Below are 57,671 nucleotides of genomic sequence, written 5' to 3'. Positions count from 1 at the left end.
AAATCACATCCAGACCAGCTTTGGCATCACCAAGGTTACCTGTCACATACACCCAGTCACCGACTTTTGCTCCAGAACGAGTCAAAGCTTTGCCCTCTGGTACAAAGCCTTGCACCGTAAGTGTCAGGCTCAGTGGACCTTTGGTGGTATCACCGCCAATGAGTTGAATACCAAAGTAGTCTGCCAGCTCAAAAAATGCATCACAGAAAGGTGCAAGCCAAGCTTCATCTGGCTCAGGCATAGTCAATGCAAAGCTCACCCAAGCTGGGGTTGCACCCATTGCAGCCAAATCACTGATGTTAGAGGCCAGCGCCTTATGCGCGACCCAAGCAGGATTGGCCTCGGCAAGAAAATGAGTACCAGCCACCAGCGTATCGGTGCTAATGGCAATTTGTACGTTGTCTGGCGCTTTCACTAACGCACAATCGTCACCTGCCGCTAGGTGTACGTCTTTGCGCTGGTTTTGGCGTCCAACAAAGTACTTGTCGATCAGATTAAATTCACCAGACATTGTTCACTTACTGTTTGATGTAAAAGCTTTTGATACAAAAAAGGTCAGCATCTGCTGACCTTTTTAATGAAGAAATCGTTATTTCTTACGTACGTGTGGCGCCGCTTTATCTAGCACACCATTCACAAATTTGTGGCTGTCTTCTGCCGCGAATACTTTTGCAAGTTCAATCGCTTCGTTGATTACCACTTTGTAAGGAACATCTTCGCGACGAGTCATCTCGTACATAGCAAGGCGAAGAAGAGCAAGTTCCATCATGTCTAGGTCCTGCATTGGACGTGACACGTATGGACGGATTTTGCTATCTAGCTCAGAGTGGCTAAGTACAACACCGCTTAGTAGTTCACGGAAGTAAGCTACGTCTGTTTCTGGAGCAGCTAGTGCAGGCTCAGATGCGTGAAGTTCTTCTTCATCGTATTTGTCGCCAGACAAAAACTGTTCTTCGATCGTGGCAACATTGTCTTTAGTAATTTGCCATGAGTAGATCGCTTGTAGCGCGAATTGACGTGCGTTACGACGTGCGGCTGGTTTCACACTGGCCCCCATTAGGAATCAATTTCAGATAGTACGTTAATCATTTCAAGTGCGCTTAGTGCAGCCTCTGCACCTTTATTACCAGCCTTGGTTCCTGCGCGTTCAATCGCTTGATCGATAGTATCAACAGTCAGTACGCCAAACGCCACTGGAAGACTGTATTCCAGAGAAACTTGTGCAAGACCCTTGTTACACTCACTACAAACATAGTCAAAGTGTGGTGTACCGCCACGGATTACTGTACCTAGAGATACGATTGCATCGTACTTACCAGTCTTAGCAACACGTTGAGCTACTAGAGGTAGTTCTACGGCACCTGGACAACGAACAACAGTGATGTTGTCTTCGCTTACTTGTCCGTGACGCTTTAGTGTATCGATCGCACCAGATAGTAGGCTTTCGTTAATAAAACTGTTGAAACGAGAAATAACGATAGCAATTTTTGCATTTGGCGCTGGGAAGCCACCCTCGATCACTTTCATAAGCTTTCCTTTAACTCTATTTATAAGTGAAAATTGTTCATCAAGTGAGAATCGCCGGATTCTATCACAAATTTGTGAGCAATATCTAATGGAAATTGGAGACGAATCACGAGTTCCTAGCCTTAACGATGATAAGTACTCGCAAGACTAGGAACCTGTAAGTCAGTTGTTATTCGCAGACGTACTCAACTACGTTCAGGCCAAAACCGCCTAGCGCGTGGTACTTTTTGTTGGTCGAAGAAAGCAGACGCATATCGTGCACGCCTAGGTCAGCAAGAATTTGCGAACCAACGCCTACACGGCGAGAAGTGCCTTGTTTCTTCGCAAGTGTTGGGGCTTCACCTTTATCTTGCGCTTCAAACATCTTAACGCGGTGAACAAGTAGATCGGTTGATTCTTCATTGCCAAGTACAACCAATACACCACCCTCTTCGCCAATGCGCTTCATTGCCTTCTCTAGTGTCCAACTGCGCTCTGCATTGCGGTCACTACGAAGTACATCGGTAAAGACATCTTGTAGGTGGACACGAACCAATGGCGCATCTTCTGTTAGGTCACCTTTGCACATTGCGTAATGCACTTGGTTATCGATAGTGTCTTTGTAAGTCACCAGCGTAAACTCGCCGAACTCCGTTGGTAGTGCGCATTCTGCCACTCGCTCAATGGTCGTTTCTGTGTTGTTGCGGTATTCGATAAGATCCGCAATGGTACCCAGTTTCAAGCCGTGCTTTTCAGCGAACACTTCTAAATCTGGGCGGCGCGCCATCGTGCCATCGTCGTTTAGGATTTCAACGATAACCGATGCAGGCTCAAGACCTGCCAGACGAGCCAAATCACAACCAGCCTCAGTGTGGCCTGCACGAGTTAGAACACCACCATCTTGTGCTGCTAGAGGGAAGATGTGACCCGGTTGTACTAAGTCCGCCGCTTTTGCGTTTGGCGCGACTGCAGCTTGTACAGTGCGGGCGCGGTCAGCTGCAGAAATACCCGTTGTTACACCTTCAGCGGCTTCAATAGAAACGGTAAAGTTGGTAGTGTATTGTGCGTTGTTGTCTTGCACCATTGGCGGAAGGCCAAGACTCTCACAACGAGTTTTTGTCATGGTTAGACAGATTAAGCCACGGCCATGCGTAGCCATAAAGTTGATAGCTTCCGGCGTAATGTGCTCGGCAGCCATGATCAAATCACCTTCATTCTCGCGGTCTTCATCATCCATTAGGATGACCATTTTGCCTGCGCGAATGTCATCAATAATCTCTTGAGGCGTGCTGATAGGCATATTCTGTTTCCCGTTATTCAAAAATTTATTATTGCAGCAGCAATGCGTTTAACGTTTCGTTGAGTTACGTCTACTGGCTTTGGTCAGCAAAGCAGTTTGAAGCCAACCTTTATTAAGTCAATTAACCTGATAACGTTCTGTGATTGTGGTCGGTTTCGTTTAAGCAAAACCATTTTGCTGCAAGAAATCCATGGTAATTCGTGATTCTTGCGACTCTTCTTTTTGACCTTGTAACAAACGCTCCATGTAGCGAGCTAACACGTCCACTTCTAGGTTCACTTTACGACCAACTTGGAACTGATCGATGGTCGTCTCTTCACTAGTGTGAGGAACAATCGTTAGTTTAAAACCATTCTTACGTAGGTCGTTGACGGTCAGACTAATGCCATCCACTGTGATAGAGCCTTTTTCTGCCACGTACTTACAAATTTCAGCTGGCATCTCAACCCAAAATTCAATCGCACGGCCGACTTGGTTACGCTCAACAATCACACCCACGCCATCGACGTGACCGGACACAATGTGGCCACCAAAACGAGTGGTTGGTAGCATGGCTTTTTCGAGGTTCACTTTGTCACCAACTTGGTAAGCAGCAAAACCGGTTTTGTTCAGCGTTTCCAGTGACAAATCCGCACTGTAGTAGTGACTACCGAAGTCAACGACTGTCAAACACACACCATTGGTCGCGATACTGTCGCCTAACTTAACGTCAGACATATCCAACTTGCCTACTTCTACCGTTACGGTGATGTCTTCGCCTTTTGGCGTAATAGCAGTCAGCTTGCCAACTGCCTCTACAATTCCTGTAAACATAATGCTTCTTTCTAGCTTTGGTTGCGTTTGACGGTTGCGGTAATGCGAATATCCACACCCACCATTCGAACATCGGTAATAGTTAAATCGATAACTTGGGCCATCTCAGTTAACCCAAGAGCACCAATCAAGCCTCGTCCATCGCTGCCCATCAATTTGGGTGCAAGATAAACAATCAGTTCATCTACAAGGTTAGCTTTGATTAACGAACTCGCGAGCGTCGCTCCAGCCTCGACCCACAAGTGATTGATATGGTATTCGCTTGCTACATTTCTTAGTGTTGCCGCTAAGTCAATTTGGCCATTTTCATCCAGTTCAGGGGCCATATCGCCACCTTGGCTGACAATGATACGCTCACCGTCAGTATTGAATAGCTTTAGATCATCACTAAGTTGAGACTGGCGATCGAAAATAACGCGCGGAGGCTGACGGACATCTTCTTGGGGATATTGCGTTTGCACGCTTTTTGGCAAATCCTCCCAGCGAACATTCAATGACGCATTGTCATCAATCACAGTTTTGCTGGTTGAGAGAATCCCACCGCTCAATGCACGATAACGCTGCACATCTTGGCGAGCCTTTGGGGAGGTGATCCATTGACTCTGACCATTATTGAGTGCACTTTGCCCATCGAGGCTGGCTGCCATTTTCAACTGAATGTATGGCATGCCCGTTTGCATGAATTTGATGAAGCCTTTGTTCAGTTCAATAGCTTCGCTTTCTAACAAGCCGACCTGAACTTCTACCCCTGCATCACGCAGCATTTGAAAACCGCGCCCTGCGACTTTCGGGTTGGGATCTTCCATCGCACAGACAACGCGTGCGACTTTGGCTTTGATGAGCCCTTCAGCACAAGGTGGCGTGCGGCCATAGTGAGAACAAGGCTCCAACGTTACGTAAGCTGTCGCACCTTGGGTTTTATCCCCCGCCATACGCATGGCGTGGACTTCGGCATGAGGCTCGCCTGCACGGTGATGATGACCTTCGCCAACTATCTCACCATCACGGACAATAACACAGCCTACATTAGGATTCGGAGCCGTCGTATAAATGCCGCGCTTCGCCAGCATGAGCGCACGCGACATCATTTCGAAATCTTGAGAGGTAAATAGTGAAGAAGTGTTGTGTTGAGCCATGATTCAATCAGTCTTCTAGACGTGCAATTTCTTCGCCAAATTCACGGATGTCTTCAAAGCTGCGGTAAACCGATGCGAAACGGATATAAGCGACTTTATCCAGCTCTTTTAATTGGTCCATAACTAGATTACCAATCATCTCGCTAGGTACTTCACGCTCACCAGTGGCACGTAGTTGTGACTTAATCATGCTAATCGCGAGCTCGATAGAATCGGCACTCACTGGACGTTTTTCTAGGGCGCGCTGTATACCACCGACCATCTTGTCTTCGTCGAAGGGTTCGCGGTTGCCGTTTGACTTAATCACTTTCGGCATCACCAATTCTGCCGTTTCAAACGTAGTAAAACGTTCGCTACATGCAAGACACTGGCGACGACGACGAACCTGATGGCCGTCAGCGACTAAGCGGGAATCAATTACTTTTGTATCGTTCTCAGAACAAAAAGGACAATGCATATCACCTCCAAATAGCGTGCGATTGGGTTCGTCCCAAAAGCAAGACTAGTGTAGCGGAATTGCTATGTTAGAGAAAACAAAAAGGGGCACTACTGCCCCTTTTTCAATCAATATCAGACGTTTTCTGTTAACTGCGTGCTAGGTAGTTTGCTTTACCAACCCATTTGTAGCTGGTTAGCTCTTCCAAGCCCATAGGACCACGTGCATGCAGTTTCTGAGTGGATACCGCTACTTCTGCACCAAGACCAAACTGAGCACCATCCGTAAAGCGTGTTGCCGCATTGACGTAGACTGCGGCAGAACCCACTGAGTTGATGAACAACTCTGAGTTTTCTAGGCTGTTAGTCATGATCGCATCTGAGTGACTCGCGTTGTGAACACGCATGTGATTGATCGCTTCTTTCACATCAGCAACCACTTTTACACCAAGCGTGTAACTTAGCCATTCCGTATCAAAATCGCCTTCACCCGCATCACGAATTTGCTTTGCTTGTGCCATTAGCGCTTTTGCTTTTGGCTCCGCAACGAAGGTCACTTTGTCGTTCATGCGTTCTACAATCATTGCTAGGAATTGTGCTGCCACTTTTTCATGAACAAGCAGAGTATCTAACGAGTTACATGCTGAAGGACGTTGAACTTTTGAGTTCTCAACAACGTTCAATGACTTTTCTAGATCCGCTGATTCATCAACAAAAATGTGGCTAATCCCAAAACCACCAATGATCACTGGAATGGTGCTGTTCTCTTTACACATTTTGTGTAGACCAGCGCCACCACGTGGAATGATCATATCGACGTAATCGTCTAGTTTTAGCAGTTGAGAAACCAACTCGCGGTCTGGCTTTTCAATGTATTGAACAGAAGCCGCTGGCAAGTTCGCTTTCGCTAGTGCAGATTGAATAACCTTTACCAGTTCCATGTTAGAAAAGAACGTCTCTTTGCCACCACGAAGGATGCTTGCGTTACCTGTTTTTAGACACAGTGCAGCAATATCGATGGTTACGTTTGGACGAGCTTCGTAAATCACGCCAACCACACCAAGTGGTACGCGACGACGAGACAGAGACATGCCGTTTTCTAGCACTTTGCTGTCAATCTCGCTGCCCACAGGGTCATTTAGACTGATTACGTTACGCACGTCATTGGCAATGCCTGTTAGACGCTCTTCGTTCAATAGAAGTCGGTCAAGTAGAGCATCGGTAAGACCCGCTTCGCGGCCCAGTTCGATGTCTTTTGCGTTTGCAGCCAAAATAGTTGCTGCGTTAGCTTCTAGCTCATCAGCAATGATCGCTAGCGCTTGGTTCTTTTGTGCGGTTGACGCTGTCGCCAATTCGAAAGCTGCATCTTTGGCAGCTTTACCCATATTCGTTAAATCCACGTTGCTTCCCTCAATTTCTATTCTTGGATGACGACAAGATCATCGCGATGAATCACTTCTGAGCCGTAGTCATGACCCAAAATAGAGATGATATCTTTACTGTGCTTACCGGCGATTTTCGCGAGGTCTTCACTTGAGTAGGCGCTGATACCACGAGCAACCAGTTTGCCGTGAGAGTTTGTTACGCGCGCCACTTCGCCGCGAGCAAAGTCACCGCTCACCTTAATAACGCCTTTTGCAAGCAGGCTGCTACCTTTGCCAACAACCGCATTCACTGCGCCATCGTCAATAATGATGTCACCAGATGCCGCAGGGCCCGCTAAGATCCAGCGTTTACGGTTTTCTAGCGCTTCTTCACAAGGAAGGAAACGCGTGCCTTGTGGCTCTGAGCTCAATGAGTCAAAGATAACATTTGGTGCACTACCTGCTGCGATGATCACCTCAATGCCTGCACGTCGAGCGATGTCTGCCGCCTGAAGCTTGGTTGCCATGCCGCCAGTACCCAGCGTTGTGCCGCTACCACCCGCAATCTTACGCAAAGTATCATCGATGGTTTTTACTTCTTTGATCAGTTCGGCATTTGGATCTTTACGAGGGTCTGCGGTAAACAAACCTTTTTGATCTGTTAGCAGCAGTAATTTGTCTGCACCACACAAAATCCCCACCAAAGCAGACAAGTTATCGTTGTCACCAACTTTGATCTCGTTGGTTGCTACCGCATCGTTTTCGTTCACGATAGGAATAATGTCGTTTGCAACCAGAGCATTGATGGTGTCACGCGCATTTAGGAAACGCTCGCGATCGTCCAAATCCGCGCGAGTTAGCAGCATCTGACCAATTTTGATGCCATAAATGCCAAACAAAGACTCCCATGTTTGAATCAAACGGCTCTGGCCCACAGCAGCAAGCAACTGTTTGCTCGCCATCTCGTTGGGCAGTGCGGGGTATCCAAGATGCTCACGGCCTGCTGCAATCGCACCAGACGAAACCATTACTACTGAATGGCCTTGTTTTTTTAGCTCAGCACATTGACGAGCCAGCTCTACCATATGAGCACGGTTTAACGCCAAAGTGCCGCCTGTCAGCACACTTGTACCCAGTTTCACAACGACGGTCTGTGGTTGCGAAACAACTGCATTCTGTTGATTCGTTGTCATGATGTCTTCTGAAATGAAAAACAAATAAAGAGTGGATGTTTTAGCAATCAAATGGGGATTTAACAAGCAGAAAAGGTGCGAAAACGCACCTTTTTGTCTTATCGAGGAGGAAAACAGCCAAATTAGGCGAAATCAAACGATTCAGTGTGATATTCCACTTCCAGTTTGAAATGCTCAGCTACTGTGTCTGTCAGCTTCTGGTGGAAGGTACTCTGCGTCAGGTACACTTCTTCTGTCACCTTGGCGGGTAGTGGTTCTGAAGTCCAGTCCCCTTCTTTGTTGTATTTACCAATATGGTATTTTGCCGTAAAGCCACCTTCGATGGACTCCAAGTCCATCCACCAGCCCCAAAATTCACGTTTTTCAGGTGACTTTTTATCGTCTACACAGACTGATAAACAGTCAAAATAGTAGTGACCTTCTTGTGATTGTGGTTCGCGCAGGTATGGACCTATTGCCTTCAACTTTGACATCAAGCGAAAGTGAGTCGGTCCCTGTGTCGTCTCTGACATAAGAATCTCCGTTTCCATAGTAAGGATATTTAGCTATCCAAGAATGATTATTATTTTTAATTATCATGAGCTTATTTTTTGCTCACATATATCACTCTTAACTAAATTAGGAGCTTTGTCACCTTAATAATTCCTCCTCCAACCACTTTATGGCTAAATCGAGGGATTGCTCATACCCTTTTGTAATTGTCTTGGAACTGATTTTCTTCGCCTGTCCATACTGGCTAAATAGTGCAACAAGTTGGTTGTCACTATGAGGAGAAACTGGGTCACCTTCTAGGCTCAAGGCGAGAATAGGCACCTTGGTTTTACGGCTGGTCAGGAAGCCTTGCACCTTCAAAGACCACGCCATCATTTGGCCTGCCATGCTATTGATGTCGACAGCATTTTTACCTAAGCGAGAAGCGAGTAAATCTAGGTACATCTTCGGCATTTGCTGCAACTTCTTAGGGGAAGTAAACACATCATGCACTGGCGCACCTAAAGCAACACACGCTTTGATCTTCTCTTGCTCAACGAAAGAAAGACGAATCATGGCATTGCCACCAAAACGGAAGCCAATCAAACCTACCTTATGATGATCAACCCAAGGCAGTGAGAACAGCTCATTCAAAACCGCTTGGTGAAGGCAACTGGAGTTTTCCGTCAAAGGCCAATGCGAGCTATGACCAACCGAAGGCATATCAATGGTCAACATCGCAATGTCTTTTGGCGCAAGGTGATTGCGGAACAAACGCCACATATCCGTTTGTAAACTGTCCAAGCCCGCACTCACCATCACGACCGGTAACTGTTTGTCGGTGCGTGGCAGATGCAAGTTCGCGATGATCTTGCGCTTCTGGTATGGAATCTCAATCTGCTTGATCACATATTGCGTTTTCTCAGAACCTTCGGTGTAGGCTTTGTTCGCGAGTACTTGCGCTTGCGTCGCCAAGTTATCGTTTTTCAAATGCGGATAGCCAGCAATACTGAAACATAATGAAGCGGTAAACAGCTCATCTGCCGCCTCTTCACCTTTCATCTCATTCGAGCGACGTTGGTGCTCCATACCCAGCTTGATCCACTCAAATGCCCAGTTACCACTGTGGTATCCCATAACGGTATCGAGCCACTTATCTTCGGTGCGAGAGTGCTTCGATGATGCAATTTTAGCGAGAACCGCTTCCATTTCAATCGGTGATAACCCTTGCCACGCCCATTGAAGACGTCTCAAATGACGATACCAAGCACGCTCGCCATGTTCTTCTCGCTCATCAAGAATTTTTTGGCTGGTCGGCATGTATTGAGTAAGTGCAGAGGTTTCTTTCGCTTGCTTGTGTTTCACGAACAAAGTTTCGGAAAGGTTTTTACTGATGTCTTCTGACATAGGAAGAACTCTAAGCTGGTTGCAATAGCGTAATAATAATAAAAAAAATGCCCCTATAAAGGGGCATTTCTCAATATTCTTGTGCAAACTTATTTTTGTTTGCGATTCACAGGCTCAACAAACTGGATAGACATATCCCAAGGTTGCTCGATCCAAGTGTCTTGAGCGATGTCTACTACGTAATCGTCTAGTAGCTCAACACCTGCAGGCTTAGCACATACTGCGATAAGCTTCGCTTTCGGGTACATTTCACGTAGCTTGCGTGCTGTGTCACCGCTATCTACTAGGTCTTCAACGATTAGGAAACCTTCGCCATCACCTTCTGGTGCTTTAACTACTGTCATATCACGCTGGTGATCGTGGTCGTAGCTAGAGATACAAATAGTATCAACGTGACGAATACCCAGTTCACGCGCTAGGATTGCACCAGGAACTAGACCACCACGGCTTACCGCCCAAATACCTTTCCATTGCTCAGCTGGCATTTGCTTCTCAGCCAGTTCACGGCAGTAAGACTGCATCGCATCCCAAGTGATAATGAATTTTTTACTCATTGTAATAACCTAATAATTTCAAAATATGCATCCCCTCTGCTTAGTTGATGGCGCTGAATTGGACTCAACAAACTAAACTTTCCACACCAGAGGAAATGGGGGTTTCAAGCTACGCAAACGATTATTCTACCGAAAGCCATGGCTAATACCAACGCTGATATCAAATTTCTCCGTCTATTACGCAGAAAAATCGAATTCGGTGAACAACACAAAACAGAGAAGTGAATGAATTCACGTAGAAACGAGTCACAAACGATTCGTTCTTAAGAAGTTCGTTCTCAAACGATCCTTGCTCAAGCAATCCGTTCTCAAACAATTCTTTCTCAAACAACTCACAAACAAAAAGCCAGTGTGAGCTTTGGCTCACACTGGCTTTTTAAGATTACGGGAATTAGCCCAGAATGTACTTCGCGATGAAGATTGCAGACATCACCCACACGCTCATCGACACTTCACGGCCTTTACCACTGAACAACTTAATTGCAGCGTAAGCAATGAAACCTAGCGTGATACCTTCTGCAATAGAGAAAGTCAGAGGCATTACCAAGCACGTTACTACCACTGGCGCTGCTTCTGTTAGGTCACGCCAGTCAATACCAACAAGGCCAGAAAGCATAAGGATTGCTACGTAGAATAGCGCACCAGACGTTGCGTAAGCTGGAATCATACCCGCTAGTGGCGAGAACAATAGAGCTAGAAGGAACAATACACCAACAACGACAGCCGTGAGACCTGTACGGCCACCAGCTGCAACACCAGAAACACTCTCGATGTATGAAGTCGTGTTTGATGTACCTAGTAGAGCACCCACTGACGTTGCTGTTGAGTCAGCAAGTAGCGCTTTGTTTAGACGAGGAATGTTGCCGTTTTCATCAGTTAGGCCTGCTTTTTGCGAAACACCAACTAGCGTGCCTGCAGTGTCGAACAAGTCAACGAATAGGAAAGCAAACACTACCGAGATCATGCCAACTTCGAACAAACCAGAGAAGTCTAGCTGCATGAAGGTTGGTGCGATGCTTGGTGGAGTCGACATGATACCGCCCCACTGAACGTCACCGAAGATAAGGCCAAGAATTGTCACACCTAAGATAGCAATCATAACCGCACCTTTCACACCACGGTGAACCAATGCAATCGTCATGAAAAAGCCAATCGCAGCAAGTACCGATTGCAATGACGTAATGTTACCCATTGATACTAGCGTTGCTGGGTTGTCTACTACGATGCCTGCGTTTTTCAGTGCGATGAACGCCAGGAACAGGCCGATACCAGCAGAGATACCTGTGCGTAGAGAAAGAGGAATCGAGTTGATGATCCACTCACGAATCTTGAACACGCTCAAGACAATGAACAGCAAGCCAGAGACAAATACAGCTGCTAAGGCCACTTGCCATGTGTAACCCATGCCCAACACAACAGAATAAGTGAAGAACGCGTTTAAGCCCATGCCAGGCGCCTGAGCGATTGGGTAGTTTGCTACCAAGCCCATGATGAAACAGCCAATAGCTGCAGCAAGACACGTCGCAACGAACACGGCACCACGATCCATACCAGTATCCGCAAGGATAGCTGGGTTTACAAAGATGATGTAAGCCATAGTTAGGAAGGTAGTGACACCTGCGATGATCTCAGTGCGCACGTTGGTGCCATTTTCACTAAGTTTAAAGAGCCTTTCGAGCATGATCGAATCCTGTAAAAGGTAAAAAGTAAACGGTTGCGTAATCGATTGGCTCGAATTATAAAGTTATCAAATAACAAATTCCAGATAGAATTTTCACTCTAATGAGATTTTTTTCGCTGGATATGAAACCTATTCGCTAGTGTTTTAAACAAGGCAAGAATTTAGATCTTAATAAACAACAACTAACAGAATTGTATTTTGTTCGGCTCAACGTGTACAAACTGAGCAATGTATTAAACTTTCAAACGTAAACCTGAGGTTTTGGACGTTAAATACCCACAAAATTAGTCAGAAAATGAAATAAGTTGAAGATGCGTTAGTAGAATGGAAGCTTGGCGGCGAGAAAGTAGTCGAAGTTTGATACTGCAGATAAAAAAACGCCACTCAATTTGAGTGGCGGTGAATCATGTCAGCACTATGCACTGAAAAAAAATTCCAATTTATAGGGGTGAACAAACTTGTTCGAGTCACATGCGTTGGCTTCAATTAGTAACCAAAGCTTGTTGGGTATACAAAGTTACCGGTGTAAACAGATTTGCTGTTCCAGAACATTGCACTTGGTAAACCTTTCATAAATATCACCTTCTAAATCAATTAATACTGTTAATTTGGTTGATTTCTCGGTTCCTTGGAGGCGATAAACGGACTCATCCTTTGAGCATTTCATTCTTCTCTCAGAAGCTGGTTACAAATATACCACTGAGAAATTTAATTACAAGCATTTTAGTGATAAGAATCACAAAAACTTAATAAATTGATCTTCATCAAGAGTTAACTGTAATTAAATTACAGTTTAGTAAATTAAAAATTAAACAAACTTTCAATTCATACTAAGAGCGTTGCATTAGCGTATTAGGTTGTGTTCATAATCTGTGACAGTTCAAGGGCAAATCCTTTTCACCACAACTACTAGAACGGCTTTTGTGGTGGTATGCTGAGGGCAATTCCAAGCCAATACCGATTAGCATTTACTGCTAAGCACTCATTAAATTTACGGTTTAAATTTGGCAAAGCACATCAAAGGAGTCTTCCGTGTCTGAATTCCATTTTGAAATCAGTACCTTATCACCTGCTCCACTTTGGCAGTTTTTCGATAAGATTTGTTCAATCCCTCACCCTTCTAAACATGAAGAAGCACTAGCACAGTACATTGTTACTTGGGCGACAGAGCAGGGTTTTGACGTACGCCGCGATCCAACTGGCAACGTGTTCATTAAGAAACCAGCAACGCCGGGCATGGAAAACAAAAAAGGCGTCGTTCTTCAAGCGCACATCGACATGGTGCCGCAAAAGAATGAAGATACTGATCATGACTTCACAAAAGATCCTATCCAACCATACATCGATGGCGAGTGGGTAACAGCAAAAGGCACAACGCTTGGTGCGGACAACGGCATCGGTATGGCTTCTTGTCTTGCGGTTCTCGCTTCTACTGAAATCAAACACGGCCCTATTGAAGTACTATTAACGATTGATGAAGAAGCTGGCATGACAGGCGCATTCGGTCTTGAAGCGGGCTGGTTGGAAGGCGACATCCTTCTAAACACTGACTCAGAGCAAGAAGGCGAAGTGTACATGGGTTGTGCTGGCGGTATCGACGGCGCAATGACATTCGACATTACACGTGATGCCATCCCAGCAGGTTTTGTGACTCGTCAGCTAACGCTGAAAGGCCTAAAAGGTGGTCACTCTGGTTGTGACATCCACACTGGCCGTGGCAACGCGAACAAACTTGTAGGCCGTTTCCTAGCAGGTCACGCACAAGAATTGGATCTTCGTCTTGTTGAGTTCCGTGGTGGTAGCCTACGTAACGCTATCCCTCGTGAAGCCTTCGTTACCGTTGCTCTACCAGCAGAGAATCAAGATAAGCTGGCAGAGCTATTCAACTACTACACTGAGTTACTAAAAACTGAGCTTGGTAAAGTTGAAACCGACATCGTGACGTTCAATGAAGAAGTAGCAACAGAAGCACAAGTGTTTGCGATTGCAGACCAGCAACGTTTCATCGCTGCGTTGAATGCTTGTCCAAACGGCGTAATGCGCATGAGTGATGAAGTTGAAGGTGTGGTTGAAACGTCACTTAACGTTGGTGTTATCACAACAGAAGAGAACAAAGTAACGGTTCTATGCCTAATTCGCTCATTGATCGACTCAGGTCGTAGCCAAGTTGAAGGTATGCTTCAATCAGTAGCAGAACTAGCTGGTGCACAGATCGCGTTCTCTGGCGCTTACCCAGGTTGGAAACCTGATGCAGATTCAGAGATCATGGCAATCTTCCGTGATATGTATGAAGGCATCTACGGTCACAAGCCGAACATCATGGTTATCCACGCGGGTCTTGAGTGTGGTCTATTTAAAGAACCTTACCCGAACATGGATATGGTTTCTTTCGGTCCAACCATCAAATTCCCTCACTCTCCAGATGAGAAAGTGAAGATTGATACCGTTCAACTGTTCTGGGATCAAATGGTTGCACTTCTAGAAGCAATTCCAGAAAAAGCGTAATCCTAAACAGATTCCATAAATACGAAAAAGGGTGCCGAGGCACCCTTTTTTATTGCGAGCTTGTTATTAAAAGCACTTCGCACATTATGCACGAGTTTGCGCGTATGCCGCTAGCTCATCCATAGAAGTCTTAGCAACTACTTCACCATCGATGTAGTAAGTAACGAAATCACCTTCACGAACACCCATAAGTGTTGCTTTTTCACCGTTGTTGTAAGTGATGTCCATTTGAACTGTGTTCTCGTCGATCTGTTGCATCTGACCTTGCTCGATAACACGGTTGTTCGTTAGAGGACCAACTGGTGCTGTTGTTAGTGATTTATCTAACTGGTGGTTTACGTCGATGTAAGTGTCCATCTTCTTATCAAAGATGTGTGGCTTACCGTTTAGCGGGTTTTTACCAGTCCAGAACTCTAGAGAGTTGAACACGATGTAGTCAGCCGCAATAGCAACACCGTAAACTGGCGCCATTAGCATGTTTAGACCACCACGAGCGTAACGGTTGTCAACAGCTTTCAAGTTGAAGCCCATAACGTAACCCGTTACTGCGTTGCTGCCTACACAGCCAGAAAGAGAAACTGCCACTGCAGTTAGTGCGCCAATTTTAGCGATCGCCTTTTTCATTATAACCTCTAGTTAAATAGTATTAGGTCAAAAATTCGGCGAGGATATTAGCGGATAAAAACCATAGGTAAAAGACAGTTTTTCTCGAAAAAAATATTAGTATTAAATTTAAAACAGCCTTATTTTTGTGATGAATATGACAACTTAAAACACAGCGTACAGCTACTCAATTAACACAAGAAATTGCCAAATACAGTTACACAAGCCATACATTTGGTGAATTTTTAATCTTTTCAACAAAAATTATTGTTCGTGACATTAAGAAGAATGATTAGTGTGATTTTGAACCAGTTGTTACATTGTTGATAACGTATTTGACAGAGATGGTTTATGGCCAGAAGTAAGAAAAGCAAAGTATTTGAGCTGCTCGGGCATCAAGTACAACCAGGACAACGACTAGAAACCGAATTTGAAGCTGCACAGCTTTACACGCACTCACCGCTTTCTATTCCAGTGGAAATCATCCATGGTAAACAAGAAGGCCCAGTGCTAATGGTGAATGCGGCGATCCATGGTGATGAGCTTAATGGCGTAGAGATCGTTCGTCAGATGATCAACCAATTGGATCCAGCAAAGCTGAAAGGTACTGTGATTGCTGTACCTATCGTAAACGTGTTCGGCTTTATCCATAAATCGCGTTACCTACCAGACCGCCGTGACCTAAACCGCTGCTTCCCAGGTAGTGAAAAAGGTGCGTTGGCATCACGTATGGCGCATGGTTTCTTCAATAACATCGCTAAACGTTGTGACTACATTTTGGATCTTCACACGGGTGCAATTCACCGTACTAACCTACCTCAAATTCGTGCGAACTTGAGCAACCCAGAAACACTGCGTATCGCAAAAGCGTTTGCAACACCAGTGATCGTAGACTCTGCTCTACGTGACGGTTCTCTGCGCAGTGAAGCTGAAAAGTGCGATATCCCTGTTTTGACGTATGAAGCAGGTGAAGCACTGCGCTTTGATCCACTGTCGATCAGCGCTGGTGTATTAGGTGTTCAGCGTGTCATGCAAGCGATCGGCATGCTGCGCGCAAGCCGTAAGAAGCTGCCAGAGCCAATCATTGCCAAATCCACCAGCTGGGTACGCGCATCTGGCAACGGCATCCTACGCACTGTCGTGAACTTAGGTGATAAAGTAGAAGAAGGCGAAACGCTCGCTTACATCAGCTCACCGCTTGGCCATGACGAACTAGAGCTGTTGGCACCAAAAGGCGGTATCGTTATTGGCCAGCAAACACTGCCACTCGTTAACGAAGGTGATGCTATTTTCCATATCGCTTACTTCAAGCAAGACGACGAGATGGTTGAGCAGACGGTAGAGAGCTATATTGAAGAGCTAACTGAGTTTGATGTCGACCAAGTGACCACTGGCCAAATACCGCTAGAAACTCAGCAATAATTCTCAACGAATGAACTTAAGCCCAGATAGACAATCTGGGCTTTTTTATATCCATACTTTTAAAAACAAAAGGTTGGACCAGAAGTTTACATAAAGCATTCACACAATAAATCAATTGCAATAATTCTCATTCACAACTAGGGTATCTTCCTTTTGCTTGTGAACCACTATGAATAATACTTATAAACAACTTCTTATTACAGGAGCCATCTTGCCCTGCTTAGCTCACGCTCAACCATCTGGAGAGATTGCTGAGTACTTACAAGAACAAAGCAACCAACATCAAATCGAAGATCACTATGCTCAAAAAGTCCACGATGGTTTAAATCTTGATGCTAAGCCAGATATGATTGCGTGGAAAAACGATGAAGCACCTACTGGATGCCAATATGCAAAAGGGGAGATTACCGAGGCAAGAGATTACGACTACGGTGAAGCTACCGATTTGTCAGATGGATTACGCCACATTGATTTGCAGCCCGTTCACACACCTAAAAAGCTTCGCAAAGATCATCCGTACAATACGGCTTCATCAGGAAATTCAATCAAACTCTCAATATCCTCTGATTGCCTATAAATACCGCAAATAAAAATGCCCCGAGATAAACTCGGGGCATTTTCAAATTCATTGTCGATGGTTCCAATCACCATCAAACACACTGCGATTATTCTTCGTCAGTGTCTGCGTCTGCTTCACGAGCTTTACGAGCTTCTTCTTTGCGAACTTTTGCCGCTAGTTGCTCTGCTTCACGCTCTTGACGTTGTACTGCTTTACGCTCGTTACGAACTACTTGGTTTTGTACAAAACCTGCTAGTTCCTGCTCAGCCCAAGCTTGTGCTTTCTCTTCGCTGTCAAAACCAGTTTCACGTTTTGATACCACTACTTTACGAGAAGTCACCTGACGAGTGATTTCTGCGCTCCAACCGTTACGTTTTTCAGTTACGCGGATAGCAAATTTTGGATTTTTAGCCATTTCTTTCATTTCCTAAGGGATTAATCAGGGATTCGGTCAACTTGATAACTCCATCTAAGCTGAGCTGTTTAACACCATCCCTTGGTAAGCGCGGTATTAGAGCATAAAAGTTACCGAAACGCTGCAAGTTTTTTACTGGAGACGGGAGACGGGAGACGGGAGACGGGAGACGGGAGACGGGAGACGGGAGACGGGAGACGATTTCATTTTGTCTATTTAGGAATTAATACTGTCAACACCTTATGAGTCCAACGCAATTTAATCGTCATCCTCAAGAACAAGGCACGAGTGAGTTGGGGATCTCTCCCTATTCATTGTTCAAAAGAGATTTCCTACTCCTTCCTTCGTCAGTCTAGGAAATGACGCCGCTATTTTTCCCGACTCTCGAAGCGCAGCGTCCTATAGGACGAAGTCCATTCTCGATTCCCTAAAATAAAAAAAAGCGCCGGTCTCTCAACCAGCGCTTTACTATTTTCGTTAACCGTTGACTAAGTCGTGATTAACCGATGTTCTTACGTGCATTTTGGAACATACGCATCCAAGCACCGTTCTCGCCCCAACCTTCTGGAGACCATGAGTTCGCTACTGTGCGGAATACACGCTCTGGGTGCGGCATCATGATAGTTACGCGGCCATCAGCAGTCGTTAGACCTGTGATTGCGTTTGGCGAACCGTTCGGGTTGTTCGGGTATTGCTGCGTTGGGTTACCGTGGTTGTCCACGTAACGAACGGCAACCGTACCTGATGCTTCAATCGCCGCTAGGTGGTCTGCGTCACGTACTTCTACGCGGCCTTCACCGTGAGATACTGCGATTGGCATACGTGAACCTTCCATACCGTCGAAGAATACAGAGTCAGACTTTTGTACTTCAACTAGGCTAAAGCGAGCTTCAAAACGCTCAGATTCGTTACGAACGAAGCGAGGCCATAGGTCTGCACCTGGGATTAGCTCTTTCAGGTTCGATAGCATCTGACAGCCGTTACACACACCTAGAGAGAACGTATCTTCACGCTTAAAGAAGCCTTCAAACTGGTTGCGCGCTTGCTCATTGAACAGGATTGATTTAGCCCAACCTTCACCCGCACCAAGTACGTCACCGTAAGAGAAGCCACCACACGCCACTAGGCCTTGGTATTCTTCTAGAACCGCTTGACCTGTTAGGATGTCGCTCATGTGAATATCTGTTGCTTCAAAGCCTGCACGGTCAAAGGCTGCTGCCATCTCAACGTGAGAGTTAACGCCCTGCTCACGCAGAATTGCCATCTTAGGCTTCGCGCCTTTCGCAATGTAAGGTGCTGCGACGTCTTCGTTTACATCGAAGCTTAGCTTAACGTTCAGACCTGGGTCTGAGTTGTCTTTCTTCGCTTCGTGCTCTTGGTCAGCACATGCTGGGTTATCACGTAGACCTTGCATCTTGTGCGTTGTCTCTGCCCAGATAGTGCGTAGTTCAGTACGGTTACGTTCTAGAACGACTGTCTCACCAGAAGTAATCACTAGCTCATCAGATGCTTCTACAGAGCCAATTACGTGTGAACACGCTTCAAGACCGTTTGCTGCAAGAGTAGAAAGTACAGCGTCTAGGTCATCGTTCTTAACCTGAAGGACCGCACCTAGTTCTTCGTTGAATAGTGCAGCTAGTGCATCTTCGCCCTTCTCTTCTGAATAAAGGTCAGCGATGTCAGCTTTAACGCCACAGTGACCAGCAAATGCCATCTCAGCTAGAGTAACGAATAGACCACCGTCACCCTTATCGTGGTAAGCCACTACTTGGTCATTCGCTACAAGAGTCTGAACGCCCTCGTAGAAACCTTTCAGTTGTGCTGCGTTGTCTACGTCTGCTGGATTGTCACCAAGCTGTTTGTAAACCTGTGCTAGTGCTGTTGCACCTAGACGGTTTTGACCGTTACCTAGGTCGATAAGAACTAGCGAGGTGTCACCTTTGTCAGTGCGAAGCTGAGGTGTAATTGTCTTACGCACATCTTCAACACGAGCAAACGCAGTGATGATTAGAGATAGCGGAGACGTTACTTCTTTCTGCTCACCGTTCTCTTCCCACTTGGTCTTCATCGACATTGAGTCTTTACCCACAGGGATAGTGAGGCCAAGTGCTGGACATAGCTCTTCACCCACCGCTTTCACTGCTTCGTAAAGACCCGCGTCTTCACCCGGGTGGCCCGCTGGAGACATCCAGTTTGCAGACAGTTTAATGTGTTTGATATCACCGATGTTTGTCGCTGCAATGTTTGTGATTGCTTCACCAACCGCTAGACGAGCAGAAGCGCCGAAGTCTAGTAGAGCAACTGGTGTACGCTCACCCATCGACATCGCTTCACCGTGGTAAGTGTCGTAGCTTGCTGCGGTCACTGCGCAGTTAGCAACAGGCACCTGCCATGGACCAACCATTTGGTCACGAGCAACTAGACCCGTTACTGTGCGGTCACCGATAGTGATAAGGAATGTTTTCTCTGCAACCGTTGGTAGACGTAGAACGCGGTCCGCTGCTTCGTTTAGCTCGATACCGTCACGGTTAACCGCTGGGTTGTTCGCTTTTAGCGTTTTCGCATCACGGTGCATCTTAGGTGTTTTACCAAGAAGCACGTCCATTGGCATGTCGATTGGCGTGTTCTCGAAGTGTGAATCTTCTAGTTTAAGCTCACGCTCTTCAGTTGCGATGCCTACTACTGCGTATGGTGCACGTTCACGCTTACATATTGCGTCGAATACTTCCATGTTCTCTGGCGCAACTGCCATAACGTAACGCTCTTGAGATTCGTTACACCAGATCTCAAGTGGGCTCATGCCTGGTTCATCATTTGGTACATCGCGCAGTTGGAAGATACCACCACGCTCGCCATCGTCCACAAGCTCAGGAAGTGCGTTAGAGATACCGCCCGCGCCTACATCGTGGATGAACGCGATTGGGTTAGCATCACCAAGTTGCCAACAACGGTCGATCACTTCCTGACAGCGACGTTCCATTTCTGGGTTTTCACGCTGTACTGAAGCGAAGTCTAGGTCTTCTGCTGATTGACCAGATGCCATTGAAGAAGCAGCACCACCGCCAAGACCGATGTTCATTGCAGGACCACCAAGTACGATTAGGCTCGCACCTACTGGGATCTCTTTCTTCTGAACGTGCTCGTCACGAATGTTACCCATACCACCAGCAATCATGATTGGCTTGTGGTAACCACGAACCTCTTCACCTGCGTGAGAGTTCACTTTTTCTTCGTAAGTACGGAAGTAACCAAGTAGGTTTGGACGACCAAATTCGTTGTTGAACGCCGCGCCACCAAGTGGGCCTTCTAGCATGATGTCTAGAGCGTTAACGATGCGACCCGGTTTACCGAAATCTGTTTCCCATGGCTGTTCAAAACCAGGAATACGTAGGTTAGACGTAGTGAAGCCAACTAGACCTGCTTTTGGCTTACCACCAATACCAGTCGCACCTTCGTCGCGGATTTCACCGCCTGAACCTGTAGAAGCACCCGGCCAAGGAGAGATAGCGGTTGGGTGGTTGTGCGTTTCCACCTTCATTAGGATGTGCGCTTTCTCTTGGCTGTAGCCGTACTGGCGAGTTTCTGGGTTCGGGAAGAAACGACCTACATCAGAACCTACCATTACCGCTGCGTTATCTTTGTATGCAGACAGTACGTTTTCAGGCGTAGTTTCGAATGTGTTCTTGATCATCTTGAACAGAGACTTCTCTTGCTTAACGCCGTCGATAGTCCAGTCTGCGTTGAAGATCTTGTGACGACAGTGCTCTGAGTTCGCTTGTGCAAACATCATTAGTTCGATGTCAGTCGGGTTGCGTTCTAGCTTATTTACGAACGCATCGTAAAGGTATTCAATTTCATCATCTGCAAGTGCAAGACCTAGGGTAACGTTTGCGTTTTCAAGCGCAGCACGACCGCCATTTAATAGGTCAACGTCTGCTACAGGCGCAGGTTCTGCCGCTTGGAATAACGCATTTGCTGCATCAAAATCAGTAAATGTCACCTCCATCATGCGGTCATGGATAAGTGCTTTTACATCAGCAATTTGAGCATCGTTAAGAGGCGTCGATGTCTCTACGTAGTATGCAGTGCCGCGCTCAAGACGTTTTACTTTGTCTAGACCACAGTTGATGGCGATATCAGTAGATTTAGAAGACCAAGGCGAAATAGTGCCCGGACGAGGCGTAACAAGAAGTAGAAGACCTTCTGGCTCATGCTCTTCGATCGTTGGACCGTAAGTCAGCAATTTTTCCAGTTTTTCCAACTCTTGAGCATCAAGGTCAGACTTTAGATCCGCAAAGTGCATGAACTCAGCGTAAATGCCAGTGACAGGCAGATCTTGTTCACGACAAAGTTCCAGTAGTTTATTAACACGAAACTCAGAAAGAGCTGGGGAGCCACGCAAAATTCTCATGTGCTTAGGTCTCTTATTGCAAGTGATTAAGGTGATATTGGAATAAATTCAGTGGGTTATACTGTTTTCTTCGAAGCTATTCCCGAAGGTTTTTCAAACCTATGCCGATGCCACCTCTTCGTTGCGAGCGCATTATATAGCAATTGTTTTTGTGATGTAACACCAAAAGCAACCGTTTGCGTCATTTTTTTCGTCAAATTTGAATTCCGACTAAAATGTCGATAAATCACACAATGTCGCACTCTATCTGTCTGATTCACTTTGCCCCACCAGCTCGCTTTGATATAAAGGCAACTAGAAAATTATCGAGACGTACCGAATTAATGCAAATAAGTCAGTTCAACCGACTCAAGCGCAGCGCCCTACTTTTCGCCTCTGTGCTTTTACTCTCTGCCTGTCAGATTGAGTCGGAACCCAAAAGTGAATTCGAGCAAATCCAAGAGCGTGGTGTCCTACGTGTTGGCACGCTAAACAACCAACTCTCCTACTACATTGGTCCTGATGGCCCTGCTGGCTTGGATTACGAACTGGCGCGCAAATTTGCAGAGCAACTCGGCGTGAAGTTGGAAATCAGACCCGCTTTCCGCCAAGCAGAGTTATTCCCTGCTCTGAAAAAAGGCGATATTGATATTATCGCGACCGGTTTAAACCAAACCTCTCAAGCGGTTCAACGCTTCCGTCCCGGGCCTGCTTACTACTATGTGAGCCAGCAAGTGGTGTACAAAAAAGGCCAGCTTCGCCCTCGCGATGTAGATCAGCTCATTAAGTATCAAGAATCAAAAGATGAGAAAGCCGGAAACGAAGGCAGCAATGCAGGAGCAGAGACGCTGCAAATTGTTGAACAGTCACAATTTGTTCCGACATTAACCGCGCTACAAAAAGAACACCCAGAGCTGCAATTCGAAATTATTGGCGATGCCGATACTCGCGACCTCTTAAAACACGTATCGACAGGTGAGTTGCGTTTTACAGTAACTGACTCGGTGGAACTGTCTTTGGCGCAGCGCCTATACCCAGATTTAGCTTTGGCTTTTGAGCTCACCGAAGACCAGCCTGTCTCTTGGTTTACTCGTCGTTCTGAAGATGAAAGTATGTACGCCATGTTGATCGAGTTCTTTGGCAACATTAAACAGTCTGGTGAACTCGCGACACTCGAAGAGAAATACATCGGTCACATTGAAGCTTTCGACTACGTAGACACACGTGCCTTTATTCGCGCTTTGGATAACACCCTGCCGAAATGGTCACCACTGTTCCAAAAGTACAGTGAAGAGTTCGACTGGCGCTTGATTGCGGCATTGGCTTATCAGGAATCTCACTGGAAACCAAAAGCGAAGTCACCAACAGGCGTTCGCGGTATGATGATGTTGACGCTGCCCACTGCCAAGAGTGTTGGGGTTACGGATCGTCTTGACCCAGAACAGTCGGTTCGTGGTGGTGTGGAATACTTACGTCGCATCGTGGCTCGTGTACCGGACTCAATCAATGAGCATGAGAAGATTTGGTTTGCATTGGCCTCTTATAACGTGGGTTATGGCCATATGATGGATGCAAGACGCTTAACGAAAGCGCAAGGTGGCGATCCAAATGCATGGGCAGATGTGAAAGAACGCCTACCTCTATTACGCCAAAAACGCTTCTACAGCCAAACTCGTTATGGCTATGCTCGTGGTGATGAAGCGCGTAACTACGTTGAAAACATTCGTCGTTACTACCAATCGATCATTGGCCATGTAAGCCAAAAGCCTGCCATCGACGAGGATACAGAAGATCTTCAGGTCATCCCGCCACTCGATCCTAATCTATTAGTTTCTGGTGCTGTGGAGACCTTGGCTGAACAGGTTTCAGGGGCAGTTGAAGTAACACCACCACCTGAAGAAAATGTGCCCCAAGAAGCAGAGCAAACACCAGAGCCAAAAGCAGAATAAAACCTTCGAAAATAGCGAGCCCTCAGCTCGCTATTTTTTTTGTTGAGTCAACAGATAAAGTTATCTAGAATCCAGTCTTTCGGGCTTATCTAGCTTGTAATGCTCATTGGTGCCATACCAATATTAGGCTTGCATAGCAGAGAAGTTCTTTTAGTCACCTCTCCTCGAACTGATGCCACCTTCATCCGTAGGCGTGCCTCATCAGAATGTCATCGATTGATAGTATGTCAGACGCTTTGCTATGCGAGTGTCGGAGAGTGTGTTCGTTGTCTGCAAGAGGTTCTGATTATGAGAAAGCGCAGAGTGCAGTCAAAACGTTTGAATAAGACAGTGGCTGCTAACCGCCGTAAGCGTAAGCTTACGAGTATGAAAAAGAAAGTCAGTGCACGTAACCGTGTTTTCGTTCACCTAGTGAATCACTGAGAATTTGAAGCAAACATCTACTCCTGGGTAGGTGTTTGCTAAAAATACTTCTAGCCGAAAAAACTCATTCTCCTTTCCACTTACTTATCTTTATTTTCCTGCTCATTTTCCAACGTCTTTTGCGCTTGTTTCTTAGCTTTAATCTCTTTGCGGCGACGTTTAAAGAACGCTTGCAACTGAGAGCGGCATTCTTCTTCTAGTAGCCCATTTTCAACTGTTGCGTAATGGTACGCCGCTTGGCTTTCAAACAAGTTTAATACCGTTCCTGCAGCACCTGCTTTTAAGTCAGGAGCACCGTAAACGACGCGTTTCACTCGGCTGTGTAACAATGCCCCAGCACACATTGGGCAAGGCTCTAGCGTGACATACAAAGTGGTATCAAGCAGTCGATAGTTTCCTAGAGCTTCACCCGCTTTACGCAAAGTTTGGATCTCCGCATGCGCCGTCGCATCATGAGCGCAAATAGAACGGTTCCAACCTTCCGCAATGATCTCTCCGTCTTTCACTAAAACAGCACCAACCGGCACTTCCCCTTCTGCTTCTGCTTGCTCTGCAAGCTCCATCGCACGGCGCATAAATAGTTCGTCTTGAGGGGAAAACTGAGAATCTGACAAAAGGAGGCTCCGGTATTTGGGATAGGTCGTAATTGAAAGTAGATTTTAACCTTCAAAGAGGGGAAGTGGAAGCGGATGCGGGATGCGGGATGCGGGATGCGGGATGCGGGATGCGGGATGCGGGATGCGGGATGCTATTTATTTTTGTTTTCCTAGGAGCACATTCTGTCAACGCTGTTTAAGCTGAGTTTCTTTCACTAATCTTTCAGCACACACCTCTCGAGTCCTAGAGCTGCGCGTTCCCGACTCTCGAAACGCAGCGTCCTGTAGGACAAAGTCCGCTCTCGATTTACGAAAATAAAAAAAGCGCCAATCTCTCGACCAGCGCTTTCTAAATTTACTAAATAGCTTTAGCGTTCTTACATTGTGTAAGTGTATGGCGCTTGGATACCTAGAGGAATGCCTAGCATCCAGTAAACCACTAGGAAGATAGACCAGCCGATTAGCATTGCAATCGAGAATGGCATCATAAGCGATGCTAGTGTACCGATACCTGTCGACTTCACGTAACGTTGACAGTAAACCACGACTAGAGGGAAGAATACCATCAGAGGTGAAATGATGTTCGATACAGAGTCACCTACGCGGTAAGCCGCTTGAGATAGCTCAGGAGAGATACCCACAGCCATTAGCATAGGAACTAGGATTGGACCGATAAGAGCCCATTTCGCTGATGCAGAACCGATTAGAAGGTTTACAGAAGCTGTTAGAAGAATCATACCGATGATAGTTGCTTCACCAGGTAGGTTCATTGCTTTCAGGCCTTCCGCACCGTAAAGCGCTAGCATCGTACCGATGTTTGATTGCGCGAATGCAGATAGGAACTGTGCACAGAAGAACGACATTACGATGTATGCGCCCATAGTAGACATAGTATCCGCCATCGCTTTGATGATGTCGTTACTTGTCTTGAACGTGCCTGAAACGCGACCGTAAACGTAACCCGGAATGATAAACAGGATGAAGATCAACGGAACGATAGACTTCATGATTGGCGCAGAGAACGCAGTGATCTCACCCTCAGGTGAACGCAGTGCAGAGCTTTCTGGGATAAGTGCCACAACAAGAAGTGCGATACCTGCCATCATAGCCCAACCAGCGTAACGGAACGCTTTAGACTCAAGCTCAGTGAAAGAACCTAGATCTGGTGCTTTCTCTGCGTCTTCGTCGATTGGTGTGTTCTTTAGGCGTGGTTCGATGATTTTCTCAGTTACGTACCAACCGATAGCAACAATGATTACTGAAGATAGACCAGTAAAGAAGATGTTTGCTAGTGGGTTAACCACGTACTCAGGATCTAGAACCTGTGCAGCTGTTTGTGTGAAACCAGCCAATAGAGGGTCAATACCTGAAGGAATAAAGTTAGCAGAGAAACCACCTGATACACCTGCAAACGCTGCTGCGATACCCGCTAGAGGGTGACGACCAGCTGCGTGGAAGATGATACCACCAAGAGGAATAACCAGAACGTAGCCCGCATCCGCCGCTGTGTGCGATACGATTGCTACAAGAATTAGCATTGGAGTAAGAAGTTTTGCTGGCGTGAAGTTCAGCATCTTCTTAAGGCCAGTCGTGATGAAGCCAGAAGAATCGGCAACACCTACACCCAACATCGCTACAAGAACGATACCAAGTGGCGCAAAGCCAGTGAACGTTGTCACCATGTTAGCAAGGAAACTTGCCAGTGCTTCACCTGTTAGAAGGTTAGTAATAGTAAGAGCTTCGCCAGTTCGAGGGTTTAGAAGGTCGAAAGAAACATTCGACAAAAGTGCAGACGCAGCCCAAGTAATGATTAGTGCCCAGAAGAACAAAATCGCTGGATCAGGAATTTTATTACCTACTCGCTCGATAAAGTTCAGAAAGCGATCCATCCCGCTCGGCTTCGGTGACGGTGCCTTATTTACTGCTTGGTTACTCATGGTAACTCCATATGAATGATGTTGGTGCCATGGCCTATTTGAGTAATTATAACGGCCTATTTTCAACCGAGCATTCTATTAAATAGTCATTAAGAAAGCACAAGGTTCTACGCTTTTTTCCATATTTGGAGACATATTTTGCAAAAAAGCCATATCAATTAAACATAAAAAAAACAGTAGCACACCATTCGCGTTAACAGTTGCAAAACCACCTATTAACCACCCAACCAAGCATAAAAATTGTCAATATTTACGATAAAAGCAATTGTACAAGAAATGCAAAACACCTTAGTTTTCGAACTCACTGTAACGCGAAATCATTGTTTTTAGCTCAATCGATTGCGTTTCCCCCATCCTATCTTTCCAGCTAGAAGTTATCGTGATGGTCTTGAGAGATCCGGAGATCGTTGCTGCAGGCACTTCCCACTCAACGATATAAGATCCAGTAGCAGAAGATCCTGTTGCAATAGCAGCGAAACTGGCAGGTGTGATAGTAGACATTGCCTCAGAAGCACCTCGAGTGCGGAACAACTCAAGTTGATTTTCGGCCAGTCGCAGTGCCTCGATACTTTGAATCGCGTAATCCGATTCACGTTCCATGTAGATTTGTAGCTTAGTTAAACCGAGCGCACCAATACCAAGCAGCAGAAAAGAAATCAGCACCTCGATTAAGCTAAAGCCTTTTTGTTTAGAGATCATTCCAAGACCCCTTTTTCCATTTAATTTTCTTGTGATCATTTGGTACGGATGTTGAATCAAACTCCAAGTTAACTGCAGCACCAAAGACACTTAATCCACCAGGGGTGTCGAAAACATATCCACCTACTGGCTTGAAAGCGCCACGGGAAAAAAAAGTAAGTTTCTTTATTTCGTCTGAAGATAGTCCTCCTATAAATGGAGTTACTGAGACATCTGATGTCCATCTTGCAGTCATGTCACCAACTGTAGAAGTAAACAATTGGTAGACAGTTCCGGGAAAAGAGTCAGCACCATTAACCGACAATAAGCCATCCTCGATAACAAGAAGCTTAGGGCTAGCGTTGAGGCTGATTCCGATACCAGTTTCTAGGTCACAATCACCAACCACCCACACTTTGTCGCTCGCAGAAAGTGCACTGATAATCCTATCAACACAAGATTGAACTGTTGACGAGCTGCTTGCCACACTCCCATCAATGACCACAAAACCATTTTTTACTTGATCTAATTGGGAACGAGGGGAACCAAAAAAAGCCTCAAAAGGGTCAAGGTTTGGATCATGAACAAAATCATGCTCAAACATCTTTTCGTCGCCAATGTAATCTTGATTGTCACCGATGACTTTCACTTTATAGTCGTTTATGCCACCAGAGTCATCGCAGTTAGAGTCACCAGAAACGCATAACCCTGAACGTTCAGTATTCGTCATATGAGATGAACTACACGTTTTTCCAGAAGGGTGTGTAGTAACAAAAGCGCCCTCCATTGCTACTGATGTCATAAATCGAACAGATACACAAGTGTCTGGCTCGACAAATTCCGGCGTAAAAAGATAGGACCCCATTAACTTCAAATCAGAGCGAGCCTGTATAGCACCAGTGGGCCTGCCAATTACTTCAATACTCTTAAAGGTCTCAACTCGGTTGTTTACGCTCGAAGATAGCTCGTAGAATTTCGGGTCGACCAAAGATTGAGTTGCAGTAACGGTACTTTGCAAACAACTAGAGTAGTCTTGCGTATTTGGTGTGACCGACATATCCGCTTTATTTATCGCGTAGCCACACTCCAATCCCCCCTCAGCACGCCAGTGCTCTTGCCGCGCTTCAATTTGGTTATTGGCACGCTTGATCTGATAAAAAAGAGACTTGTAGCTACCAAGCGACATCATTAACGCAGCGACAAGTAATACACTGACAACCAGTAACGCTGCTGCACCTTGTTGTTTATCCATTATTGCCAGTTCCTTTGTTTAACGGTAAAGGACTGCTCCGTACGAATATTCGTCGCATCTTTCAATTCAGTCCCCAAGGTAACGGTTATTAGGGCACTCTTGGCGTCGGTGTTTTCGAGAACCTCACTCACAAGATCAAACCGATTAACGTGGATCGCCTTTTTATCGAAGAGTGTGTTACACGTCCCTGTACCGGAGAGGTTGGCCACATCATTGATATCCCATATAGTGGCTTGCTTCTTTTCACACACAAAGAGCGATTCAGGTGTGCCATCCCGTTGCTCATACACCACGTTTTTATACAAAGACGTAGCTCCAGAAACCCCAACGTTATAAACGTATGCAATAAGCCCAGAGTCAGCGCCACTAATGGTATAAAGTGTGTTACTTGCACCGGATATTTTGACCGAATTTCCATCGCTACCATCAAATCCTGCGCGCTGAATATCGCTCTTCATCATCTGCAGAACACTGGCTGTGTTTTGCAATAACATCAGCTCTTTAGAGCGCTCCATCGCCACCTTTTGGCCACTGATATAAAGCGAACCGACAATAGCGAGAGAGATGAGTCCTAAAGAAGAGGCAATCATGAACTCAACGAGGCTGGCACCTTTTTGGTTAAACATATTCATCCCTTAAGAACAGGTTGAGTACCCAAAGAACTCGGTATTGTTGTTATCACTACATACACGAACGCGAGCAGAAAGAGTGTGAGAGATGAGTTTGAGTGCTTTTGTAGATTCTCCTACCGGATAAAATTTGATATTACCGGAGGAAGGGCGACCATGAACGTCATCGAAACTGATTTGAGTCGATGAATAACTTGGCGTAACAACAATTCCGTTGTAAGCCTCTCCCGAAAATGACAACAAAACCGTACCAGCTCCTTCGGTTCCGTTATTAGTAAGTTCTATTCGCCAATTACCATCACTTGATGAAGCCCCAGACATAATAATGTGGGCCCAGAGTCTTTCTCTGCGTAAAACCGCTTCCGACTTACCTTGAAGAACAAAACCGTGTAGCTCATCAGCTAAACGCTGCATTTTGTTGGTTTCAAAAACATTTTGGAAAGATGGTGCTGCCGCCGCCAGTAAAACACTCATTACAGCGATGGTGATCAGAAGCTCCAACAACGTAAACCCGCGAGGCATTTCCCAAATTCCTATGCAAACGGCAAAAGGGCCGTAATTCATCTTGCGCTGATGCTATCACCTAAGAAAAATAGGCGGAAAAGTGAAAAGGGAACTACTCGTCATGATTCGAATTTCTGGTTGTAACGGATACAACAAACGATTTAGAGGGATGACATTGATCGAATTACTGATAGCCGTTGTGATCGTCGGTATCATTGCCGCTATCGCCTATCCGTCTTATAGCAACCACAGTATCACTGCCCATCGCACTGTTGCGATCAGTGATATTGCTCGTCTTCAATTAGAACTCGAAACGTCTTATGACGGGGGCTATGACTGGAGTGGATTAGTATCTGGTGGGCATTGTACGATCTGCGATTCAGACTCAGACCGCTTTTCATTTAATATCGTCAGTTCAGCGACTTTAGCGTATAAAATTGAAGCGACAGCCAAGTCTGATTTAGGACAAGACAACGACAGTTGCTTCACTGGCCAAGACAAAAAAATAACACTCACTTCAACCAATATTGAATCGCCAAGCGATTGTTGGAACTAAAGCGCATTTGCTTGAATCCATCAAGCTATCAATCGCTAAATGCAAAAAAAGCCTGCATCGTTGCAGGCTTTTTATTGGATTCAGTTAACCGCGCAATTAGCTGGTTAGGTCATCAAAGAACTTCTTCACACCGTTGAAGAAACCTTCAGATTTTGGTTTGTGCTTAGTCGCAGCATCGCCACCACAAGACTCATCAAACTCTTTAAGTAGTTCCTTTTGACGAGAGCTTAGATTAACAGGTGTCTCAACCACTAGCTTAACGATTAGGTCACCCACACCGCCGCCACGAACACCTTTCACACCTTTACCACGCATGCGGAACATACGGCCAGTTTGCGTTTCTGTCGGTACTTTAAGGTTCACACGACCATCTAGCGTCGGAACCTCAACTTCACCACCAAGTGCAGCCATCGCAAAGCTTACAGGCACTTCACAGTACAGATTGTTACCTTCACGTTCAAAGATGTGATGCTCTCTCACGTGAACTTGTACGTACAGGTCACCTGCTGGTGCGCCCATTTCTCCTGCTTCACCTTCGCCAGACAGACGAATGCGATCGCCAGTATCAACACCAGCTGGGATCTTAACGTTAAGTGTCTTAGTTTTCTGCTTACGGCCTTGACCATGACATTCGTTACATGGGTCTTTGATGATCTTGCCTTTACCGTGACAGGTAGGACAGGTCTGCTGTACAGCAAAGAAGCCTTGACGCATCTGAACTTGACCGTGACCATGACAGGTACCACACGTTTCAGCTGACGAGCCTTTCTTCGCGCCGCTACCATCACAGGTATCACAGTGAACAAGCGTAGGTACTTCGATCTCTTTTGATACGCCACGAACCGCCTCTTCTAGCGACAGTTCCATGTTGTAACGTAGGTCTGCGCCACGTTGCGCACGTTGCTGACCACCGCCACGACGACCGCCGCCAAAGATATCACCGAACACATCGCCAAAGATGTCGCCGAAGTCAGCACCACCGCCACCAAAACCGCCGCCGCCGAAGCCGCCACCGCCTTGTTCAAAAGCAGCATGGCCGTATTGATCGTACGCCGCTTTCTTTTGAGGGTCAGTGAGAACTTCGTACGCTTCTTTTACTTCTTTAAACTTGTCCGCTGCAGACTCATCACCCTGGTTACGGTCTGGGTGGAATTTCATCGCTAGACGCTTGTACGCCTTTTTGATATCGCGCTCAGAGGCATCACGGCCTACGCCTAATACTTCGTAAAAATCACGTTTTGACATGTTCTTCGTCACCAATTAATTACTGCAAACGGCATGATTTACCGCTTGGTGTTTGTATCGTTCTAGGTAAGTGCACTCATTGCAAAATACTTAACTAGAAAGACAGCTTGGACAAACAGACGGGCGTAAGAGTTACCCCAAACGCCCGCACACAAAAGTCTTATCGACTCTAGGCGACCATAAGTCGCCTAGTTAGAAATATTATTTCTTGTCGTCTTTAACTTCTTCGAACTCAGCATCAACTACGTCGTCTTCTTTAGACTGTTGAGCGTCAGCGTCAGCACCTTGTGCTTGTTGCGCTTGAGCTTGTTGTTGAGCGATTTCCATTAGCTTTTGAGCTGCCGTCATTAGCGCTTGAACTTTAGCGTCGATCGCTTCTTTGTCATCGCCTTTACGTGCAGTTTCTAGCTCAGAGATAGCTGCTTCAATCTTCTCTTTCTCTTCTGCAGGTAGTGCTTCACCAGCTTCTTCTACTTGCTTACGAGTACCGTGAATCATTTGGTCAGCTTGGTTACGTGCAGTCGCTAGCTCTTCGAACTTTTTGTCCGCTTCTTTGTTAGCTTCTGCTTCTTGAACCATTTTCTCGATGTCTTCGTCGCTTAGACCGCCAGAAGCTTGGATAGTGATCTTCTGCTCTTTACCAGTCTGCTTGTCTTTCGCTGAAACGTGTAGGATACCATCCGCATCTAGGTCGAAAGTAACTTCGATTTGTGGCATACCACGTGGTGCAGCTTGGATACCTTCTAGGTTGAATTGACCTAGAGATTTGTTGAAAGACGCTTGCTTACGCTCACCTTGAAGAACGTGGATAGTTACCGCGCTCTGGTTGTCTTCTGCTGTAGAGAAAACTTGGTTCGCTTTAGTTGGGATAGTTGTGTTTTTCTCAACTAGCTTAGTCATTACGCCACCCATTGTCTCGATACCTAGAGACAGTGGAGTAACGTCTAGTAGAAGTACGTCTTTAACGTCACCCGCAAGTACACCACCTTGAACTGCAGCACCCATTGCTACTGCTTCATCAGGGTTTACATCGCGGCGAGCTTCTTTACCGAAGAACTCAGCAACTTTCGCTTGAACCATAGGCATACGAGTCTGACCACCAACTAGGATTACGTCAGTGATGTCGTTTACAGATAGATCAGCGTCAGCTAGAGCAACTTTTAGTGGCTCAAGAGAACGTTGTACTAGGTCTTCAACTAGAGATTCTAGTTTCGCACGAGTCACTTTCACGTTCATGTGCTTAGGACCAGTCGCGTCTGCAGTCACGTAAGGTAGGTTTACGTCAGTTTGAGAAGTAGAAGAAAGCTCGATCTTCGCTTTTTCTGCTGCTTCTTTAACACGTTGCATCGCTAGTGGGTCGTTCTTAAGGTTGATACCTTGCTCTTTGTTGAACTCGTCTACTAGGTAGTTGATTAGACGCGTATCAAAGTCTTCACCACCAAGGTGAGTATCACCGTTAGTTGCTAGAACTTCGAACGTTTTCTCGCCTTCAACTTCATCGATTTCGATGATAGAGATATCGAATGTACCACCACCAAGGTCGTATACCGCGATAGTGCGGTCGCCGCCTGACTTGTCTAGACCGTATGCTAGAGCAGCCGCTGTTGGTTCGTTGATGATACGTTTAACTTCTAGACCTGCGATACGGCCAGCGTCTTTTGTAGCTTGACGTTGAGCATCGTTAAAGTAAGCAGGAACTGTGATAACTGCGCCAGTTACTTCCTCACCTAGGAAGTCTTCAGCAGTTTTCTTCATTTTCTTCAGGATTTCAGCTGAAACTTGAGGAGCCGCCATTTTTTGGCCTTGCGCTTCTACCCAAGCATCACCGTTGTCAGCCTTAACAATTTTGTAAGGCATGATTTCGATATCACGCTGAACTTCTTCATCTTCAAAGCGACGACCAATTAGACGCTTAATTGCAAATAGCGTGTTAGTTGGGTTTGTTACTGCTTGACGTTTAGCAGGTTGGCCTACTAGCGTTTCGCCGTCTGTGTATGCAACAACAGATGCGGTTGTACGCTCGCCTTCTGCGTTTTCAATTACGCGTGGCTTGTCACCGTCTAGAACAGCAACACAAGAGTTAGTAGTACCTAAGTCAATACCAATGATTTTACCCATCAGGCTATCTCCGAATAAATTCTATTTTCGTTTTGCTATATCCCCTATGTGGGGACGTAGAATCGGGTTTCAACCCTTACTCACAAACTAAAATAATGTTGTTTGCTTCTCTTATGCCCAATAGATAAGGGCTGCAAATAGCTTTTCAAGGGAGAGAGCAAAAAAAATTGAAAAAAGTTGCGCAAAAGGTGGGGCGGGATTCTCGAATCTCGGAGCGCAGCGTTCCATAGGACGAAGTCCGCTCCCGAAACGAAGCGTCTCTAAAAAGAAAAAGCGAGGCCCTAAGACCTCGCTTTGAATTCGATTGAGTGAGCAATTATCAATTATGCACTTGCTTGTGCAGGCTCAGCATCCACGATTTCTTCTCTACCAATCTCGCCTTCAGACTTAGCAACAATCGTGTTTACTGCAGTGTCGCCGACTACGTTAGATGATGTACAGAACATGTCGTTAATACGGTCAACCGCAGCAACAATTGCTAGACCTTCTGGTGGTAGACCCAATTGGTGAAGGATAACACCAACCATTACTACACCACCGCCAGGAACACCGCCAGCACCGATAGACAGTAGCAGAACCGTGAAGCCTAGAGTCACTAGGTCAGATACCGCGATAGGCTGACCAAATGCGTTTGCACAGAATACCGCTGCGATTGCGATATAGATTGAAGCACCTGCCATGTTCATCGTAGCGCCCAGTGGTACACCAAAACCAGCTACCGACTTAGACACACCAATCTTGTCAGTAAGAGTGCGCATCGTTACTGGAATCGTCGCATTTGAACTTGCTGTAGATAGAGAGAACAGCACTTGCTCACGCGTCTTACGAGAGAACTCACGTGCAGAGATACCTGTAAACATTTGAACCGCTAGTGGGTATACAACGAAGATCCAAAGCACCAGCATTGAAACCACAAGAGCAACATAACCTGCTACCGATGCAAGCGTGCCTGCATCCAGTGTTGCGCCAAGTTGAATCATCAGAGCGAATACACCGTATGGCGCAAGGCTCATCACAAGGCCAATCAGCTTCATCATGATTTCGTTCGCCATCTTAAAAGTACGAACCGCAGGGCCGCCTTTTGAATCAAGCGCTTGGATAGCAAGACCTGTCAGAATTGCCATAAAGATGATCTGTAGCATGTCGCCATTTGCAAACGCCTGTACCGGGTTGCTCGGAACGATGTTCACAACCATAGAGAAGATATCCGGCGTTTCTGTTGACTTAAGTGCCACTGAGTCAGAAATCGTACCCGCTAGGTTTGCGCCAGCACCAGGCTGAACAATCATAGCAACAGTAAGAGCAGCAATAATCGCGACGACGGTATTCAAAATGTAAAGAGTAAAGGTTTTACCACCTAAGCGACCAAAAGAACGAATGTCTTTAAGCTCAACAATGCCACATACAATTGATACATAAACCAAAGGAACAACCAGAAGTTTAATCAGCGAAACGAACATGCCGCCTGCCCCTTCTGCCGTACCTAGGATATAGGTATCAAAAATCGCAATACCGCTAAATAAGTACTGAATAGCTGTACCCAGCACAAGGCCGGCGAACAAACCAATAAAAATCTTACTAGAAAGCGATTTATCCATCATAAATCTCCGAAATGTTGTGTTTGCTATTTATATTTTTATAGTTACATCTGCTGATTTTTACGGCAGACCTCGCGAATAATACACACCAGAGTTACAAAATAAAGACTTTCTTTACAGAAATGTTAATAGATAACATTAAAAGTAAATCACTAGAACCACATTCATATTCAGAATTAAATCTCGAAGGCAAGTCAGAACAGCCACTTATAGACACAGCATTCCATAAGTAAGCAATATAAAGAAAGGATGTATCCTATAAGAAAAATATTTCCCAATAAGAAAAACTTTGAAGAGGATCAAATTTCAAATTCATCGCATATTCAGAGGAGTGAATATGCTGAGGGCATGTTTGAAACAAAAACGCCCACTATTCAATAGCGGGCGTTTTAATATATTTATATCAATGGGTTAACTGATTACTTAGCAACCATAACCATTGCAGGACGTACAACACGGCCGTTTAGCTCGTAGCCTTTTTGCATCACAAACATCACTGTGTTCGAGTCGTGATCTGGGCTCTCTTGAATAGACATCGCTTGGTGGAATTCAGGGTTGAATGCTTCACCTTCTGGGTTGATCTCTTTCAAACCAAATTTCGATACTGCGTCTACAAATGTCTTGTGTGTTAACTCAACACCTTCAAGAATTGGCTTAACCACTTCGTGCTCTGCATCTGCAGCTTGGATTGCACGCTCTAGGTTATCGATAACTGGAAGTAGTTCTTCAGCGAATTTGTTCAGAGCGTACTTACGAGCTTTATCGATTTCTTGCTCAGTACGACGACGCATGTTTTCTACTTCAGCTTTAGCGCGAAGAACCGCATCTTGCTGGTCTTTCACTTTTGTTTCGCTAGACAGTAGTGCTGCTTCTAGTTGAGCAATCTTAGCGTCTTTCTCATCACCAATGTCTTCAAGTTCTGCTTCAGCTTCTTGTGCTGCCGCTTCTACTTTCTCCGCTTCTTCGATGATTTGATCAAGCTCTTCTTCTGTAACTTTGTTTTCTTCGTTGCTCATGATATCTCCAGAATTCAACTTAATGTCCTTAAAGCCACTCACGTTTTGTGGGCTTTAACCACATAAAAATTCGCATATTTAGGTAACTTGCCATTATTATGGGGATGAAGATTCCTGATTCAAGCCTCTTTAATGCGGAAATGCTATGAAAAACCCATGTAACGTGATCGCGATTATCGGAAAACCACGAGATCAGCAGGCAATACAAACTCATAGAGAGTTGTACGAATGGCTGACATCCGAAGGTTACCAAGTGTTTATCGATGATCGCCTTGCTGCAATTTTAGACGAAATCCCGCAAAGCCAATTTGCTAGCCTCGTTGAACTGGGTAAAAACGCCGATCTCGCTATCGTTGTTGGCGGTGATGGTAACATGTTGGGCGCTGCGCGTATTTTGTCGCGCTTTGACGTGGCCGTCATCGGTGTAAACCGTGGTAACTTAGGCTTCTTAACGGACTTAAATCCGGACGACTTCAAAGAAGCATTGAAGGCTGTACTGAAAGGCGAGTACATTGAAGAAGAGCGCTTTTTGTTAGAAGCAGAGATTCACCGCCACGGACAAATCAAAAGCCACAACGCGGCCTTGAACGAAGCAGTGCTTCACCCAGGGCAAGTAGCACACATGATTGAATTTGAAGTCTACATAGATGACAGCTTTGCGTTTTCCCTACGTGCTGACGGCTTGATCGTATCGACCCCAACAGGTTCGACTGCCTACTCGCTTTCTGGTGGTGGTCCAATTCTGTCACCAAGCTTAAACGCGATATCTTTGGTGCCAATGTTTCCACATACCCTTTCAAGCCGACCACTAGTGGTGGATGGTAAGCGCCGTATTAAGCTGATCGTGTCACCAGAAAACCGCGGAACACAAGAAGTGAGCTGTGACGGACAAGTCTCCCTACCAGTGTCTCCGGGTGATGAAATACATATCTATCAAAGCCCAAACGTGCTTAAGCTAATTCATCCAAAAGACTACAGCTACTACCACGTACTAAGAAACAAACTTGGTTGGTCAAGCAAACTGTTTTAATAAACAAAGGTTGATGTGAAAGCATCAACCTTTTTTGAAAAAGCAGAAATAAGCGCTCAACTATCAGTTCTATCCCATCACTTTTCGAGTCACTAACCAAATTATCCATGCAATTCCTGATGCTCCGCCTTATCACACCGGGTGACTTTGTCGATAATTCTCCTTCCTGATGTAGGCACCTCTGAATGTCGCTCGCCTAAACGCAACAACTAATACCGTAGCCGTTTTTGAACCGCTCACAATTAATCCAAATCGACCGTAACTTATTCAATTTAAATAAATCGTTTTATTTTACGCGACCTATTTTTCCTTTCTCCATCACAAAAAAGCGCTTCTTTCATAAAAAATACCGCACCCATCTTTACTGTATAAAGAAACAGTATATACTGTTTTCTTATACAGTATTGTTCAGTTATACAGGTAAATAAAAATGCTGGCTCATCTAAGTGTTAATAATTTTGCGATTGTTAAGTCTTTACAGCTCGAGCTTTCAAAGGGCATGACCACCATCACTGGTGAAACAGGTGCAGGTAAATCCATTGCAATTGATGCTTTAGGTCTTTGTTTAGGCGGGCGTGCCGATGCAGGCATGGTGCGACAAGGCGAAGAAAAAACAGAAGTCAGCGCTGCCTTTTTACTGGACAACAATCTACACGCAACGCGTTGGCTAGAAGATAACGACCTGCTGGATGGCAGCGAATGTATCTTGCGTCGCATCATCACCAAAGAAGGCCGCTCTAGAGCCTTCATCAACGGCAGCCCAGTCCCACTTTCACAACTCAAATCTCTTGGGCAGTTGTTGATCAACATCCATGGACAGCACGCACATCATCAATTGATGAAAAGCGAGCATCAAATGGCCATGCTTGACCAATATGCAGGACATTTAAACCTATTAAAAAGCACACGCAGTGCTTACCAGCATTGGCGTCAGGCAGACAATAACCTTAAGCAGCTAAAAGAGAACAGCCAGCAAAACCAGGCACAAAAACAGTTGCTTGAATACCAAATCAAAGAACTGAATGAGTTATCGCTAGGTGAAGAAGAATTCGCAGAGCTCGAGCAAGAGCACAAACGACTGTCCAACAGCGGTGAACTTGCCGCTACCTGTCAGCAAGCCATCGAACTTATTTACGAAGGTGAAGAAGTCAATGCGCTTGGTATTTTGCAATCGGCCAATCACTCCCTAATCCAATTAGCGGAATTAGATGAGAAATTAGCTGAACTACCAAACATGCTGTCAGAAGCAATGATCCAGCTAGAAGAAACCAAAAACGAACTTCGCAGCTACCTTGATGGCATTGACGTCGATCCGGGTCGCATGGCTTATGTCGAAGAACGCTTTTCTAAAGTGATGTCGATGGCTCGCAAACACCATGTGATGCCTGATGAGCTATACCAGCACCACCAAGATCTGCTGGCACAAATCGAAGCACTAGATTGCTCGGATGAACGCTTAGATGAGTTAGCACAAGAAGTGGAGCAGAAATACCAAAGCTTCTTAACCCAAGCAGAAAAACTGCACAAATCACGCAGCCGCTATGCTAAAGAATTGAACAAGCTGATCACCCAAAGCATGCACGAATTAAGCATGGAAAAGGCTGTGTTCAGTATCGAAGTGAACAACGAAAACGCGCATCCATCTCCACTAGGCATGGACAGCGTATGCTTTTTGGTTTCAACCAACCCAGGCCAACCATTACAACCAATCGCTAAAGTGGCATCGGGGGGTGAGCTATCGCGTATCTCATTAGCTATTCAAGTGATCACAGCGCAGAAAGTCGACACTCCAAGCTTAATCTTCGATGAAGTGGACGTAGGTATCAGCGGCCCAACCGCCGCCGTAGTTGGCAAGATGCTGCGCAAACTAGGTGAATCGACACAAGTCATGTGTGTCACCCACTTGCCGCAAGTTGCTGGCTGCGGTCACCAGCAGATGTTTGTCGCAAAACACACCAAAAGCGGCCAAACTGAAACACAAATGCGCTCACTAGATGAAGAGCAACGTGTGGCAGAACTCGCTCGCTTACTTGGTGGCAGCCAAATCACTGACTCTACATTGGCAAACGCAAAAGAACTGCTTATCGCGGCTTAACAGATCGGCAAGGGATGAGAAATGGATATCAGAGCAATCAACAAAACCAACTGCTTAGATCTTGTCCCTATTTTTGTTGAGTTGGAGCAATACTATTTCAAAGAGCAAGCTGCCACCGAGAAAGAGCTAACTCATTATCTCAAGTACAAAGTCTTTTCAGAGTACTCTGTCGTCAAAGTTATTGCTGCATACAATGACGACACCATAATGGGGTTTGCGACCTATACCGTGATGTATCCTGCACCAAAACTCTCTGGTCAAATGTATTTGAAAGACCTGTTTGTGTCCTCTTCTGCGCGAGGAAAAGGCGTAGGACTAAAGTTGATGAAATATCTCGCGTCTCTTGCCGTCAATCATAGTTGCCATCGATTAGATTGGACATCAGAAAGTACAAATCCTATCGCAGGTCGGTTTTACCAATCGATTGGCGCTGAGCGAGTCACCGAGAAAGAGTACTATCGCTTTTCCGGCGATACTCTACTTGAGTTTTCACAAGTCAAATAATCGCTGAACTTTCTCCTTTATTGGCCTGACAAAAATGCCATTATTGTGCGTGACAAACTGTTCAGCTCTCGGTTTAAGCGAATTTGTGAGTCATGTTCCGTCATTTAGCGTGCAATATCGACGAATAAATGCAACTCAACTCAAAATTCGTTGTCAGATTTCCTACCATACGACGCATAGCTTTTTACATCTGCGTCGAGCTTGTTTATTATCAGCGCAGTATTTTAAAGGTTACTAAGAAATTATTATGCAATTAAAGAAGTGGTTAGTTGCCGTACCATTAGCAATGACATTGCTGACAGGATGTTCGGTATTGGAAAAACTGGTTTATCGTATTGATATCAACCAAGGCAACTATGTAGAACAAAGTGCGGTTGATAAATTAAAGTTTGGGATGACTAAAGCACAGGTTCGCTACGTTCTTGGTTCACCTATGTTGGTTGAAAATGGCTACCCAAATACGTGGTACTACATTTACCACCACACTCCAGGTCACGGTGAATCAGTGCAAAAAGATCTTATCGTTAACTTTAACGACCAAGGCACACTGGCAGACATCACTGGCGACTACCCGAAAAGCGATGCGTTTTACGAGAAGATTCAGTAAACAACCTTTATTTTCGCAGTATTCCTAAAGCCTCCGCACGGAGGCTTTTTTATTACTTGTCACTCGCTCTAACTCCCTAATTCACAGCTTTATTTTCCCTCTTACTCTCCCTTCATCGCTTTGTTTGAATGGACTCGCAAATCCTCTTACTGAGCATTCTTTATGCAACCACTCACACTTAATCTTAGTGGAGTAATGGTTCATGCAAGGAACACGAAAATGAAAGCAATGTCGTATGGTCTACTCGCCATCTCTTCACTCCTTTTGCTTGGCTGTGATGATGACGATTCGAAAGAACAAATCGCTATCACGTCCCATATTAACAGTTTAGAGTTTGATCATGCGGATGACTCAGACCTTGAGCCCATCAGGCAAGCTGTAGCTGGTAAATCATTTATTGGTCTTGGAGAAGCAACTCACGGTGGAGCACAGGGCTACAAATTAAAATCTCGTATTACCAAATACTTGCATCAATCTGGTGAAGTAGACGTTCTTGCAATGGAGAGCGGACTGTATGACGGACTTCGCTTGTGGCAACGCTTGATGGATGGAGAAATCACCGATGTACGAGACGCCATGCTCTACTCTTTCATGTTCCTCTACTCAGAAACTCCAGAAATCTATCCGTTATACGAGTACGTTGAGCAACAAGCGTTTACTGACAAGCCTTTGTATTATGTCGCATTTGATGGCAGGCACAGCAGTGACCCCGCTTGCAGTACCATGCTGCCAGAAATGCAAACATTCGCAGAGAAGCACCAACTGATCAACCTAGATTGGGCAAGCTTTATCACCAACGGCGAGGCAATGATGTGTCCTTGGTATTTTGCCGAGCCAGACCACAGCGCGAAGCAAGCATTTATCAATCAACTTGCGTCTCTTAACTCTGTGATGTCTCAAATGAAAGCCGAACAACTACTACCTTCATTGGAGCAAAGGCAAGATTTTCGCGAATACGCCACCTTCTGGTTGCAGATAGTCAAAAGCATGCAAGCGCATGTGCAAAGCCGTTGGTTTGATACCTACAACCCAGATGAAGTCATGCAAGCCGACAACTTACGATGGCTACAAAAAGAGTGGTTACCAGGTAAGAGCATTCTCGCTTGGGGCCACAACGTTCACATAAGCAACTATGTCGGAGCATGGCATGACAGCACTGGTGCGTTCTGGCATCTGCGCCAACAAGTAGACCCGAATGAAGTGTACAGCTTGATTCATACCTTCGAAGATGGATACATCACTCCAATGGAATCCGCTCCAGAGCTACGGGCAATTCCTCATTTTTCAACTCATGAAATGGGAAGTGTGGAGAAACTCTTGGCACAAAATGGCGTCGAAAATGCCTTTATTAAAATGGAAGATATTGCCGAGTTAAAACACCCAAACAGCATCATTTACCAGCCTTTAAGCTACGCCAACGACCTAGCGGAAGGAGTTATCTACACCAGAACAGAAACCCCGAGTTCGATAGACTCACCAAGATAAACGCCAAAAACAACAAAACCTCCCAGTTGGGAGGTTTTATTTTATATCTTCAAGCATTATTCCGCTGATTTTCTCAAGGCGTTTGGCTTACCACCCGTCACAGGATCTGCGTTGCCAGCCACTTTTGCTTGCTCAGCTCGTTTACGACGAATCTCTTTTGGATCCGCCAATAATGGACGGTAAATTTCGATTCGGTCTTTGTCTCGAACCGTTGCATCTAGTCGAACGTTGCGGCTATAAACCCCCACTTTGTTCTTCTTCAAATCAATCTCAGGGTACAATTCAAGCACACCAGACTGACGAATAATCTCTTCAACAGTGGCATGGTTATTCACCACCAAGTTAAACACTCGCTGCTCTTGAGGTAAGGCATACACCACCTCAACGTGAATCATGTCCGACTCAATACTCATAGCACTCGTACACCTGTTTCGCTCGATTGGTAAAAGCATTCACCATGTTACTGGTGAGCTCGTTGAAAATCTTGCCGAAAGCCATTTCGATCATTCTGCTTGAGAATTCAAACTCAAGCTTGAGCTCCACTTTACACGCTTGCTCGTCAAGTGCGGTAAAGATCCAGCCACCACGCAATGTCTTAAATGGTCCATCAACCAAGTTCATAATGATAGCCTGGCCTGGAATAAGCTCGTTAGACGTGGTGAATGTCTTGCTGATACCTGCTTTTGCTACATCGACAGAAGCCACCATACCCTCGCCCGAAGACTCAATGATTCGTGAACCTGAACAACCAGGTAGAAACTCAGGATACTTCGAAACATCATTGACCAGATCGAACATCTGCTCTGCACTAAAAGACACCAAAGCAGAACGGCTGATTTGCTTCATACACACTCCTATCGATACGCGTACAAGTTTAAGACTTGTGCCAATTTTACTTTTATTCGACGATAGCGCAAATAAAAGGATTTCCTAACGTATATCCAACCCGTATAATGAGGCCATTATGGTAAAGAAAAAATCAAAGCAAAAAGCGGGTAGCAACACTATCGCGCTTAATAAAAAAGCTCGCCACGAATACTTCATTGACGATGAAATTGAAGCCGGCATGGAGCTACAAGGCTGGGAAGTGAAAGCACTTCGCCAAGGCAAAGCCAATATCGCTGAAAGCTACGTTTTCATGCGTGACGGTGAAGCTTTTGTCAGCGGGATGACGATCACTCCTCTTAACCAAGCTTCTACTCACGTTGTCGCAAACCCTACGCGTGTGCGCAAACTACTAATGAGTCGTCGTGAACTCGACAACCTTCTTGGTCGCATCAACCGTGAAGGTATGACGCTAGCCGCGTTGTCACTATATTGGTCTCGCTCTTGGGTGAAGATCAAAATCGGTGTTGCGAAAGGTAAAAAGCTTCACGACAAACGTACCGATCTGAAAGAAAAAGATTGGGCTCGTGAAAAAGCGCGCGTAATGAAGAGTTCACTGCGTTAAACTTGACCACTTAGACGCATAGTACTGGACAGCCTAGGCTTTTCTGTTACTATGCCGATATTACCTCTGGGGCTGATTTAGGATTCGACGGGAATTCAGAAGTCTGAGGTGCATGCCGAGGTGCGGTAGGCCTCGTTAACAAACCGCAAAAAAATAGTCGCAAACGACGAAAACTACGCACTAGCAGCTTAATAACCTGCTCAGAGCTCTCTCGCCCTAGCTTCCGCACGTAAGACGGGGACCAACGAGGGATCAAACCCAAACGCGCTAGCCCGGATTCTCCCGCCTGAGAGATGAACGGCGAATTATAATTCAGGATAGTCATTTACTAGCGTGTCGGTTCGCAGGTGGGTGGTGAATTTAAAGATCGACTAAGCATGTAGTACCAATGATGAAAGGTTTTCGGACGCGGGTTCAACTCCCGCCAGCTCCACCAAACATCAAAACGAAAGCGCTCGGAAGAGCGCTTTTTTTTTTCGCCTGAAGCCTTGTGGAACGGGCGCTTATCACACTTTTAGAAATTCCAATCGTTCGGAAGCACTCGGTAGAAATCGGTGCAATCCGCCAAGTTTTGTTCCCCCTTGAGTTCCCCAAAAAGCCGCCCTATATTATCGGGGAGCAGTTAGCGTCCCCGACTATTTTGGGGTGCAGTAAAAGGGAGCTAAATGATGGCTAGCAGAAACTTTGACACGACTTATAAAAAAGCATCTCTTTCAGAAGGCAAGAAGGAACGACTCATCAGCGACGGTGGTAATCTCTATATGCGCTTGCGAGCAGGAAAAAAGGGTGTAAAAAAATCATGGCAATTCAACTATCATCACCCGATCACCAACAAACGCATCAAACTAACTGTCGGAGAATACCCAGCTATTTCACTCGCAGATGCTCGTAAAAAAGCGACCAGCTATCACGAGTTACTTGAAAAAAACGTAGATCCAAAAGAGTATGAGCAAACAGGTGGTATTAACGCATTAGATACCAGCAAGGTTCTTTTTAAAGATGCGGCTCAACTATGGATTGACGATATTGTAGAGCCAGCACACGAGAAAAAAGTCCAAGCAAAAATTGATGGAGCTAATGAGCGAGCCAAAAAGCGCGGCGAGAAAAAAGCATCCGAGGCTGAGATAAACTCTCTCTTAGACAAAATGCGTTACAAGAAAGACATACTTGGACGCATTGAAAATCATATTTTACCTGCAATTGGCGATATTCCACTGACTCAGTTAAAGACTATCCTTGTTAAAGAAAAGCTAAAGCGTAGCGAAGCGACTGGCATGGATATGAGCAAAATATGCCAAAACATTGTGAAAATTATGGATCATGCTGTTGACTTAGATGTCATCGAAACTCACTCTCTTGCACGCTTAAGTCGAACTTACGTTAAGAAAGCAGAAAGGCAGCAACCGACAATAGAACCCGAGCAAATCGACAAGTTCATGATTGCAATGAGCGAGCGCAATATGACAAATACGACACGAGCAGCAATGGAAATGCAACTCCATTCGTTAGGTCGTGCTGCTGAAACAGCAATGTTGAGATGGGATGAGATTGACGAGAAAAAGAATTGCATCATCATTCCACACTATCGAATGAAGAGAGCGCGAGATCACTACATTCCTCTCACCAAGTATATGCAAGGCATTCTCGATTATATGCGCCCTATCAGCGGGGAGCTTGAGTATGTATTTCCTGCGGATTCACGCTCAAAAACACCGCACATCGGCACACAAAGCGTAAATATGGCAATTAAGCGTGCAGGCTTCAGCGGAGAGCTTGTGTCTCACGGCTTTAGATCGCTCGGAAGTACTTTTTTAAATGCAGCAGATGATTACACAGATGAAGACGTATCATTCAATTCTGAAGTGATCGAGGCATGCTTAGCGCATCTCGTGGGTACGACAATTATGGATAAGTACAACAACGCTAAGTACCTTAAAAAGCGCAGGGATATGCTTACGTTCTGGGGCGACTACATCGTTGAGAAAACTGCTCACTATCACTCAATCGCAGCTCGCTTTAAATAACCTTTAGAGACCCTCTTTATCCAAGAGGGTTATTCTTTAAATAGAATAAAGCACTCTTTTAATTATACATAAATAAAAACAAAATAAACACTTTACAACATCTTACCTTGATCGTATCTTGTTTTAACCAAAAGCATTGTAAGTGTAGTAACCACTTCATAAAAGTTGCAAACAAATAATAAGCAAACAACTTAAAATAATATAACAACAAAGAATCTCTAGGAACTAGAAGTGCAGACGGCGTATCAGCACTCAGTACAACTGATTCACTTACTAATTATTTAAAGAATGCTTTTGTTTGTTTAAAGGCTTAATAAAGAATGAACGAACTACAATTTATGTCGCTAAAAGAAGTAATTGAACTTGTTACACTAAAGAAAACTGCGATTTACGATAAGATAAAAAAAGGTGAATTTCCCCCGCAAATTCGTATGGGTGGTAACACTGTTGTATTCATCAAATCCGAGCTAGAGTTTTACTTAGCAAGTAAGATTTTTGATAAAGATGAGAAAGAGACAGTACAGAAGATCTTGGAGAAGCGAGAAGAGACGTTTAAGCCGATTCTTGAGATGTACATGTAAGACATTTAAAAGCCAGCTCGTCGAGCTGGCTTTTTTGTAAAGTAATTATAAATCATACTTCTCAGGATGAGCGAGCATGTACGCTTTAACTTCTTCTTCGCTCATTCTGTAGCTATCTAGCTCACCGCTCTCTTTCGCAGCCTTGAAAGCTTCAGGAGAGCGTCCTTTGCCAGACCAGACATGCTCTTCGCCTTCCAAAACAATGCGGTACTGAGGACGTGTCGGTGCGTTCTTTCTCTCTTTGTTATTGCTAGTCTTTGAGCTTCTAGTGCGAGTTGCAACAGCAACCTTGAAGCGAGCAGCAATAGCCAATGCGAACTCTTCTTTAGAGATAGACTTTTCTTCTAAATCGCACTCAATGCTATCAATCAAGTCTTCAATCTTTTGCTTACGTTCAGCTTCCTGCTTCTCTTTCTGCACTTGCACAGCGTCTGTCGCTGCTTTAGTGAATACTTGAACAGCATCGCCCCCCAAAGAAGCCAGCTTTTCAGCTAGGTCTGGTGACTGTAGAAGTGCTTGCAATTGCTCGTTTGTTAGCTCTGTACTCATTGTTTTGGTGTCTACTTTTAATATTCATTATGTATAATTTAAAGCAAATCAAACAATAAATAAAGCACTCACTTGAAAGTAATCACTGTTAATCAACCAACTAATTTAAAAAACAACACACAACAGATTTACTCTATTTTAAGAGTTTAAATAACACTTCATCGTTTCATTTAGAAAAAAGAAACAAGTTATCACTGTCTTATTTACTCGGTAAGAATAGCTTCACATAGCATTAGTTACTCTCTTTAAATAATCAATAGACACGCATTTACATTGCATATTTAAGTAAAAAATATCGATGCACGTAAAATCACAAAGCAAAAAAATCGATGCACGAAGCAAAATACAGTGCTCTGAGCGACATTTTCACTGTCTCAGAACGCATTTGCTATAGTCTTTAGGTTTACTTTAAATTTATCTTATGTATAAACGCTATATAACTATAGCGAAAAACCATAACAATAGTTATAATAAAAATATAACAAGAATAAAGTTATAAATAAGTAACAAGCGGATACTACAATCCCCTATTTGTCCCAAATAGAAGATTTCCGCAACTTGAGCCTCACCCCAAGGGTGACGTTGCGCTAACATGCTTCGCAGTTATCGCTAAAAAACAAAGATACTCGCTGTGACTCCCTAATAAAATAATAAGAGTCATAATAAAATGAATAATAATGAAAGAGACATAATAGTAGCTTTAACTCAAAAGCTAACGAGAAACAACAAGCAACAACTAAACGAACTAATCAAAAAAACCAGTCACGACTTAAATACACTTAAGATATTGATTCCCGCTCTCATGCCTTCTCATGACGAGTGCAAGCACTTTGTTGGTCAAAAGCAGTTTGATAATACAGTAAAAGTGATTGCATACGCCATCTACGCTTCACACAACACTTCTGACTGTAAAAAAGAACATCTCGAATACTTTCTTGACGTAATTGCAACTGTAAAAAGCGCAATGAAGAAAGAACGCAAAGCAACAGAAGATCTTTTCAACAAGCAAGTTAAGACAAACTTCACTGAATCACAGCACGACAAAGTTAAGCAAGCAGCTAAGTTTCTAAACTACTCATCAATAGCTGCATTTGTAAGAGATGCTGCTATACAAGCTTTGGATATAAAACCCCGACAAGACAGAGAGTTCGAGCACTACTTCGAAGAAACATCAAAGCTATCTAAAGCAATATGTGACATCGCAGAAAATCTTGACGATAAGAAGTCTAATAACAAACTAGCCGCACAGCTTAAAGCTTTAAAGAAACAAGTAGACAGCACACGTAAATTAGCTGTTGATTCTCACTCTTCAGTAACCGCAAAGATACTTGCCAAAAAGTACCTATCCGCTCGTCAGCTTGAAATTCTTTTGAAAGAAAAGCTAGAAGAAGAAGAAAACCAATAACCTTATATACCCTCTCCCCAAGAGAGAGGGGTCTCTATAACAATAATAATAACGAGAACTTAAAACATGATTATCACAGAACTTGAATGCACTAGAAGCAAGCAAACAGCTAAAGACGCAGAGCACCTTGTCGAGTATGGCGCTAAACAAAATGACGCAAAAAACCTAGTAAAATACGGCGCAGGTAAAACAAAAGACGCACCTGCAAGCGAAGGTCACTCCTTTTTCATATGCGCTAATGAAATTGACTCCATTGAAGCCGAGCTAGGCGATGAAGCAACAAGTATAGACTGGCACGATGCAATCACAGAGCTACAAAGCAGCTACAAGCACAATCCAACAGTCAAATATCCATTCCGCCACTTCGTGATCTCCATCGGTGAAAACGAACACCTAACCGATAAGGAGTGGAGAAAAGTAGTGCGAGAAACAATGTCACACCTCGGCTACGACAACGCACGCTACATCGCTTTTCGTCACGCAGACACTGAAAACAGTCACGTACACATAACAGTAAGCACGCAAGATCTCGCAACAAACAAAGTAATATCAAATTGGTTTTCTATCGAAAAAGCGCAAGAAAAGATGCGAGAGCTTGAGAAAGAGTTCGGTCTAAAAGAGCTAGAAAGTTCACGAGATGCAATTGCAAACAACAACACTCTAGTCAGCGAGATGCACACTCCCCAAAAAATTAAAATGATGATGAGACGACTCGTAGACAATGCAATTTGCAATATGGAAAAGCGCGTTTTAGCTTTTGAAAAACTGCCATCAAATCATTCAGATAAGAGAAATATCGAGAAACACATCAGTCGCTCTCTACCGCTCTTTAAGTCTTACTTAATGTGCCAAGGCATAGAAATCACACTTAAAGAAGATGAAAAAAACGGTAAGTTCAGCGGTCTCATCTATCACTTCAAAGACTACTCAATTCCAGCGGGCAAGCTTCGCTCAGGAAACAAGTACACTATTGGTGGCTTAGTAAAAAGAGGGGTACTAGACGAAAGCTCTAACTTGATTTCTAGCTACAACGCAGCAATGACAGAATACATGAGAGTGCAGCTAGATACTGACTACGAATTTTTCACTGCAAGAAGAAAAGAAGCAGAGCATAAAGCAGAGAAAGTGAAGCAAACCATAAAGGATTGGAATAAACAAGAGCACGCTTTACTCATATTTTCAGCTCGTAAACGCTACGAAAAAGAAGTGCAAGAGGCGCTAGATTTCTGGCTATATCATGAAAAGAAAACCAAGAATAAGCGCATGCGCCCCGTTTTGCACGCAATCTACGAAGCGGAAATCGGTATACACAAAGGCTCAGGTAAGCTCACTAAATTCTTGGAATTACTTGTGATTATGCTTTTTGAAATAAGTAAAAAGCAAAAGTGGGATTTGCGAGTTACTCCAGTGAAAACTGATGATGACATTGAAGCACTGCAAGATAGATTAGATGTCGAGATTCACAACAACGATCATGTAAATATGCTTTTGACGCATGAGAAAAACATGAAAAAAGCGTTTAAAGAGAGAATGAATAATCTGAACCTATAGTCCAAAAGAACGCAGCTCCCAGCCAGAGTGATAGGGAGCTGTACTGGCAAGCAAGTTCATCACAATTCATCCCAAGCTAATGAAAAGATAATCTAATTCTTCAATCTCATTCAAAAAAGAAAAATTAGATTAATAAACAACAACTTAAACAATAAACCGAACCATATTCATTAAAGTTCATCAAGACTTAATGAAAAGAATTATTTATACATAACTTTCTTATTTAGACTTTCATTGTTCAATCAGAGACTTCAACTTAAAAATAAAAACAATCATTAAAAAACACTAAAGGTTTAAATATAATGTTATAATTTGATTATAATAATAACAAAGATAACAACATGAACATTTTTAAAAAAATAAACGATAATTTAACTGATAACGTTAAAGTAATACCAAGACAAAAGAGATCTCCCCTACCGCGATTTCAAAAAAACAAAAGCGGCAAGATGCTTTACATCATTGTCCGAGACCCTGAATTACTAAACCCAAACGGCAATGCAACGCATGTAACATTAATAAAGCTACCAATTACAGCCCCTGAATGCCCAAGATCAATAAAAGACTTAATTACAAAGTATGGTACTGAAGAAGCAAAGTCTGGAAAGTACGAAATCACTGACCACAATTTCGAAGAGATCATGTCTCACTTCAAACCCGCAAATACGCTATACAAGAAGTACAGAAAAAAAGAGCTACATGAAAAGCAAAGTATTGTTATCAATGAAGAGAAACACTCTCTTTGTGCAATAGCTGCGAAACTGCATGAGGCTGTAGAGATGTTTGACGAGTTAGAAAGTGAAGATGAGATTAATGCTGAAGAAGCGCAGGAGCTTCATCAAGCGCTATACAGAATGAGTTTGAGGCTAAATGCAGCGAAGTTCCCTGCTGTTATGTTCAATGACTATGTGTTCAGTCTTAACGACGGTACTAACTTACAAGCTATAAAAGCGAAAAGAAAAAGCATTGCATCAATCTCTGATACATCAAGCTTAAAAAGATTTGCACCATACGTTCAAACGTTAACACCTTTCAATTACAAGCAAACATCAAAAAAAGTAGGCAAAGATGCTCAAAAGCTAATCGCATACTTAACGGAAGTGAAGAAAAACACAAACTAGAGCCAACAGCCCTAAGGGGCTGTTTTCTTATTCCAACACATTGGAATAAGGCATCTTTAAACCATGTCGAGGATAAGGTTCACTTACTCTTGAATGCAGGTAAAACTAACCTTACCCTTTATCGAGGGTAAGTAAGGAATTATTATGTTGATAACATCATCAAAGCAGTTGGCAATACATCTGCGTGACGAAAGAAAAAACAAGAATCTGTCACAGACTAAGGTTGCCGACCCCGTGGGTCTAAAACAAGACACTATTTCTAAATTTGAGATTAATCCAGAGACCACGAGAGTCCAGACACTATTTCGCATCCTATCATCACTAAACTTGGAAATGCATATTGTGCAGAAAGGTGAGAACATCGACCTGAAAGTTGATGATGGTGACGAAAAATGGTGAGTCAAGCCATGAAGGTTCTGTGCATTACTAGTTAGACCTAAAAACACAAATCAATCAAAACAGCATCAGAGGGGATTAATGCTATACATGCTTCAAACTAGACGGCTAAAAAGCCGTCTAGGGGAAATGAACAGTGTTTACAGTGCTCCTTTTACTTCACTCCACTCAACATATCAAAAATCACCCGAGCAAATTGCTTGGTCTTCTCTGGGTCAGAGAGTAACTGCATCATTTGCTCTTGGTGCGCTTCGTTACTATTCATAATCGCATCATCAATCGCACGCGGGAAGTCACCCAGCATCGCTTGTTCACGGGTATTATTGGCAATTTGGTTCATTACCGTTTCGTTCTCAGTGAGCTTGTCACGCACTGTGAAGGCATAGTTAATCATGTCTTTGTCGGTAAGGTTGTCGGTAACAAACACCTCGTTGAGCCGCTCAATAATCAACGACAAAAACTCTTCCTTCTTGTCTTTTGGTTTGGCGGTGCCAACGTCATTACCAGGTTGGAGTTTGTACTCAGGCGTGTTCTCTTGAAGCTGGATGTCCTGCTGACGGATCTTTGATAAGCGGTAGTGGCTCATCACCACGTTGCCGAGATCAAGCTCGTCTTCTTCGATGACTTTCTCGCGCAGCATTGGGCGTAGGTGACGAGCATAAAGGCTCTGCTTTTCCAGTTCTTTGTCGTCGTAATCGACAATCTGCGACATGAACTCATAGAAGCGCACAAAGCTACCCAAATCCTTTTTGAAGATTTCAAGGCGGTCTTTCTCTTGCTTGCACTCTTTAAAGGTATTTTCCGCATTGGCGATTAACACCGCGTCGCCTGTTTTCTTGGTGCGTTCAAACACGTTCTTGGCGTGAAGGTATTCTTCTACCGCTGAAGTGTAACGCTTGCGCCAACGGTCGACGGCAGGCTTACAGATGTTGCTGATCGCTGCATTGGACTTGTTCTTGGTAAAGAAGGCATCAACGAACTGCTCAACCTCTGTCCATAAGAAAATACCGCTGGCACGCAGCTTTTCTGATAGGTCAAAGATCTTGTCAGGGTCAGACACATCCTCAAGCTCAGCAACTTGGTAGTACGGCTGGAAAGCATCGAGAATGTCTTGCGGGTCGTTGTAGAAGTCGAGCACAAAGGTGCCGCACTCCGCTTTACCCTGATAAGTGCGATTCAAGCGAGAGAGCGTCTGCACACACTCAACGCCTGCGAGTTTCTTATCGACGTACATGGCGCAGAGCTTTGGTTGGTCAAAGCCCGTTTGGAATTTGTTGGCTACCAACATCACCTGATAGTCATCGGTGTTGAAAGCTTTTCGCATCTCACGACCTTTTAGGTCAGGATTCATATTGTGCTCAGTGAACTTCTGATCCATAAACGCAGTGCTGTCTGGGTCAGCAGCGTTAAACTCTACTTCACCAGAGAACGCGACCATTGCACGAATACCTGCATAACCATGCTCTGACACATACTTGTCAAACGCCAGTTTGTAGCGCACTGCTTCTTTACGTGAGCTGGTGACCACCATCGCTTTGGCTTGACCACCCAATAAGCCCATCACGTTCTTTTTGAAGTGCTCAACAATCACTTTCACTTTCTGTGAGATGTTGTGGTCATGCAGGCGCACCCAGTTATTGAGCTTCACCTTGGCTTTGCCTGAATCCACCTCTTTGTCATCGGCTTCCAGCTTTTGCTTGAGCTGATAGATCACCTTATAGTTGGTGTAGTTTTTCAGCACATTAAGAATAAAGCCCTCTTCAATCGCCTGACGCATGGAGTAGATATGGTAAGCCAATGGCAGGTTGCGTTTAGACGCTGGCTGCTCGGGATCGGGTCTACGACCAAACAACTCCAGCGTTTTTGGCTTTGGCGTGGCAGTAAAGGCGTAATAGCTCAGATTGGCACTGCCTCGACGCGCTGCAATGGTGGCATCGAGAATATCTTCAGACGATAACTCGGTGTCATCATCGGCTTCATCCGTCATCAGCACTTCTTTAAGCTGGCGTGCGGTTGCACCTGTTTGTGATGAGTGCGCTTCATCGGCAATGATGGCGTAGCGACGCTCTTTCAATGACGTTGAGTTCTCAATCGCCTTTAACACATGCGGGAACGTTTGAATTGTCACGATGATGATAGGCTGAGAGGTTTCCAATGCCGTTGCTAGCTTCTCTGATTTAGAGCCATCGCCCTCTTTACGGTTGATGCGCCCTACCACACCGTCAGCATGTTCAAACTGGTAGATGGTGTCTTGTAGTTGGTCATCCAGTACGGTGCGATCAGTGACCACAATCACCGAATCAAATTGCTTGTTGCCGTTGGCATCATGCAAGGTCGAGAGCTGGTGTGCTGTCCATGCAATCGAGTTGGATTTACCCGAACCCGCACTGTGTTGGATCAGGTATTTATTACCTGTACCCTCTTCAATTGCGGCGTTAACCAGCTTGGTTACCACATCCCATTGATGGTAACGCGGGAAGATCAGGGTTTCTTTCTTGGTTTTACGCCCCTCCCAATCTTCTTTTTCTTCAATTTGAAGATGGATAAAGCGCCCGATGATGTTGAGCAGGTTATCTGGGGTTAATACCTCATTCCATAGATAATCAGTTGCGTAGCGGTTTTCATCTTCAGGGATGTCATTGCCTTTGCCGCCATCGTGTGTGCCTTTGTTAAACGGTAAGAAGAATGTCTCTTCACCCGCAAGCTTGGTTGCCATGTGAACTTCATACTGACTTACCGCGAAGTGCACTAACGCACCACGTTTAAAACTCAAAAGCGGCTCTGGCTTTTTGGTGGCAGGGTCTTTTGGTAAACGGGTCAGTTTGTACTGCGCAATGGCGTTTTCTACCGCTTGTTTGAACTCAGATTTCAGTTCAAGGGTAGAAACGGGCAAGCCGTTAACGAACAACACCAAGTCGATGCGCCATTTCTTAGCTTGCTTACCTGTCGCTTCGAATTCAGCTTGTGTGGCATACGGGCTGTAAACCAGCTCTGGCACAATACGGCAGATGTTTTGCTGGTAACGCGCTAAGGTTTCAGGATTGAGATTATGCTCTGGCTTAAACTGACATAATTCAAAACGGGCATTACGGATTTTCAAACCATGACGAAGCACACCCAAAGTACCAAAGGTGCGTGAAGCTCGGTCAGTGGCATTCTCATCGGCTTTTTTTAGCTGCGTGACCAAAGCATCAAGGAAGTGGCGTTCTGAATCAGTCGGGAAGACTTTGCAGAACTTCTCCCACTCTTTCGGCTGCGTCTGTTTGATAAAGCTCAGCACATCCGCTTCGTACAATGCCGATTCGCGGTTGTAACCCTCGCCAGTGCCTTGCACCCAGCCATTAGCCACCATCTGGCTGATGATGTCGTCTTGAAATACCCGTTCTTGTGTGGTGTCTTTCATAACCTTGTTCTTCTAATTTTTGTTAGCCAACCAAAGCGAAAAAGCCACTCTGCTTTCTTAAGCTAGAGTGGCAATAGATTTATGCGGTTTTTTCTAAAGCCTGATTTTGAGATGTTGGTGCTTGCCAATTGCGAACATCTATCTTGCCAGTGACAGCGGCTGAGATAAGCGCTGTGCGGCGTTCTTGTAAAAGCTCAACCTGCACATGTGCTTTTTGCATAAGGTTTTCGAATTGGCCTAATTTCGAATCAATGTACGCTTCAATTTGCAATTGCTCTTCTTGAGGAGGGAAAGCGATTACAAGCTCTCTAATATCTTCCAAACTCAATTGAACTTTCGTACCACCATAGCCTGATCCTAATAATTGCTCTTTCGCTGTATCAGATAAAACAAAATAGGCTAACCAACGAGATGACTTAACCAGTTGGCTGTTAGGGCGGCAAAGTGCAACGTGCTGACTCACATACCCATTAGCAATAGATTGATTAGCGACACATACCGACCCCAAATCTGCGGTAATGGAGATCAGTAGATCATTGAGCTTTATTTTTGAACGCTCACCCTCAGCACCCTTTGGCGGTTGAACGCATTGAATAGAACTCAACTTTGGTTCGACTGTATCTCGGGTTAAATTCGCAATTCGGAAAAACAAACTGCCACTATCTGAATAATATTCAGCCCACCCTCGTGAACCACTGGTAACAAAGTCGAATAGGTACTTTGCTTTTTTAACACCCCAATGCTCTGGCACTTCTCCTAACCACTCCACACCTGAATCTTTCATTGGTGCTTGCGGGTTCAATCCTTTGGTCACCGCGTGGCTGATCACCGCTTGGCGCTTCTCTTTCAGCAGCTTAATCAGTTGCTGCTGCTTTTCGATCAAGGTGTCGATTTTGGCGGTTTCGTGATCGAGGAAGTTGGCGATAGTTTCAATGTCAGATGACGGTGGCTCAGGGATAGCCCAATTAGATAAGTCTTCCATATTGAATACTTTCTGAGCAGCCCCAGTGCAAGTAACGTTGGTGTAGTCATCAAAGCTTTTACTATCTATCAAATATTGAAGAAATCGTGCTTTAGATTTTGACTTCACTTGCAGTCGTGCAAGTGCACGAGAAAGGTTCATTCCCTCAAGGGTTTTATCGCAGATAAAACTTCGCCCTAAAGTGCCAACTACTGATACAACGAGATCTCCATCTTTAATTTGGGTTCGTTTATATTCTGCATTTAGTACAGGGCTGACGCTTTCTAGCTGCGTAGATTTTACCTTGCGATCTGCGACATCCAATATGCGAATAACCTTTATGCCGTCAGTACCTTCGTATTTGTCGGGTTTAAGAATGCCGTAGCAAGGGGGAAGCTCTAACCAATATTTCACATACGACACTTTCCAAATATTCGGAATATCACCAATCCAATCAATCTCAGAGTCCTTATACTCTGGATATGCTTGATACTTGCCCATTACGAATGCACCTCTTGCAGTAGCTCCATAATGTCGGTACTGACCGCATCCAAATCGGCATCAATCGCTTCCAGCGCACGCGGTGGTTGGTAAACATAGAAATGGCGGTTGAATGGGATTTCGTAACCCACCACACCAATTTCACTGTCTTTGTCATCGCGCTTATCCGCGTTGATCCATGCATCAACAACGTGCGGCTGCACTTCGCGTTTGAAGTAACTTTCAATCAGGGTTGATGTAGTCACGCTTGGATCAAGCGGCACGTTCTCGTTGTCACGCAGGTCGCCATCTTGTTGGAACTCAACCACTTTGCCCTTATAGTCGAACGCGCCGTAAAGCGGCTGTGCGTCTTCTTTCAGCACTTTTTTGATCACTGGTTCGGCGTCTTGGTTCTTCCAAGTGATTGCATCGTTAAACTGTTTCTTCTGCTTAGCGTCGAACTTGATACCAGTGGTTTTGAATGCGCCTTTCAGAGTCAGTTCAAACTGGTTGAAGTCATCAGATTGTTTCGCTTTACCGCCAAGGTTATCGCCGACGACAACTTGCAGAGCTTTGGCATTATCCATCAGGGCTTTCTGGTTTAGCCACAGTTTGCTGTCCAGCACATCTTTGATTTGCTTTTCTTTCAGCTCTGGGAAGTCCGCTTTGATCAACGCACGCACTTCGGCTTCCACTTCAGTCAGTGTGCCATAAGTGTTGTCATCCCACTCAGTGCCAAACTGCTCAAAGACAGCCTGCATCACGGCATTAAATGGCTTAGGAGTAAAGCGCAGAGACTCCACTGCTGCATCAGTGATTTGCGCAGACAAACGCAATGGACGTTCGATGGTCAGGCGGCGGTAGCCAAACTCGTGGGTATCAAAAATCTTAGCGGTTAGTGGTTTGCCGCTTTTGGTCAGGGTGTCCACCTCAACAAACTCACCAAAGTTCTTGGTGATGGCGCGGATTTCATCATCGGTCAGGAAGTGACGCTTAGAACCAAGCGACTTGCGCATTTTGCTACTGAGGTTGGCACCATTGATAAGCTGTACTTTTCCTTTACGCTCTGGGTCTTTCTTGTTGGTCAGTACCCAAACGTAGGTCGCAATGCCTGTGTTGTAGAACATGTCCGTTGGCAGCGCGACAATCGCTTCAAGCAGGTCAGCTTCTAAAATGTAGCGACGAATTTCACTTTCACCGCTACCTGCACCACCAGTAAACAGAGGCGAGCCGTTTAGGATAATGCCAATACGACCACCATCAGTAACGAGGTTATCGACGTTCTTCTTATTACGCATCTTGCTGATAAGGTGCATCAAGAACAGAAGCGAGCCATCAGAAACACGCGGCAAGCCTGCGCCAAAGCGTCCATCAAAGCCTTTTTGCTCGTGCTCGTCTTTGATTTCGCCCTCAATCTTTTTCCAATCCACACCGAACGGCGGGTTAGACAGCATGTAGTCAAACTTGTCCGCTGGCAGTTGGTCATTCGACAGGGTGTTTCCCAGTTTGATGCGGCTAACATCTTGCCCTTTGATCAGCATATCCGCTTTACAGATAGCGTAGGACTCTGGGTTTAGCTCCTGACCAAACGCACGCATCACCGCTTTCGGGTTAAGTTCGTGCACGTATTCCATGCCTGAAGAGAGGAAGCCGCCCGTACCCGCTGTTGGGTCATAGATGGTACGGATAATGCCATCTTTGGTGAGGGCTTCATCGTCTTCCATAAAGACTAGAGAGGTAGTCAGGCGCACGATGTCACGCGGGGTAAAGTGCT

The 57,671-nt window shown here is 44.9% G+C and carries 50 protein-coding genes and 1 other RNA gene (1 of these 51 running past the window's edge); 19 read left to right on the top strand and 32 right to left on the bottom strand.

Features of this window, described 5'->3' with window-relative positions:
- From thiL to KIO97_RS22715, 13 genes are all read right to left on the bottom strand, one after another.
- Positions 1-511 carry the 5' portion of a thiamine-phosphate kinase gene (thiL, locus tag KIO97_RS22775; RefSeq protein ID WP_045397272.1) on the bottom strand. Its footprint begins 455 nt before the window's first position, so 511 of the gene's 966 nt are visible here — the first part of the coding sequence; it begins with the start codon at positions 509-511; its stop codon lies off the left edge, out of view.
- 78 nt (positions 512-589) lie between these two features.
- Positions 590-1,057 carry a transcription antitermination factor NusB gene (gene nusB, locus KIO97_RS22770; protein WP_005440182.1) on the bottom strand — a complete coding sequence of 156 codons (468 nt, stop codon included), beginning with the start codon at positions 1,055-1,057 and terminating at the stop codon, positions 590-592.
- Positions 1,057-1,527 carry a 6,7-dimethyl-8-ribityllumazine synthase gene (ribE, locus tag KIO97_RS22765; RefSeq protein ID WP_005440184.1) on the bottom strand — a complete coding sequence of 157 codons (471 nt, stop codon included), beginning with the start codon at positions 1,525-1,527 and terminating at the stop codon, positions 1,057-1,059. Before ribE ends, nusB begins: the two co-directional genes overlap by 1 nt.
- A 169-nt stretch (positions 1,528-1,696) precedes the next feature.
- On the bottom strand, positions 1,697-2,806 hold the full coding sequence (gene ribBA / locus KIO97_RS22760; RefSeq protein ID WP_038891655.1) for a bifunctional 3,4-dihydroxy-2-butanone-4-phosphate synthase/GTP cyclohydrolase II: 1,110 nt from the start codon (positions 2,804-2,806) through the stop codon (positions 1,697-1,699).
- 159 nt (positions 2,807-2,965) lie between these two features.
- A complete protein-coding gene (locus KIO97_RS22755; protein ID WP_005424876.1) occupies positions 2,966-3,619 on the bottom strand; it encodes a riboflavin synthase in 654 nt (217 codons plus the stop codon).
- 11 nt (positions 3,620-3,630) lie between these two features.
- Complete coding sequence (gene ribD, locus KIO97_RS22750) at positions 3,631-4,755, bottom strand: bifunctional diaminohydroxyphosphoribosylaminopyrimidine deaminase/5-amino-6-(5-phosphoribosylamino)uracil reductase RibD (RefSeq protein WP_285384009.1); 1,125 nt, start codon at positions 4,753-4,755, stop codon at positions 3,631-3,633.
- 7 nt (positions 4,756-4,762) lie between these two features.
- A complete protein-coding gene (gene nrdR, locus KIO97_RS22745) occupies positions 4,763-5,212 on the bottom strand; it encodes a transcriptional regulator NrdR (RefSeq protein WP_005424846.1) in 450 nt (149 codons plus the stop codon).
- Positions 5,213-5,339: 127 nt separating this feature from the next.
- Positions 5,340-6,590 (bottom strand): glutamate-5-semialdehyde dehydrogenase, encoded by a 1,251-nt coding sequence (locus tag KIO97_RS22740; RefSeq protein ID WP_038891651.1) that lies wholly within the window; start codon positions 6,588-6,590, stop codon positions 5,340-5,342.
- 17 nt (positions 6,591-6,607) lie between these two features.
- The gene (proB, locus tag KIO97_RS22735) at positions 6,608-7,747 is read right to left on the bottom strand and encodes a glutamate 5-kinase (RefSeq protein WP_005424865.1); all 1,140 of its coding nucleotides are present in this window, start codon (positions 7,745-7,747) and stop codon (positions 6,608-6,610) included.
- A gap of 122 nt (positions 7,748-7,869) precedes the next feature.
- The gene (gene crl, locus KIO97_RS22730; RefSeq protein ID WP_005424873.1) at positions 7,870-8,259 is read right to left on the bottom strand and encodes a sigma factor-binding protein Crl; all 390 of its coding nucleotides are present in this window, start codon (positions 8,257-8,259) and stop codon (positions 7,870-7,872) included.
- Between the two features lie 118 nt (positions 8,260-8,377).
- Complete coding sequence (gene frsA / locus KIO97_RS22725; RefSeq protein ID WP_282249620.1) at positions 8,378-9,625, bottom strand: esterase FrsA; 1,248 nt, start codon at positions 9,623-9,625, stop codon at positions 8,378-8,380.
- 89 nt (positions 9,626-9,714) lie between these two features.
- A complete protein-coding gene (gene tet(34), locus KIO97_RS22720) occupies positions 9,715-10,179 on the bottom strand; it encodes an oxytetracycline resistance phosphoribosyltransferase domain-containing protein Tet(34) (RefSeq protein WP_005424848.1) in 465 nt (154 codons plus the stop codon).
- A gap of 391 nt (positions 10,180-10,570) precedes the next feature.
- Positions 10,571-11,860, bottom strand: coding sequence for an NCS2 family permease (locus KIO97_RS22715; RefSeq protein ID WP_005424863.1), 1,290 nt, complete (start codon positions 11,858-11,860; stop codon positions 10,571-10,573).
- 1,032 nt (positions 11,861-12,892) lie between these two features.
- Between KIO97_RS22715 and KIO97_RS22710 the strand changes: the two genes are divergently transcribed.
- Positions 12,893-14,365: an aminoacyl-histidine dipeptidase gene (locus tag KIO97_RS22710; RefSeq protein ID WP_285384008.1), complete on the top strand. Its 1,473-nt coding sequence runs from the start codon at positions 12,893-12,895 to the stop codon at positions 14,363-14,365.
- Positions 14,366-14,449: 84 nt separating this feature from the next.
- Here the strand turns inward: KIO97_RS22710 and KIO97_RS22705 are convergent, their stop codons facing one another.
- Complete coding sequence (locus KIO97_RS22705; RefSeq protein WP_038891647.1) at positions 14,450-14,989, bottom strand: DUF3332 domain-containing protein; 540 nt, start codon at positions 14,987-14,989, stop codon at positions 14,450-14,452.
- Between the two features lie 330 nt (positions 14,990-15,319).
- On the opposite strand from KIO97_RS22705, the gene KIO97_RS22700 reads away from it, so the two are divergent.
- Together KIO97_RS22700 and KIO97_RS22695 are read left to right on the top strand one after the other, a co-directional pair.
- Complete coding sequence (locus tag KIO97_RS22700) at positions 15,320-16,390, top strand: succinylglutamate desuccinylase/aspartoacylase family protein (protein WP_005424857.1); 1,071 nt, start codon at positions 15,320-15,322, stop codon at positions 16,388-16,390.
- 169 nt (positions 16,391-16,559) lie between these two features.
- Positions 16,560-16,967, top strand: a complete 408-nt coding sequence (locus tag KIO97_RS22695) for a hypothetical protein (protein ID WP_285384007.1) — start codon at positions 16,560-16,562, stop codon at positions 16,965-16,967.
- 88 nt (positions 16,968-17,055) lie between these two features.
- Here KIO97_RS22695 and KIO97_RS22690 read toward each other — a convergent pair whose 3' ends face one another.
- Both KIO97_RS22690 and purL read right to left on the bottom strand, forming a co-directional pair.
- Positions 17,056-17,364 (bottom strand): DUF3622 domain-containing protein, encoded by a 309-nt coding sequence (locus tag KIO97_RS22690; RefSeq protein ID WP_285384006.1) that lies wholly within the window; start codon positions 17,362-17,364, stop codon positions 17,056-17,058.
- Between the two features lie 499 nt (positions 17,365-17,863).
- A complete protein-coding gene (purL, locus tag KIO97_RS22685; protein WP_285384005.1) occupies positions 17,864-21,775 on the bottom strand; it encodes a phosphoribosylformylglycinamidine synthase in 3,912 nt (1,303 codons plus the stop codon).
- 323 nt (positions 21,776-22,098) lie between these two features.
- Here purL and mltF point away from each other — a divergent pair, with 323 nt between their 5' ends.
- Together mltF and KIO97_RS22675 are read left to right on the top strand one after the other, a co-directional pair.
- Positions 22,099-23,703 carry a membrane-bound lytic murein transglycosylase MltF gene (gene mltF, locus KIO97_RS22680; RefSeq protein WP_285384004.1) on the top strand — a complete coding sequence of 535 codons (1,605 nt, stop codon included), beginning with the start codon at positions 22,099-22,101 and terminating at the stop codon, positions 23,701-23,703.
- Positions 23,704-23,991: 288 nt separating this feature from the next.
- Positions 23,992-24,126, top strand: coding sequence for a hypothetical protein (locus tag KIO97_RS22675; protein ID WP_005424864.1), 135 nt, complete (start codon positions 23,992-23,994; stop codon positions 24,124-24,126).
- Positions 24,127-24,206: 80 nt separating this feature from the next.
- Here KIO97_RS22675 and tadA read toward each other — a convergent pair whose 3' ends face one another.
- From tadA to KIO97_RS22645, 6 genes are all read right to left on the bottom strand, one after another.
- Positions 24,207-24,740, bottom strand: a complete 534-nt coding sequence (gene tadA, locus KIO97_RS22670; RefSeq protein ID WP_285384003.1) for a tRNA adenosine(34) deaminase TadA — start codon at positions 24,738-24,740, stop codon at positions 24,207-24,209.
- Positions 24,741-25,099: 359 nt separating this feature from the next.
- Entirely contained in the window at positions 25,100-26,659 is a 1,560-nt protein-coding gene (locus KIO97_RS22665) for an AbgT family transporter (protein ID WP_285384002.1), read from the bottom strand.
- Positions 26,660-26,947: 288 nt separating this feature from the next.
- On the bottom strand, positions 26,948-27,358 hold the full coding sequence (locus KIO97_RS22660) for a prepilin-type N-terminal cleavage/methylation domain-containing protein (RefSeq protein ID WP_005424851.1): 411 nt from the start codon (positions 27,356-27,358) through the stop codon (positions 26,948-26,950).
- Entirely contained in the window at positions 27,348-28,589 is a 1,242-nt protein-coding gene (locus KIO97_RS22655; RefSeq protein ID WP_285384001.1) for a hypothetical protein, read from the bottom strand. Before KIO97_RS22655 ends, KIO97_RS22660 begins: the two co-directional genes overlap by 11 nt.
- Positions 28,589-29,215, bottom strand: a complete 627-nt coding sequence (locus tag KIO97_RS22650) for a PilW family protein (RefSeq protein ID WP_047482223.1) — start codon at positions 29,213-29,215, stop codon at positions 28,589-28,591. The genes KIO97_RS22655 and KIO97_RS22650 overlap by 1 nt, the downstream gene beginning before the upstream one ends.
- Positions 29,216-29,224: 9 nt before the next feature.
- A complete protein-coding gene (locus KIO97_RS22645; RefSeq protein WP_255898191.1) occupies positions 29,225-29,740 on the bottom strand; it encodes a GspH/FimT family pseudopilin in 516 nt (171 codons plus the stop codon).
- Positions 29,741-29,843: 103 nt separating this feature from the next.
- Here KIO97_RS22645 and KIO97_RS22640 point away from each other — a divergent pair, with 103 nt between their 5' ends.
- On the top strand, positions 29,844-30,278 hold the full coding sequence (locus tag KIO97_RS22640) for a type IV pilin protein (protein ID WP_045383405.1): 435 nt from the start codon (positions 29,844-29,846) through the stop codon (positions 30,276-30,278).
- A gap of 96 nt (positions 30,279-30,374) precedes the next feature.
- Here KIO97_RS22640 and dnaJ read toward each other — a convergent pair whose 3' ends face one another.
- The 4 genes from dnaJ to grpE all read right to left on the bottom strand — a co-directional run bounded on the left by dnaJ (position 30,375) and on the right by grpE (position 36,255).
- On the bottom strand, positions 30,375-31,523 hold the full coding sequence (gene dnaJ, locus KIO97_RS22635) for a molecular chaperone DnaJ (protein WP_050905583.1): 1,149 nt from the start codon (positions 31,521-31,523) through the stop codon (positions 30,375-30,377).
- A 201-nt stretch (positions 31,524-31,724) separates the two neighbouring features.
- Entirely contained in the window at positions 31,725-33,641 is a 1,917-nt protein-coding gene (gene dnaK, locus KIO97_RS22630) for a molecular chaperone DnaK (protein ID WP_005440231.1), read from the bottom strand.
- A 323-nt stretch (positions 33,642-33,964) separates the two neighbouring features.
- On the bottom strand, positions 33,965-35,239 hold the full coding sequence (locus KIO97_RS22625) for a dicarboxylate/amino acid:cation symporter (protein WP_285384028.1): 1,275 nt from the start codon (positions 35,237-35,239) through the stop codon (positions 33,965-33,967).
- 419 nt (positions 35,240-35,658) lie between these two features.
- Positions 35,659-36,255 (bottom strand): nucleotide exchange factor GrpE, encoded by a 597-nt coding sequence (gene grpE, locus KIO97_RS22620; RefSeq protein ID WP_005533732.1) that lies wholly within the window; start codon positions 36,253-36,255, stop codon positions 35,659-35,661.
- Between the two features lie 145 nt (positions 36,256-36,400).
- On the opposite strand from grpE, the gene nadK reads away from it, so the two are divergent.
- The 5 genes from nadK to KIO97_RS22595 all read left to right on the top strand — a co-directional run bounded on the left by nadK (position 36,401) and on the right by KIO97_RS22595 (position 41,976).
- Positions 36,401-37,285, top strand: coding sequence for an NAD(+) kinase (nadK, locus tag KIO97_RS22615; RefSeq protein ID WP_005533734.1), 885 nt, complete (start codon positions 36,401-36,403; stop codon positions 37,283-37,285).
- A gap of 430 nt (positions 37,286-37,715) precedes the next feature.
- Positions 37,716-39,380 carry a DNA repair protein RecN gene (gene recN, locus KIO97_RS22610; RefSeq protein WP_009705604.1) on the top strand — a complete coding sequence of 555 codons (1,665 nt, stop codon included), beginning with the start codon at positions 37,716-37,718 and terminating at the stop codon, positions 39,378-39,380.
- A 21-nt stretch (positions 39,381-39,401) separates the two neighbouring features.
- Complete coding sequence (locus KIO97_RS22605) at positions 39,402-39,884, top strand: GNAT family N-acetyltransferase (RefSeq protein WP_285384000.1); 483 nt, start codon at positions 39,402-39,404, stop codon at positions 39,882-39,884.
- A 247-nt stretch (positions 39,885-40,131) separates the two neighbouring features.
- Positions 40,132-40,491 carry an outer membrane protein assembly factor BamE gene (gene bamE, locus KIO97_RS22600; protein ID WP_005424693.1) on the top strand — a complete coding sequence of 120 codons (360 nt, stop codon included), beginning with the start codon at positions 40,132-40,134 and terminating at the stop codon, positions 40,489-40,491.
- Between the two features lie 219 nt (positions 40,492-40,710).
- Entirely contained in the window at positions 40,711-41,976 is a 1,266-nt protein-coding gene (locus KIO97_RS22595) for an erythromycin esterase family protein (protein WP_285383999.1), read from the top strand.
- A 56-nt stretch (positions 41,977-42,032) separates the two neighbouring features.
- Here the strand turns inward: KIO97_RS22595 and KIO97_RS22590 are convergent, their stop codons facing one another.
- Together KIO97_RS22590 and KIO97_RS22585 are read right to left on the bottom strand one after the other, a co-directional pair.
- Positions 42,033-42,389: an RnfH family protein gene (locus tag KIO97_RS22590; RefSeq protein ID WP_005533748.1), complete on the bottom strand. Its 357-nt coding sequence runs from the start codon at positions 42,387-42,389 to the stop codon at positions 42,033-42,035.
- A complete protein-coding gene (locus KIO97_RS22585; protein WP_285383998.1) occupies positions 42,379-42,822 on the bottom strand; it encodes an SRPBCC family protein in 444 nt (147 codons plus the stop codon). Before KIO97_RS22585 ends, KIO97_RS22590 begins: the two co-directional genes overlap by 11 nt.
- A gap of 118 nt (positions 42,823-42,940) precedes the next feature.
- Here KIO97_RS22585 and smpB point away from each other — a divergent pair, with 118 nt between their 5' ends.
- The 4 genes from smpB to KIO97_RS22565 all read left to right on the top strand — a co-directional run bounded on the left by smpB (position 42,941) and on the right by KIO97_RS22565 (position 46,031).
- Positions 42,941-43,426, top strand: coding sequence for an SsrA-binding protein SmpB (gene smpB / locus KIO97_RS22580; RefSeq protein ID WP_005424760.1), 486 nt, complete (start codon positions 42,941-42,943; stop codon positions 43,424-43,426).
- 68 nt (positions 43,427-43,494) lie between these two features.
- Positions 43,495-43,862: a transfer-messenger RNA gene (gene ssrA / locus KIO97_RS22575) on the top strand.
- Between the two features lie 229 nt (positions 43,863-44,091).
- Positions 44,092-45,450, top strand: a complete 1,359-nt coding sequence (locus KIO97_RS22570) for an integrase arm-type DNA-binding domain-containing protein (RefSeq protein ID WP_230850150.1) — start codon at positions 44,092-44,094, stop codon at positions 45,448-45,450.
- Positions 45,451-45,770: 320 nt separating this feature from the next.
- Positions 45,771-46,031, top strand: a complete 261-nt coding sequence (locus KIO97_RS22565) for an AlpA family transcriptional regulator (protein ID WP_285383997.1) — start codon at positions 45,771-45,773, stop codon at positions 46,029-46,031.
- A gap of 45 nt (positions 46,032-46,076) precedes the next feature.
- Here KIO97_RS22565 and KIO97_RS22560 read toward each other — a convergent pair whose 3' ends face one another.
- A complete protein-coding gene (locus KIO97_RS22560) occupies positions 46,077-46,580 on the bottom strand; it encodes an H-NS family nucleoid-associated regulatory protein (RefSeq protein ID WP_050935595.1) in 504 nt (167 codons plus the stop codon).
- Positions 46,581-47,247: 667 nt separating this feature from the next.
- Here KIO97_RS22560 and KIO97_RS22555 point away from each other — a divergent pair.
- The 4 genes from KIO97_RS22555 (at position 47,248) to KIO97_RS22540 (ending at position 51,056) form a co-directional block, all read left to right on the top strand.
- Positions 47,248-47,985, top strand: a complete 738-nt coding sequence (locus tag KIO97_RS22555) for a hypothetical protein (RefSeq protein WP_285383996.1) — start codon at positions 47,248-47,250, stop codon at positions 47,983-47,985.
- Positions 47,986-48,051: 66 nt separating this feature from the next.
- Entirely contained in the window at positions 48,052-49,536 is a 1,485-nt protein-coding gene (locus tag KIO97_RS22550; RefSeq protein WP_285383995.1) for a relaxase/mobilization nuclease domain-containing protein, read from the top strand.
- A gap of 341 nt (positions 49,537-49,877) precedes the next feature.
- Complete coding sequence (locus KIO97_RS22545) at positions 49,878-50,657, top strand: hypothetical protein (protein WP_285383994.1); 780 nt, start codon at positions 49,878-49,880, stop codon at positions 50,655-50,657.
- 144 nt (positions 50,658-50,801) lie between these two features.
- The gene (locus KIO97_RS22540; RefSeq protein ID WP_025634699.1) at positions 50,802-51,056 is read left to right on the top strand and encodes a helix-turn-helix domain-containing protein; all 255 of its coding nucleotides are present in this window, start codon (positions 50,802-50,804) and stop codon (positions 51,054-51,056) included.
- 151 nt (positions 51,057-51,207) lie between these two features.
- Here KIO97_RS22540 and KIO97_RS22535 read toward each other — a convergent pair whose 3' ends face one another.
- From KIO97_RS22535 to KIO97_RS22525, 3 genes are all read right to left on the bottom strand, one after another.
- Entirely contained in the window at positions 51,208-54,456 is a 3,249-nt protein-coding gene (locus KIO97_RS22535) for a type I restriction endonuclease subunit R (protein WP_285383993.1), read from the bottom strand.
- A gap of 79 nt (positions 54,457-54,535) precedes the next feature.
- Positions 54,536-55,918 (bottom strand): restriction endonuclease subunit S, encoded by a 1,383-nt coding sequence (locus KIO97_RS22530; protein WP_285383992.1) that lies wholly within the window; start codon positions 55,916-55,918, stop codon positions 54,536-54,538.
- Positions 55,918-57,671, bottom strand: a 1,754-nt coding sequence (locus KIO97_RS22525) for a class I SAM-dependent DNA methyltransferase (protein WP_285383991.1), incomplete at its 5' end; no start/stop codon positions are given. The genes KIO97_RS22530 and KIO97_RS22525, both read right to left, overlap by 1 nt.

This window comes from Vibrio sp. B181a (assembly GCF_030248375.1).
GTDB lineage: Bacteria > Pseudomonadota > Gammaproteobacteria > Enterobacterales > Vibrionaceae > Vibrio > Vibrio campbellii.
This window is presented reverse-complemented; position numbering and strand designations above follow the sequence as displayed.

Excerpts from the sequence above, each read along its gene's own strand:
- nusB (WP_005440182.1), bottom strand. The coding sequence starts at position 1,057 with ATGGGGGCCAGTGTGAAACCAGCCGCACGTCGTAACGCACGTCAATTC.
- ribE (WP_005440184.1), bottom strand. The coding sequence starts at position 1,527 with ATGAAAGTGATCGAGGGTGGCTTCCCAGCGCCAAATGCAAAAATTGCT.
- ribBA (WP_038891655.1), bottom strand. The coding sequence starts at position 2,806 with ATGCCTATCAGCACGCCTCAAGAGATTATTGATGACATTCGCGCAGGC.
- KIO97_RS22755 (WP_005424876.1), bottom strand. The coding sequence starts at position 3,619 with ATGTTTACAGGAATTGTAGAGGCAGTTGGCAAGCTGACTGCTATTACG.
- ribD (WP_285384009.1), bottom strand. The coding sequence starts at position 4,755 with ATGGCTCAACACAACACTTCTTCACTATTTACCTCTCAAGATTTCGAA.
- nrdR (WP_005424846.1), bottom strand. The coding sequence starts at position 5,212 with ATGCATTGTCCTTTTTGTTCTGAGAACGATACAAAAGTAATTGATTCC.
- proB (WP_005424865.1), bottom strand. The coding sequence starts at position 7,747 with ATGACAACGAATCAACAGAATGCAGTTGTTTCGCAACCACAGACCGTC.
- crl (WP_005424873.1), bottom strand. The coding sequence starts at position 8,259 with ATGTCAGAGACGACACAGGGACCGACTCACTTTCGCTTGATGTCAAAG.
- frsA (WP_282249620.1), bottom strand. The coding sequence starts at position 9,625 with ATGTCAGAAGACATCAGTAAAAACCTTTCCGAAACTTTGTTCGTGAAA.
- KIO97_RS22715 (WP_005424863.1), bottom strand. The coding sequence starts at position 11,860 with ATGCTCGAAAGGCTCTTTAAACTTAGTGAAAATGGCACCAACGTGCGC.
- KIO97_RS22705 (WP_038891647.1), bottom strand. The coding sequence starts at position 14,989 with ATGAAAAAGGCGATCGCTAAAATTGGCGCACTAACTGCAGTGGCAGTT.
- KIO97_RS22700 (WP_005424857.1), top strand. The coding sequence starts at position 15,320 with ATGGCCAGAAGTAAGAAAAGCAAAGTATTTGAGCTGCTCGGGCATCAA.
- KIO97_RS22695 (WP_285384007.1), top strand. The coding sequence starts at position 16,560 with ATGAATAATACTTATAAACAACTTCTTATTACAGGAGCCATCTTGCCC.
- KIO97_RS22690 (WP_285384006.1), bottom strand. The coding sequence starts at position 17,364 with ATGGCTAAAAATCCAAAATTTGCTATCCGCGTAACTGAAAAACGTAAC.
- purL (WP_285384005.1), bottom strand. The coding sequence starts at position 21,775 with ATGAGAATTTTGCGTGGCTCCCCAGCTCTTTCTGAGTTTCGTGTTAAT.
- mltF (WP_285384004.1), top strand. The coding sequence starts at position 22,099 with ATGCAAATAAGTCAGTTCAACCGACTCAAGCGCAGCGCCCTACTTTTC.
- KIO97_RS22675 (WP_005424864.1), top strand. The coding sequence starts at position 23,992 with ATGAGAAAGCGCAGAGTGCAGTCAAAACGTTTGAATAAGACAGTGGCT.
- KIO97_RS22665 (WP_285384002.1), bottom strand. The coding sequence starts at position 26,659 with ATGAGTAACCAAGCAGTAAATAAGGCACCGTCACCGAAGCCGAGCGGG.
- KIO97_RS22660 (WP_005424851.1), bottom strand. The coding sequence starts at position 27,358 with ATGATCTCTAAACAAAAAGGCTTTAGCTTAATCGAGGTGCTGATTTCT.
- KIO97_RS22655 (WP_285384001.1), bottom strand. The coding sequence starts at position 28,589 with ATGGATAAACAACAAGGTGCAGCAGCGTTACTGGTTGTCAGTGTATTA.
- KIO97_RS22650 (WP_047482223.1), bottom strand. The coding sequence starts at position 29,215 with ATGTTTAACCAAAAAGGTGCCAGCCTCGTTGAGTTCATGATTGCCTCT.
- KIO97_RS22645 (WP_255898191.1), bottom strand. The coding sequence starts at position 29,740 with ATGCCTCGCGGGTTTACGTTGTTGGAGCTTCTGATCACCATCGCTGTA.
- KIO97_RS22640 (WP_045383405.1), top strand. The coding sequence starts at position 29,844 with ATGATTCGAATTTCTGGTTGTAACGGATACAACAAACGATTTAGAGGG.
- dnaJ (WP_050905583.1), bottom strand. The coding sequence starts at position 31,523 with ATGTCAAAACGTGATTTTTACGAAGTATTAGGCGTAGGCCGTGATGCC.
- dnaK (WP_005440231.1), bottom strand. The coding sequence starts at position 33,641 with ATGGGTAAAATCATTGGTATTGACTTAGGTACTACTAACTCTTGTGTT.
- KIO97_RS22625 (WP_285384028.1), bottom strand. The coding sequence starts at position 35,239 with ATGGATAAATCGCTTTCTAGTAAGATTTTTATTGGTTTGTTCGCCGGC.
- grpE (WP_005533732.1), bottom strand. The coding sequence starts at position 36,255 with ATGAGCAACGAAGAAAACAAAGTTACAGAAGAAGAGCTTGATCAAATC.
- nadK (WP_005533734.1), top strand. The coding sequence starts at position 36,401 with ATGAAAAACCCATGTAACGTGATCGCGATTATCGGAAAACCACGAGAT.
- recN (WP_009705604.1), top strand. The coding sequence starts at position 37,716 with ATGCTGGCTCATCTAAGTGTTAATAATTTTGCGATTGTTAAGTCTTTA.
- KIO97_RS22605 (WP_285384000.1), top strand. The coding sequence starts at position 39,402 with ATGGATATCAGAGCAATCAACAAAACCAACTGCTTAGATCTTGTCCCT.
- bamE (WP_005424693.1), top strand. The coding sequence starts at position 40,132 with ATGCAATTAAAGAAGTGGTTAGTTGCCGTACCATTAGCAATGACATTG.
- KIO97_RS22595 (WP_285383999.1), top strand. The coding sequence starts at position 40,711 with ATGAAAGCAATGTCGTATGGTCTACTCGCCATCTCTTCACTCCTTTTG.
- KIO97_RS22590 (WP_005533748.1), bottom strand. The coding sequence starts at position 42,389 with ATGAGTATTGAGTCGGACATGATTCACGTTGAGGTGGTGTATGCCTTA.
- KIO97_RS22585 (WP_285383998.1), bottom strand. The coding sequence starts at position 42,822 with ATGAAGCAAATCAGCCGTTCTGCTTTGGTGTCTTTTAGTGCAGAGCAG.
- smpB (WP_005424760.1), top strand. The coding sequence starts at position 42,941 with ATGGTAAAGAAAAAATCAAAGCAAAAAGCGGGTAGCAACACTATCGCG.
- KIO97_RS22570 (WP_230850150.1), top strand. The coding sequence starts at position 44,092 with ATGATGGCTAGCAGAAACTTTGACACGACTTATAAAAAAGCATCTCTT.
- KIO97_RS22565 (WP_285383997.1), top strand. The coding sequence starts at position 45,771 with ATGAACGAACTACAATTTATGTCGCTAAAAGAAGTAATTGAACTTGTT.
- KIO97_RS22560 (WP_050935595.1), bottom strand. The coding sequence starts at position 46,580 with ATGAGTACAGAGCTAACAAACGAGCAATTGCAAGCACTTCTACAGTCA.
- KIO97_RS22555 (WP_285383996.1), top strand. The coding sequence starts at position 47,248 with ATGAATAATAATGAAAGAGACATAATAGTAGCTTTAACTCAAAAGCTA.
- KIO97_RS22550 (WP_285383995.1), top strand. The coding sequence starts at position 48,052 with ATGATTATCACAGAACTTGAATGCACTAGAAGCAAGCAAACAGCTAAA.
- KIO97_RS22545 (WP_285383994.1), top strand. The coding sequence starts at position 49,878 with ATGAACATTTTTAAAAAAATAAACGATAATTTAACTGATAACGTTAAA.
- KIO97_RS22540 (WP_025634699.1), top strand. The coding sequence starts at position 50,802 with ATGTTGATAACATCATCAAAGCAGTTGGCAATACATCTGCGTGACGAA.
- KIO97_RS22535 (WP_285383993.1), bottom strand. The coding sequence starts at position 54,456 with ATGAAAGACACCACACAAGAACGGGTATTTCAAGACGACATCATCAGC.
- KIO97_RS22530 (WP_285383992.1), bottom strand. The coding sequence starts at position 55,918 with ATGGGCAAGTATCAAGCATATCCAGAGTATAAGGACTCTGAGATTGAT.